Genomic DNA, 57,315 nt, shown 5'->3' with positions numbered 1-57,315 from the left:
ACGCGGCCGGAGCGGGTGTGTCCGGGGCCTGAGCAGGGCTCGGGGCCGGTGGGCGTCAGCGGAGCGGTCGGAGGGAAGGCCGTCGGGACGATCGAGTCCCGGGCAGCAGCCGCCCGCACGCTCGACGAAGCACATGAAGGGAGCCCTCCGGGGAGGATGCCGTGGTGGCCGGCTGCCCCGCCCGTGGTCTCCCGACGATGTCAGGCGGTCTGCGGAGCGGGGGTCAGGAAGGGCTGCCCGTCGAGTGTCCAGTGCGGGTCGGGCGTGATGCCCAGGGCGGCGTAGACGTGGACGGCGACATCGGCGTGGCGCAGGGTGTCCGGGGCGGTGGAGGGGGTGATACCGGGGCCGGACGCGGCGATCCAGGCGGTGCGCTCCAGTGCGCTGCGCCCTCCGTGGCCGCCTTCGTCGCGGTGCCCGTGGTCGGTCACCGCGACAATGGTCCACTCCTCGGAACGGGCGTCGGGACGTTCGCGTACGGCGGTGAGGAGTTGTCCGAGCCGTCGGTCGGCGGCCTCGATCGCGCTCCGGTACCCGCTACCGCAGCCGAGGTAGTGGGCGGTCTCGTCGACGGCGCCGAGGTAGACGAAGGAGGCGTCCAGGTCTTCGCCGGAGCCGAGAACCCGTACGGCTTCGTCGGTCACGCTCTGGTCGCACTCCTCCCAGGCCTGCGGGGTGTCCTCGCGCGGGGCGATGTAGGCGAGCCTGCTCGGGGCCGCGAAGACCGGGCCGCCCTGCCGGGCCAGGAACAGGGGCTCCCAACCGCCGGCCGCGAAGGTGCGCCGCCCGTGATCGGCGGCCAGCCGGGTGGTGAAGTCGGGGAACACCCCGATCCGGTTTCCGGTGAAGTTGTTGCCCCAGACCCCGTGCTTGGCCACGCCGGCACCGGTGACGATCGTGGTCCAGCAGGGGCCCGACATGGTCGGTGTGTCGTCGTCGATGCGGACGGGCGCGAGGAAGCCGGCGTTCGCGAGTTCGTCGAGGTTGGGGGTGTTCAGCGAGGGCAGCAGGTCGAGGCGGACGCCGTCGATACCGACGACCAGAACACGGGGTGTGGGCATGTTCGCGGTTCCTTCGTGATGCGGGTGTGGAAGGGAGGACGGAGCGTCAGACGGTCCGGCGCAGACGGATCAGGCGGCTGGCGTAGTCGCCGGCGGGCAGCCGCAGGTCGATCCCCCGCCCGGTCAGGACGGCACCGCTGTGAACGACGTCCTCGTCGATGTCGAGGTAGTCGGCCGCGCGGTCCAGGGCCGGAAGGGCGAGCCGGGGGGCCGGGTGGCCGAAGCGGGTTGCGGGGCGCCAGGCAAGGATGGCGTGTTCGGTGCCGTCCTGGGACGCGTAGTGCACGGCTGCCACTCCGTCGGGGCCGTGGAGGCGGTGCTGGCGGCCGTGCTGGACCAGGGGGCGGATCTGCTTGTAGATCTCGACGAGCCCGGCGGCCTCGTCGAGCTCCTCCTCGGACCAGGTGGCGAGGTTCCCGCCGAGGCCGAGCGCTCCGGCCATGGCGACGTGGAAGCGGAACCGCAGCGGCGTGGTCCGGCCGGTGGCGACGTTGGGGTTGTCGGTCACCCAGGCGGCCATGGCCTGGGCGGGGAAGAGCTGGCTGAAGCCGTGCTGGATGCCGATCCGGTCGACGGGATCGGTGTTGTCGGACGTCCACGCCTGGTCGGTACGGGCAAGGATGCCCAGGTCGACCCGTCCGCCGCCGCCCGCGCACGCCTCGATCCGCAGGCCGGGGTGATCGGCGCGGAGACGGTCCATGATCCGGTAGACGGCGTGGGTGTGGTCGATCCACAGCCGGTCGGGGTCCGGGGAGCCGGCCCAGCCGGCCTCGGTGACCACCCGGTTGGCATCCCACTTGAACCAGTCGACGTCGTGGTCGCGCACCAGCCGGTCCAGGGTCCGGTGGGCCCAGGCCTCGACCTCGGGGCGGGCGAAGTTCAGCATGAGTTGGTTGCGCTGTTCGGTGGCCTGCCGAGTCGCCGCGTGGACGACCCAGTCGGGATGGGCACGGTAGAGCTCGCTGTCGCGGTTGACCATCTCCGGCTCGACCCACAGTCCGAACGCCATGCCCAGGCGGTGCACTTCGTCGGCCAGTGGGCGCAGCCCGTCGGGGAACGCCTCGGGCCGGGGTGTCCAGTCACCGAGGCCCGCTCTGTCGCTGGTCCGGCCGCCGAACCATCCGTCGTCGAGGACGAAGAGTTCGGCTCCCAGACGTGCGGCCAGCCGGGCCAGGCGCAGCTGGCCGGGCTGGCCGACGTCGAAGCCGGTGGCTTCCCACGAGTTGTAGACGACGGGCCGGTCGCGGCCGGGTTCGGGCAGGACGGTGGTACGGATATGGGTGTGCCAGGCCCGGCTGGCGGCGCCGAAGCCGTCGCGGACGTAGAGGCCGGCGAAGACGGGCGTGCGCAGGCTCTGGCCCGGCCGCAGGGTCCAGCCGAGTCCTTCGTGGCCGAATCCGCCGGTCCAGGTGGTCCGGCCGACCGGGTCGCGGTGCACGGTGATACGCCAGCTTCCGCTCCAGGCCAGGGCGGTGCTCCAGACCTCGCCGTGTTCCTCGTCGGCGGTGCCGTCGTCGAGGGCGAGCCAGGGGTTGGCGTGGTGGCTGGTGACACCGCGGCGGCTGGTGAGCACGGTCTCGGCGACCGGGAGGCGGTCACGGTTCAGCTGGAACTCGCTGTTCCAGCCGCCCACGAGGTGGCTGAGCCGGTAGTCGGGCAGCGCCGGCAGCGTCCAGGAGGCCGAGTCCAGCCGGTCGACGGCGATCGGGCCCGAGTCCTCGCCTCCGGTGTGGGTGAGTTCCGCCCAGCGCTCGATGATGTCGCTGTCGGGACGGACGCGGTAGCACAGTTCCGCGGCCAACGGGTAGCCGCGGTCGGCCAGGTGGAGGCGGAGTTCCCCCTCCCGGACCGTGTGACCGGTGAAGGTCCACTGGGCGCCGCGGGTGCCGTCGGCGAACCGGACCTGGAGCCCGGCCGGCCCGAACCGCGCACCGCTCTGCGGAGCCAGTTCGTCCGGGGCGGCGTCCGACTCGAAGCTGCTCTCGGCGGGTGAGCGGGCCACGAGCATCTCGCGGAGGGAGCCGGCGTCGATCTCCGCCCCCCAGTGCAGGTGCCGGGGGCTGCCGTCCGCACCGATACGCACGGCGTAGACGCTGTTGCGGGTACGGAGGACCGCCAGCCCGTGGGCGGCGTCGAAGGAAACGGATGAGGGCGTGGGAGGCACAGAGGATCCCGAGGGGTATCGAGCGTCGGTGAGCACCGGACGGACGGCCATGGCGAACAACGCGGGAAGCGCCCGGAGTTCGGCCAGAGCGTAGGACCACCCGGGCGGGAAAATCAATACTGGACGAAGTTATTTATTTGCTTTAGGTTGCCGTCGTGTTTCCAAACCACTCGCGGCCCCTGGTGACCGCACCGGCCGAAACTGCCATCCTCGCCCTGCTGTTGGCCGAGAGCCCGCTCAGCCGGGTTGAGCTGGCCCGCCGGACGGGTCTGTCATCGACCGCCGTTACCAAGGCCGCGCGACCGCTCATCGACGACGGCTACCTGCACGAGCTCCCTCCTGAGCGCACCGCTCCAGGGGCCGGGCGCCCCGTGAACCCGCTGGCCGTGACTCCCGACCGGGAGTTCTTCGTCGGTGTGAAGATCAGTGCCGACACCCTCTTCGGCGCGGTCTGCGACCTGCGGGCGCACATGCGGACCACCGCCAGTCGGCCATTGGGCGACCGCGACCCGGCCGCCGTGTGTGAGCTGCTGGCCGATCTCGTCACCGAACTCCTCGACGTGAAACCCGAGTACCGGGCCCGCACTCGGCACCTGGGCATCGCGGTCTCCGGCGACGTGGACCGCCCCTGCGGGCGTGTCCGCTACTCCGTGCTCCCCAGCTGGCGCGACGTACCGCTGGCCGAGACCGTCGCCGCGGCGACCGGCCTGACCGTCACCGTGGAGAACGACGTCAAGGCCATCACCGCCGCCGAGCACTGGTTCGGCGAGGGCATCGGTACCGAGTACTTCGCGCTGGTCACCATCGGAGCGGGGATCGGCTCCGGGATCGTCATCAACGGTGAGCTGGTAGCCGGCGCGTACGGCGTCGCCGGCGAGATGGGGCACATCAGCATCGACCCGGCCGGGCCGCGTTGCCACTGCGGCCAGGTCGGTTGCGTCGAGGCCATCGCCTCCACCGACGCGGTCCTCGCGGCCATCCGCCGCGCCACCGGTCGCCCGGACCTGGACTTCGACGGCGCGGTTCAGCTCGCCCGCGGTGGAGACCCCACCGCACAGGGCGCCTTCGCGAGGGCGGGCCACGCCATCGGGGTCGGCATCGCCACGCTCGTGAACCTCGTAGGTCCCGAGCGCGTCGTGGTCACCGGCGAGGGGCTCGACACCTTCGACCTCTTCGGAATGCACATCAGGGACGCCTACGCCGCGCACTGCTTCAAAGCAGCGGCGAAATGCCCACTGACCCTGCGTCCCCTCCCCTGGGAGGAGTGGGCCCGCGGTGCCGCCGTCGTCGGCATCCAGGCCCTCTTCCCCTGATTCAGCGTCACCATGCCGTTCGCCGAACCACGTTGCCGGAACAACCGATGTCCATCGCCGTCTGCCAACGGTGAATGCCGGACACCGGCTGCGCCGGCCAACAACACGTACGCCCCACCCTCTCTCAACCCGAAGGATCGAAGTGAGCGCACAGAAGGCCAAGCTTAGCCGCAGAGGATTCCTCGGCGGATCCATCCTGTTCGTCGCCGGAGCGGCGGTCGGCTGCAGTACGGACCCGACCGGTGGTAACTCCGGCGGGGCGAAGACCACTCTGAACGTCTGGTCCCACGCCTACGGCGAGGCCGGCACCCAGCAGGCCCTCACGCGATACGCCACCGCTTTCACCAAGGCCAACCCGGACATCGCGGTCAAGGTCACCTGGACCCCGGGCGACTACAGCAGCAAGCTCTACGCGACCCTGCTCACCGAGTCCGCCCCGGACGTCTTCGAGATAGGCGACTTCAGCGAGAGCCTCGCCCGGCGCGGTCAGATCGCCGCGCTGGACGACATCTACGGCAGCGCCAAGTCCGACTTCAACCCGGGCGCCCGCGAGATGGTGACCGTCGACGGCAAGCTCTACGGCGTCAAGACGCTCGACGACATCATGATGCTCTACTTCCGCAAGAGCGTGCTGTCCAAGGCCGGTATCACCCCGCCCGACAGCTTCGACGCGCTCGCCGACGCGGCCAAGGCCCTGAGCTCCAAGAAGACCAAGGGTCTGTTCGTCGGCCAGGACGGCCTCGGCGACAGCGCCATCCTGGCCGTGTTCTCCAACGGCGGTGACCTCGTCGCCGACGGCAAGGCAGCCTTCGGATCCCCACAGGCCGCCGAGGCCGTGGCCGGACTCAAGCGCCTTCACGACGACCGGTCCCTGCTGCTCGGTTTCACCACCGACTGGTGGGATCCCTCCGCCCTCATCCAGAACGTCGTCCCGATGCAGTGGGGCGGCCTCTGGTCGATGCCCGCCATCAAGACCGCGCTCGGCGACGACTTCGGTGTCCTGCCCTGGCCCGCCTTCAAGGCCGGTGGCAAGCCTGTGGTGCGCGTCGGCGGCTGGAGCACCTGCGTCAACGCCAAGGGCAAGAACGTGGACGCGGCCAAGAAGTTCGTCCAGTGGCTCTGGATCGAGCAGACCGACCTCCAGACGGACTGGTCGCAGAACTACGGCCTCCACATCCCGCCGCGCACGTCCGTCGCCGCCTCCGCCGACAAGCTCACCCAGGGACCCGCCAAGGAGACCGTCGAGCTGGCCGCCACGTACGGCAGGAACAATCCCAGCACCTGGAACAGCGCCGTGAGCTCCCTGTTCACCGCGGCTGCGACGAAGGCCGTCAGCGGACAGGGTGACGCTGCCGAGCTCCTGGCCGGCGCGGCCGAGAAGGCCCAGGGCGAGATCGACAAGCAGCGCGCGTGATGACGTCCGCACCTGTGCCCGCGCTCGACCACGAGCGTGTCGGGTGCCCCGCGGCCCAGCCGCAGGGCACCGCCCCCATCCGCCGCTCCCGCCCGGACCTGCGTGCCTGGGGAGCGTTCGCGCTGCTCGCCGGCCCCCTGCTGATCGGTCTGGGCCTCTTCAAGTACGTCGCCATCGGCTGGAGCTTTCTGCTCAGCCTCAGTGAGGCCCGCGGCTCCATCGCCCTGGGTCACTGGGTCGGCCTGGACAACTACCAGGCGCTGCTCTCCGATGCGGTGTTCCGCAAGTCGCTCGTCCAGATCCTGCTGTTCACGGTGTTCATCGTGCCGGTGACGTTCGCCGCCTCGCTGGGGCTGGCGCTGCTGGTGCACCGAATCCGGCGCGGGCGGGCCGTGCTGCGCACCGCCTTTCTGATACCGGCCGCCGTCTCCTACGTCGCGGCCGCCCTGCTGTGGAAGATGAGCCTGTTCAACGGGCTGCCGGGCGGCATCGCCAACACGATCGGCGGATGGTTCGGCATGGATGCCGTCCCGTGGCTGCAGACCACCTCACCGCCGCTCTACTGGGTCGCCCTCGTCACTCTCCGCCTCTGGCTCCAGGTCGGGTTCTACATGGTGCTCTTCCTGGCCGGGCTCCAGGCCATCCCCAAGGAGGTGTACGAGGCCGCCTCCCTCGACGGTGCGACCGGCCTGCGCCTGCTGCGCAGAATCACCCTTCCCATGCTGCGCAATACCTCGGTGGCCGTGCTGATGCTGCAGTTCATCGCCGCGTTCCAGGCGTTCGACGAGTTCTACAACCTGTTCAACAGCGGGCTGTCCGGGTCGGCCGCGGCGCCGATCAGAACCCCTCTGGGCTACCTCTACGACACCGCGATGGGCGCCCAGAACTACGGGCTCGGGTCGGCCGGAGCCTTCGTGCTCACCGCCCTCATCGTCGGTGTGACCCTGATCCAGGGCCGGCTCACCGGCTTCGGCAAGGGTGGGGAGTGAGCGGCATGACAACCACTCGACAATTGCCGCAGGTCGTGCGCCGGTCCGTGCGCGGGGTGCTGGCCGGCCTCCTGACGGCAGTGTTCCTGGCGCCCTTCTACCTGATGCTGCGCAACGCGCTGATGGACACGCAGGGTTTGACGGCACCGCAGTGGACCTGGTGGCCGTCGACGATGCACTGGGAGAACTTCGCCTCGCTCTTCAGCGACCCGTCCCTGCACATGGGCCAGGCGCTGGGCAACTCGCTGCTGATCGCCGCGATCACCGCCCCGGTGTCGACGCTCCTCGCCTCGGCCGCCGGGTACGCGCTGGCGCGCATCCCGGTACCCGGACGCGGTGTGGTGCTCGCCCTGGTGGTGGCCACGCTGATGATCCCCGGCTCGGTGACGTTCGTCCCGACCTTCGTCGTCGTGGGCTCCATGGGCGGGGTCAACACGCTGTGGGGAATCATCGCACCCGGGCTGTTCAACCCCTTCGCCGTCCTGCTCTTCCGCAACTTCTATCTGCAGTTCCCCAGCGAGATCGAGGAGGCCGGACGCCTGGACGGGCTCGGCTGGCTCGGCCTCTACCGCCGGATCGCTCTGCCGTCGTCCGGAGCGATGCTCGCGTCGCTCGGCGCACTCGCCTTCATCGACAGCTGGAACGCCTTCCTGTGGCCGCTGGTCATCGGTCAGGACCCGTCCGCGTGGACGGCCCAGATCGCCCTGTCGACGTTCCTCACCTCACAGACCATCAACCTGCCGGGACTGTTCGCCGGGGCCGTCGTGACCATCGCCCCACTGGTGGCCATGTTCCTGGTCGCCCAGCGCTACATCGTCGAAGGCATCGCCACCAGCGGCCTCAAGGGCTGAGCCGCACCTGACTCCGGACCACCCGGTCCGGGCCGCACCACCTGAAGGACCAACCCCAACCCCCACCCCTGGAGGGGACATTCATGAGATCCGCCAGGCCGGCTCCCGCCGTCAGGAAACTCTTCTCCCGAATCCTGCCCGCCACGGCAGCGACGATCACCCTCCTCATCGCCGGGACCTCCGGTTCTGCCGCAGCACCTCCCGGCGCCGCCCCCACCCCCACCCCCACCCCCACCGTCACTCCCATGACCGGGCCGCAGTTGGCAGCCTCCTGGACGGCTCCGCTCAGCACCCGCGGGCGGTACGTCGTCGATGCCGACGGCGACCGCTTCAAACTGAAGGCCGGCAACTGGGCCGGTGCCCAGGGCACCTGGGAGGGCAGCGGTGACGTCAACGACCCCGCGAACCACCAGGCGGACCAGATCTCGCACAACATCCCGCTCGGTCTGGACCGCGCGCCGATATCGCGGATCACGGCCGACTTCCACGCGCTCGGGCTGAACACCATCCGCCTGCCGTTCGCCAACGCGATGATGCGCGACACCACGGTGGTACCGGACTCCGCGGTCGCGGCCAACCCGCAGCTCAAGGGCAAGACCCCGCTCCAGGTGTTCGACGCGGTGGTGGCGGCCCTGACCGCCGACGGATTCGCGGTCATCCTCAACAACCACACCACCACCTACCGCTTCTGCTGCGGTCTGGACGGCAACGAGCGCTGGAACAGCAGTCAGTCCGCCGAGCAGTGGCACGAGGACTGGGTCTCCCTGGTGAACCGCTACAAGGGGAACGAGCGGGTGGTCGGCGCCGACCTGCGCAACGAGATCCGGCGTGACACCCTGCACGACCCGAACTGGGGCCGGGGCGACGAGCGCGACGTCTACGCGGCCTTCGAACTGGCGGGCACCCGCATCCTGAAGGCCAACCCCGACATGCTCGTCATCATGGAGGGCATCAACTGGTACGGCATCCCGCTGGACGGTCTCGACTACGGCAGGCCGATGCTGACGCCGGTCCGTGAGCTCTCCAACACCCTGACCACTTCGGGGAAACTGGTGTACGCCGCGCACTTCTACGGCTACACCGGGCCGAACTACACGGGCGTGGACAGCGGCCCCGGGCACACCAACGACTGGCCGTACGAGGACTTCCCCCTGGAGAAGCTGAAGCAGCTGGTGCACGAGGAGGCCCTGTTCGTCACCGAGTCGGGGCAGCACTTCACCGCCCCCGTCTGGATCAGTGAGTTCGGTGCCGGCGGACGCGGGTCCACCGACACCAAGGAGCAGACCTGGTTCGGCAACTTCACCGACATCCTGGTCGAGAACGACACCGACTTCGCCATCTGGCCGCTGGTCGGCTGGACCGGCGCCAACGGCGCACCGCAGGACACCTGGGCCCTGGTCTCCTACGACGCCGCGGGCAAACGGCAGAGCCTCAGCGACCCCGGTGACTGGCGGACCGCCGACTGGAACAAGCTGGTCAACGCGCAGGGCGTCACCGGCCCGGTCGCCCCGGTCGACCACTGGAACATGCTCAACCTCGACTTCCGGGACCACAACGTCTCCTCCCGGATGCTCTCCCGGGGCGACTGGAGCCCCGGCTACCGCAAGGGCAACTGCCCCGACAGCCAGCGTCTGACCGGTCTCGGGCGCGGCGACAAGCGCGGCCTGTGCACCGACGCGAACCAGCCCGCCAAGGGGGCCGGTGACTGGGTGGCCGTCCATGACGACCGCTACGTCACCCGCGGCGACTGGGCCGAGGGCTACACCAAGCTCCAGTGCCCCGACAACACCTTCGCCGTCGGCTACAGCGTCAGCGGAAGTGCCATGGCCGGGCTGCTCTGCGCTCCTTCCGCCGCGCCGCTGCCGCTGACCGGCCGCAACGTCTGGTTCGACAAGGGCGACAACCGCCCTGCCACCGGCGGGTCGGTCGGCAGCGACTGGGCCCCCGGCCACTACAAGGGGCAGTGCACCGACCAGGAGTACCTCGCCGGTGTCGCCTTCACCTGGAAGTGGAACCACGGCGGCGTTCCCGACGCGCTGCTCTGCCGTCCGCTGAACTGACCCGACCGACCCATCAGTCCCCTCAGCAAGGAGTACCACGGCCATGCCACGACTTGAGGTTGCCGCAGACGGCTTCCGTCTCGACGACCGACCGCTGCGGATCATCTCCGGCGGGCTGCACTACTTCCGGATCCATCCGGAGCAGTGGGCCGACCGGCTCCGCAAGGCACGCCTGATGGGGCTGAACACGATCGAGACCTACGTCCCCTGGAATCTCCACTCGCCCCGTCCGGGCGAGTTCCGGCTGGACGGAGGTCTCGATCTCCGCCGGTTCCTCGATCTGGCCGCCGCCGAGGGCCTGCACGTGCTGCTCCGCCCCGGCCCCTACATCTGCGCCGAATGGGAGGGCGGCGGCCTGCCCTCCTGGCTGCTCGCCGACGAGGACATCGAACTGCGCAGCCGCGACCCGCGCTATCTGAAGGCGGTGGACGACTACCTCGGAGCCCTGTTGCCGCCCCTCCTTCCTCACCTCTCCACGCGGGGCGGCCCGGTCCTCGCCGTACAACTGGAGAACGAGTACGGCGCGTACGGCGACGATTCCGGCTATCTGGAGGATCTGGCGGAGCTGCTGCACCGGCACGGCGTCGACGTACCGCTGTTCACCTGCGACCAGCCCTCCGACCTGGAGCGTGGCGGCCTCGACGGTGTGCTGCGTACCGTCAATCTCGGCAGCCGGGTGGACGCCGGGCTGGCGGAGCTGCGCACGCGGCAGCCGTCCGGGCCGCTGATGTGCAGCGAGTTCTGGATCGGCTGGTTCGACCGCTGGGGCGGAACCCATGTCACCCGCGACACGGCCGACGCCGCGGCGGACCTCGACCGGCTGCTCGCCGCCGGTGCCTCGGTCAACATCTACATGTTCCACGGCGGCACCAACTTCGGCTTCACCAACGGCGCCAACGACAAGGGCACGTACCGCGCCACGGCCACCTCGTACGACTACGACGCGCCCCTGGACGAGGCGGGCGACCCCGCCCCCAAGTACGCCGCCTTCCGCGAGGTCATCGCCCGGTACGCGCCCGTCCCCGAGCAACCGGTACCCGCCCGCGCGCCCAAGCTCTCCCCGGCCGTCGCCGAACTCACCGCATGCGCGAGCCTTCTGGACCAGTGCGAGCGGCTCGGCGGCGCCGTGCGCGCCGACCGCCCCCGGAGCATGGAACAGCTCGGGCAGTCCTTCGGATTCGTCCTGTACGAGACGGAGCTCCCGGCGGCCGGGCCGGCCGTCCTGCGCGTCGCCGAGGTGCGCGACCGTGCCCAGGTCTTCGTCGACGGCCAGCCGGTCGGTGTCCTGGAACGCGAGAACCATGAGCACAGCCTCGCCTTCCACGTCCCCCGGGGCGGCGCGCGGCTGGCCGTGCTGGTGGAGAACCAGGGCCGGGTCAACTACGGGCAGGGCATGCACGACCGCAAGGGACTGCTCGGCGAGGTCTCCGTCAACGCGCGCGCCCCGGAGGGCTGGTACAGCAGACCGCTGCCCCTCGACGATCCGGGCCGGCTGTCCTTCACCGCGTTCGATCCCGCCTCACCCCCCGTCGGCCCCGCGTTCCACCGCGGACACCTGGACATCGGGCAGCCGGCCGACGGCTATATCGCCCTGGACGGCTGGACCAAGGGCCACGTCTGGATCAACGGCTTCGCGCTCGGCCGGTACTGGTCCCGCGGACCGCAGACCACTCTCTACGTCCCCGCACCGGTCCTGAATGCCGGACGGAACGAGATCACGGTCCTGGAACTGCACAGCTCCACCACCCGCACGGTGGAACTGCGGGGCACCCCCGCTCTCGGTCCCATCGAGGACTGAGGTCCGTGACACCCGTCGGTACACCTCAGCCGGTGGACCGACCGGCCGCACCGACCCGACGACGGAGGAATCCATGCACAGCAAGCGACGCCTCACCGAACAGCGGCTCGACCGGGTGCTGAACCAGCGCATCAGGCCGGCGGTCCACGCGCGTACCGTCCCGGTCGAGATCGCGATCTGGAACGTGCCGGGCGAACCGGTCCCCGTGTCCGACGGCCTGGCAGCACCGTACGAGCCCGTGGCGCTCGGGCACCGGTGGGGGCCGCCCTGGTCCACCAGCTGGTTCAGGATCAGCGGCAGGGTGCCGGAGAAGTGGGCCGGACTGCGGGTCGAGGCGGTCATCGACCTCGGCTTCAACGTCACCGGCGCGGGGTTCTCCGCCGAGGGCCTGGTGTACCGGGCGGACGGCAGCGTGGTGAAGGCCCTCAACCCCCGCAACGCCTGGATTCCGGTCGCCGACCCGGCGGTCGGCGGCGAGGAATTCACCTACTACGTCGAGGCCGCCGCCAATCCCAACCTGGTCGACGACCACATCCCGTCCCGCACCGGGGACCGGCCCTCCTGGCTGACGGGTGCCGACTCCGCGAGCGCACCCCAGTACCAGCTGCTCCGGCTGGAGCTGGCGGTCTTCGACGCACAGGTGTCGGAACTCGTCCACGACCTGGAGGTCCTCGGGGGGCTCATGCGTGAACTGCCCGAGGCCGACCCGCGCCGCTGGCGGCTCCTGCACACCATCGAGCGGGCCCTGGACGCGGTCGACCTGCAGGACGTCGCCGGCAGCGCCCACGCCGCCCGCGAGGTGCTGCGCCCGGCGTTCGCCGCCCCCGCGGCCTCCGGCGCCCACCGGATGTCCGCCGTCGGGCACGCCCACATCGACACCGCCTGGCTGTGGCCGCTGCGCGAGACCGTCCGCAAGGTCGCCAGGACGCTCTCCAACGTCACCCAACTGATGGACGACCACCCGGGCTTCCTCTTCGCCATGTCCCAGGCCCAGCAACTGGCCTGGCTCAAGGAGCACCGCCCCGAGGTCTACAGCCGGGTACGGGAGAAGGCGGAGAAGGGGCAGTTCCTCCCCGTCGGCAGCCTGTGGGTGGAGCCCGACACCAACATCACCGGCGGCGAGTCCCTCGCCCGGCAGCTGATCCACGGAAAGCGCTTCTACCTCGACGAGTTCGGCGTCGAGACCGAGGAGATGTGGCTGCCCGACACCTTCGGCTACAACGCGGCCATGCCGCAGCTGATGAAACTGGCCGGGGTCCGGTGGTTCCTCACCCAGAAGATCTCCTGGAACACCACCAACAAGTTCCCGCACCACACCTTCTGGTGGGAGGGCATCGACGGCACCAGGATCTTCAGCCACTTCCCGCCGGTCGACACCTACAACGCCGAGATCACCGGCGCCGAACTCGCCCATGCGGTGGGCAACTTCCAGGACAAGGAGGCGGCCAACAGCTCGCTGCTCCCGTTCGGCTACGGTGACGGCGGCGGCGGCCCCACCCGCGAGATGCTGGCACGGGCCGAGCGTCTCGGCGATCTGGAGGGCTCGGCGAGGGTCGTCATCGAGAGCCCCTCGGACTTCTTCGAGCGGGCACACGCCGAATACCCCGACGCGCCGGTGTGGCAGGGAGAGCTGTACCTGGAGTTCCACCGCGGCACTCTGACCAGTCAGCTGAGGACCAAGCAGGGCAACCGGCGCAGTGAACACATGCTGCGAGAGGCCGAGCTGTGGTCGGCGACCGCCGCCGTGCGCACCGGGTTCGCGTACCCCTACGAGGCCCTCGACCGGTTGTGGAAGACGGTCCTGCTGCACCAGTTCCACGACATCCTGCCCGGCTCCTCGATCGCCTGGGTGCACCGGGAGGCGGAGCAGACCTATGCCGCCGTCACCGCCGAGCTGCGCGCGCTCACGGACGCCGCCCAGCGTGCCCTGGCCGGCGAGGGCGACCTGCCCGTGGTCTTCAACGCCGCTCCGTTCGCCCGCGACGGTGTCCCCGCCCTCGGCGCCGCGCTCCGGACCGGCGCGACGGACCGGCGCGTCGCGCCGGTCCCCTGCGGGGACGGTTTCGTGCTGGACAACGGCCTGGTACGAGTCCGGATCGACGCCCGGGGCCTGGTGACCTCGGCGTACGACATCGCGGCCGAACGTGAGGCGCTGGCCCCCGGCGCCCCCGCCAACCTCCTCCAACTGCACCAGGACTTCCCCAACGAGTACGACGCCTGGGACATCGACGTCTTCTACCGCAACACCGTTCACGATCTCCTCGACGCCGATTCGGTCGGGGCGGAGGACGGCGGTGTCCGGATCGTGCGGACCTTCGGCGACTCCCGCGTCGAACAGCTGATCTCCGTTTCCGAAGGCTCCCGGCGTCTGGACATCGACACCGAGATCGACTGGCACGAGCGGGAGAAGCTCCTCAAGGCCGCCTTCCCGCTCGATGTGCGGGCCGACCACTCCAGTGCGGAGATCCCCTTCGGACACGTCCGGCGTCCCACCCACACCAACACCAGTTGGGACGCGGCCAAGTTCGAGATCTGCGCCCACCGCTTCCTGCACCTCGGCGAGCGGGGGTGGGGCGCGGCCGTGGTCAACGACTCGACCTACGGGCACGAGATCACCCGGGACGTCCGTGCCGACGGCGGCACCACCACCACCCTGCGTCTCTCCCTGCTCCGCGCTCCCCGCTTCCCCGACCCGGATGCCGACCAGGGCCACCACCGGCTGCGCTACGGATTCGTCATCGGCGCCGACATCGCCGACGCCGTCCGCGAGGGCTACACGTTCAATCAGCCGGAGCGGTGCCTCCCCGGCTCGGCCGGGGTCCAGCCGCTCGTCACCACGGACAACCGGGCCGTCGTCATCGAGACGGTCAAACTCGCCGACGATCGTTCCGGCGACATCGTCGTACGCCTCTACGAGGCCCACGGTGGACGCGCCCGAACCGTCCTGACCACCGGTTTCCCGCTGGCCTCAGCGACCGGGACCGATCTCCTGGAGCGCGAGCTCGACCCGCGCGAGTGCGCGGACGCCGTACGGGCGGAGGGCCGGGAGGTACGGCTGGCACTCCGCCCGTTCCAGATCCTCACCCTCCGGCTGAGGCCCCTGACGAATGCCTGAGCACCGGTGGCGCCCCGGGTTCCCGGGGCCACCGGCCCTCGAGTGATCAGTTCACCCCACACCCGAGAAGGCAGGACCGCGATGCCCGCACTCCCCGCCGCCGTCCTGTTCGACATGGACGGCACACTGGTCGACACCGAGCGGCTCTGGCTCCAGGCCACCGCCGAACTCGCCGCCGGCCTCGGCCATACCCTCGTCGAGGAGGACCTGCCCGAGGTGCTCGGGCGCGCCGTCGACCACACCGCCGGCCATCTGCACCGCGTGACCCGGACCGGCCTCGCCGCGGCTGCCCTGGCCGAACTCCTCACCGAGGCGTTCAGCGTCAAGGTGGCCGCCGAGGTCGTTCCCCGGCCCGGCGCACTGGCGCTCCTCGCCGAACTGCGCGCAGCCGCCGTGCCCACCGCGCTGGTCTCGGCCTCCCCCCGCCGCGTGGTGGACCTCGTCCTCGGCCACCTCGGCCGTGACTTCTTCCACGTCACCCTCGCCGCCGAGGACACCGAGCGCACCAAGCCCGACCCTGCTCCCTACCTGGCCGCCGCCGCTCGGCTCGGGCTGGACCCTTCGGTCTGCGTGGCGGTCGAGGACACTCCCACCGGGGTCTCCTCCGCGCTCGCCGCCGGCTGCTCGGTGGTGGCCGTTCCCTCGACCGTGCCGATCGCCGAGGCCGACCGGATCACCCTGCTGACCAGCCTCGAACAGGCCGACCTGGCGCTGCTCTCCGCGCTGAGCGTACTGACGGGGCGGACCGGCCCCCGCCCGTAGCGCGCACCGCGCTTCGCGCGCCTGTGGGTGCGCACCGGGTTCCTCGGGCGGCGGGGCAGCTCCGCTTCCCCGCTCAGAGGGGGACGATGCTGACCAGTTCGGGTGCGCGGACGATGACCTTGCGGATCCCGGCCCCGTCAGTCCGGGCTCAGCGCCGTGACCCCGTGCGGGACCAGCCGCTCCGGAGCTCCGTCCAGAACCGGCAGTCGGCCGGTCCCCCAGCCGACGCGTGGCGTCGGGCCCCCGCGGCTACGCGTCGTCCCGCGGCTCCGCCTGCCGTCTGGCCCGCCTGCCGACGACAGTCGCGGCGGCCACCGCGCTGGCCGCGAAGGCCAGGGCGACCACCCACGGCTGATTGAGGGCATGCCGCGTCGCATGGTCCACGGAGTAGCGGCCGGGGCCGGTCAGCCCGATGGCCGCGGCCGTGAAGCCGAGGAACGCCGGGTACTCGTAGCCGCCGCCCTGCGCGAAGAAGCCCGCCGGGGCGTGGACGGACACGGCCCCCGCCATCGCCCCGGCCGCCGCCGCGCCGGCCGCCGGAGTCGCGAGGCCGAGGGCCAGCAGGACACCACCGCCGGTCTCTCCCAGCCCGGCGGCGACGGCACTGTGCTTGGGCGGCTGGAAGCCCATGGCCTCCATCGCGGCGGTGGTGCCCTCGATCCCGCCGCCGCCGAACCATCCGGCGAGCTTCTGGGTGCCGTGCGCGGCGAGGACCGCGCCGGTGCCGACGCGCAGGACGAGCAGGCCGAGATCACGCCGGTTGACGCAGACCATGAGGGACTCCCGGGGGTGGGGCAGTCGGGCGGACACTACGGATTCCACTGTGGTCGGCCCGGGGCGCGGGGGCACGGTCGGGTTAGACCGGACGGGAACGGACGGCCGCCCGGCAGGGCTCCGCGGGTGCGACGCAGATCATTGTGCAACTTGTTGCACAATGCTGTTCGGGTGGATTACAACGGGACAGCCCGTTAGACGACACCTGTGCGAGGAGACGCCGGATGAGTCCGTACCCCACGCTGCTGAGCCCGCTCGATCTGGGGTTCACCACCCTCCCCAACCGGGTCCTCATGGGATCGATGCACATCGGCCTGGAGGAGGCCGAACGCGGCTTCGAGCGCATGGCCGCCTTCTACGCCGAGCGCGCCCGCGGCGGGGTCGGCCTGATCGTCACCGGGGGCATCGCGCCCAGCGAACGTGGATGTTCCTTCCCCGGCGGCGCCCGGATGACCACCGAGGCGGAGGCCGCGCAGCACGCGGAGATCACCGCGGCCGTGCACGCGGCGGGGGGCCGGATCGCCATGCAGATCCTGCACTTCGGCCGCTACGCGCACCACCCGGACCTGGTGGCACCCAGCGCGCTCAAGGCCCCGATCAGCGGCTTCACCCCGCACGCCCTGACCGGCGACGAGGTCGAGGAGACCATCGAGGAGTTCGTCCGGGCCGCGGAACTGGCACGTCGCGCGGGCTACGACGGGGTCGAGATCATGGGCTCCGAGGGCTATCTGATCAATGAGTTCATCGTCTCCGCGACCAATCACCGCACCGACCGCTGGGGCGGTTCGTACGAGAACCGCATCCGGTTCCCCGTGGAGATCGTGCGCCGGGTCCGTGAGCGGGTCGGCAGCGACTTCATCCTGATCTACCGGCTCTCCATGCTCGATCTGGTGCCCGGCGGCTCCACGCTGGAGGAGGTCGTGCGACTGGCGCGCGAGATCGAGGCGGCGGGTGCCACGATCATCAACACCGGCATCGGCTGGCACGAGGCACGCATCCCCACCATCGCCACCTCCGTGCCGCGCGGCGCCTTCACCTGGGTGACGGAGAAGGTGCGCGGCGCGGTCTCCGTTCCCCTGGTGACCAGTAACCGCATCAACACCCCGGAGGTGGCCGAGGAGATCCTCGCCTCCGGCCGCGCGGACATGGTGTCGATGGCCAGGCCGTTCCTGGCCGACCCGGACTTCGTGGCCAAGGCGGCCACGGGCCGCGCGGACGCGATCAACACCTGCATCGGCTGCAACCAGGCCTGTCTGGACCACATCTTCAGCCTGCGGATCACCTCGTGCCTGGTCAATCCGCGGGCCTGCCACGAGACGGAACTGGTGCTCTCGCCGACCCGGACCCGTAAGCGGATCGCCGTCGTCGGAGCCGGTCCCGCCGGTCTGGCCTGCGCGGTCTCGGCGTCCGAGCGCGGGCACGCGGTGACCCTGTTCGACCTCGCGGACACGATCGGCGGTCAGCTCGATGTGGCCCGCCGGGTGCCCGGCAAGGAGGAGTTCGACGAGACGCTGCGCTACTTCCGTACCCGGCTCGCCGAGCAGGGCGTCGATCTCCGGCTCGGCACACGCGCCACGTCCGGGACGCTGGAGGGCTTCGACGAGATCGTCCTCGCCACCGGAGTCGAACCCCGCACCCCCGCGATACCCGGGGCCGGGCACCCCAGCGTGGTCAGCTATCTGGACGTGCTGCGCGACGGAGCACCGGTCGGTGAGCGGGTCGCCATCGTCGGGGCGGGCGGCATCGGCTTCGACGTCGCCGAGTTCCTGACGGACGGCGGTGATGCGGCGAGCCTCGATCCCGAGGTGTTCTTCCGGCAGTGGGGCGTGGACACCGGCTACGCGGACCGCGGCGGGCTGCGCGCTCCCGAGCGCCCCAAGGTCCCCCGCACGGTCCATCTGATCCAGCGCAAGGCCGCCAAGGTCGGAGCGGGGCTCGGGAAGACCACGGGGTGGATCCACCGGACCGAGCTGCGCCACCGGGGCGTCGAGATGATCGCGGGCGCGAGCTACGACCGTATCGACGACGAGGGTCTGCACCTCACGGTGGACGGCGAGCGGCGTCTGCTGCCCGTCGACACGGTGGTGCTGTGCGCGGGCCAGGAACCGCGCCGCGAGCTGTACGAGGAGCTGCTCGCCGCCGGCCGTCCGGTGCATCTGATCGGTGGCGCCGACGTGGCGGCGGAACTCGATGCCAAGCGCGCGATCCGCCAGGGCACGGAGCTCGCGGCGACGTTGTGAGGTCCCCTTCCGCCCGTCCCTAGGATGCACTCCATGTCACTGCCGCACGCGATCCTCACCGCCCTGCTGGAAAAGCCGTCGTCGGGGCTGGAGCTGACCCGCAGGTTCGACCGGTCCATCGGATACTTCTGGTCGTCCACGCATCAGCAGATCTATCGCGAGCTGGGGAAGCTGGAGCGGGCCGGGCGGATCAGGGCCCTGCCCGCCGCGCATCCGGCGCGTGGGCGGAAGAAGGAGTACGAGGTGCTCCCGGCCGGCCGGGAGGAGCTGGCCGCCTGGGTGGCGCAGCCGGAGGATCCTCGTCCGGTCCGTGACCCGCTGCTGCTGAGGATGCGGGCGGCCGCGGTGGTCGGGGCGCCGGGCCTGGGGGCCGAGCTGCGGCGCCATCTGGAGCTTCATCAGCGTCAGCTGGCGGAGTACCTGGAGATCGAGGAGCGCGACTTCACGCCCGCGCCGACGGCGGACGAGGACCGGCTGCGGTATCTGGTGCTGCGCGGCGGCATCGATCTGGAGAGCTTCTGGATCGGCTGGCTGACCCGGGCTCTCGGCGAGCCGGGCGACCCGCTCGCCGTCAGGGGCCGCCCGTCCTGACGGCGAGCGGGTCGAGCCCCGGCAGGCCGGGAGCGCCCGGATCGGGAGCGTGCGGCGCACGACCGCGGGCCGCGCGGGCGAGGACCGGGCGGCGCCGCTTCCGCGGGCTGCCGATGACGATCCGCGACGGCGCCGGTCCGGCGTCCGCGGGTGTCCTGTCCCCGCCGGTGGCCCCGTCCCCGCCGGCGGTCCTGGGCGCGGGCCGTTCCTGGGCCCGGCTGAGCAGGATCACCCCGCGCACCGCGGCCGCGGCGCCCGCCAGTGCCAGCATCACGCTGACCGCTCCGCCCTGGAGGCGTTCACCGAGCAGGGCCAGGCCGATCGCCGCCGCGGCGACCGGGTTGGCCAGCGTGACCACGGCGAGCGGGGCACCGAGACCGCCGCGGTAGGCGGTCTGGGACAGCAGCAGGCCGCCCATCGCGAAGGCGGAGACGAGCAGCGCCACGGTCAGCAGCCGCCAGCTGAACAGCGGCCCCGCGGTGTGGTCGGTGACGGCGACGGTCAGTGTCTGGGTGAGGGCCGAGGCGACGCCGGAGGTGATGCCGGAGGCCGCCGCGTGCCGCAGTCCCGGGCGGGTGCCGGGCCGGCTGAGACCGGCGACGACCGCCATGGTCGCCGCGCCGACACCGAGCGCTTCGGGGAGGCTGAGCGTCTCGTGCGGGGCGGCGCCGCCCCCCGCGGTCATCAGCAGCGCGCCGAGGCCGATCAGGGTGAGGAGGGTGCCGCGCCATTCGGTACGGCTCACCCGGCGCCCGGCGGCGCGCGCGCCGAGCGGGACGGCCGCGACGAGGGTGAGCGCCCCCAGTGGCTGGACGAGGGTGAGCGGGCCGTACTTCAGCGCGGCGACATGGAGCAGCGCGCCCGCGGCGTTCAGGCCGACCGCCGACCACCAGGCTCCGCGGCCCAGCATGCGCAGGACTCCGGCGGAGGGTTCGGTGCGTCCGGCGAGCCGGGCCTGGGCCACGGCCGCGGCCGCGTAGGCGGCGGCCGATACGAGGGACAGGACGACCGCGACGAGTGTGGCGTTCACCGCCGGGCTCCGGACCGGGCGAGCGTCCGCGCCCCGGCGGCGCCGGCGACGGGCGCGGTACGGGACTCGGCGGCCGCCGGTACGCGGGCGGTGGCGAACGCGCTCCCGGCAGCGGCGGGCGCCCCGGGCGAGGGCCACGGCAGGGGTGTCCGGACCGGCGCGGTGCGCGGGATCCGCAGCGCGGCGAAGGCCACGGCGAGCAGCGCCGAGACGGCGATCGCGTCGAGCCAGTAGTGGTTGGCGGTGCCCACGATCACGAGCAGCGTGACCAGCGGGTGCAGCAGCCACAGCCAGCGCCACCGGGAGCGGGTGGCGACGATCAGCCCGACGGCGACCATCACCGCCCAGCCGAAGTGCAGCGAGGGCATCGCGGCGAACTGGTTCGCCATCGAGTCGGTGGACGGCGTGTTCCCGTACACCGTCGGGCCGTACACCTGGCCGGTGTCGACGAGCGCCGCCGCGTCCAGCATCCGGGGCGGGGCGAGCGGGAACAGCAGGTGCAGCGCGAGGGCGGCACCGGTGAGCACGGCGAGGACCCGGCGCGACCAGACGTAGTGACGGGGCCGGCGCCAGTAGAGCCAGACCAGGAACAGCACCGTGGCCGGGAAGTGCACGGTGGCGTAGTAGGTGTTCGCCGCGTGGATCAGCGTCTCGCTGTGCAGCAGGACACCCTGCACGGCGCCTTCGTCCGGGAGGCGGACGGCGCGTTCGAAGTCCCATACGTGCGCGGCGTTGCGGAAGGCTTCCTCGACATGCCCGTTGGCGGCCTGCCGGCCGAGTTTGTAGACGAGGAAGAGTCCCGCGACCAGGAGGAACTCACGTACGAGGGGCGGTCGGGCAGAACTGTCCGGCTCCCGGTCTGCAGGCTCGCTGCGGGCGTGTATCACCCGTTGCCCCTTTGCTGACGAAGCGCTGTTACGGCGGCATGGTCCAGTCCATGCCGTATCGATACGCCAGTGTACCGATACGCGAACGTATCGGTACACGCGCGTATCGGTACACTGGCGTATCGAGGGACCTCACCGCAGAGCCGCAGGAGGGAAGCACATGCCGTCGCACGATTCCGTACCGGAGTCAGCACCCGTGTCGCGCCGATCGAAGATCACACCGGAGCGGGCACAGGAGCTCTACACGGCCGTGCTGGACCTGTTGCGCGAGAGCGGCTACGAATCCCTCACCATGGAGGGGGTGGCCTCGCGGACCCGCTGCGGGAAGTCGACGCTCTACCGGCAGTGGGGCTCCAAGCCCGAGCTGGTCGTCGCCGCGCTGCACGGCACCCGGCGCATGCTGCTCTCGCACATCGACACCGGCACCCTGGCCGGGGACCTGCACCAGGCGGCCCGGTCCATCGGCGAGGGTTCCGGCCGCGACACCCCGCTGATGCACGCGCTCAGCCACGCGGCGCTCCAGAGCCCCGAGCTGCTGTGCGCGTTGCGTGAGGCGCTGATCCTGCCGGAGATCGCGGCGATCGACGCGATGGTGCGACGCGGCGTGGAGCGGGGCGAGATCGCGGCGGACAACCCCGCGAGGGCGTATGTCGCCGCGCAGCTGCTCGGCGTGATGCGCGCCCGTCCGCTGCTGGAGGGGCGGTACGCGGACGAGGCGTATCTCACACGGTTCGTGGCGACAGCGATTCTTCCCGGACTCGGGCTGGAGGCACCCCCGCCGGAGTCCTGAACGAGACGTGGACCGTCCGCCCCGGCGGAGACGACGGTCCACCCGCGCCGCACCGTGGGGACGGGGGCGGCGCACCACCCCGGCCGGCCGGTGAATCCTTCGGGAGTCACCGGCCGGCCGTGTTCCTCCGCGCTCCCGCCCCGGCCGCCACCGCCACTGTCCGGGTCTTCCCCCGCAGCCCCTAGGTCACCAAACAAATGCTTGGTAGCTTGTCGTCGACGGCGACGGAGGGCAGGACCATGGACATCGGCGATCCGATCGACTTCTCCGGACGGGCGGTGATCGTCACCGGTGGCACGAAGGGCATCGGCGCACAGATCGCCACGGCCTTCCTCGCGGCGGGCGCGGAGGTCATGGTGTGCGGGCGCGGCGAACCGGCGCGCCCACCCTCGGCGGACGGGCGCCACGCCCTCTTCCGGGCCGTCGACGTCCGGGACCCGGCGGCGGCGGCCTCGCTGGTCGCGGCGGCCGCGGATCGGTTCGGGCGGCTCGATGTGCTCGTCAACAACGCGGGCGGCTCCCCCGACGCCGACGCGGCGACCGTCTCCCCGCGCTTCGTCGAGAAGGTCGTCGCACTCAATCTGCTGGCCCCCTTCTACCTGTCGCAGGCCGCGAACCTGGTCATGCGGGAGCAGCCGGAGGGCGGCAGCGTGATCAATATCGGCAGCGTCTCCGCGCACCAGCCGCAGCCCGGGACCGCCGCCTACACGGCGGCGAAGGCGGGGCTGCTGGCACTGACGCGGGCACTGGCCCTGGAGTGGGCGCCGAGGGTCCGCGTCAACCACATCACCGTGGGCCCCGTCCGCGCGCCGAGCGCCGGGAGCGCCGAAGGAGGCGGCTCGGCGAGGGAGGGCGTCATCCCGATGCGGCGGGAGGCGGTGCCGGACGATGTGGCCCGCGCCTGCCTCTTCCTGGCCGGCCGGCTGGCTCCGTACGTGAACGGCGCCGATCTGGCGGTGCACGGCGGCGGCGAGGTACCGGCCCGCTACCTGGCCGGAAATCCCTTCTCGTCCTCTTGACGATATTCAGCATCACCCCTTATCGTCGCACTGACGAAATAAGGGGGCCCTCATGGCCGACATCACCAGGCGCTACGGCTGGCGCCATCTGCGTTCCGCGCCCACGGCCCACATCCGCCACCACAAGCGCGGCAAGCTCGCCCACGACGGCCCCGGAGTCAGCTTCTGGTACCGCTCACTGACGGCCGCGCTCTCCGAGGTGCCGGTCAACGACCGCGAGCTGGCCATGGCGTTCCACGCCCGTACGGCCGACTTCCAGGACGTCACCGTGCAGGCCACCGTGACGTACCGGATCAGCGACCCGGCCCAGGCGGCGGCCCGGCTCGACTTCTCCGTGGACCCGGACACCGGCGACTGGCGCGGCGCGCCGCTGGAGCAGATCGCCACCCTGCTCACCGAGACCGCGCAGCAGCACACGCTGGACGTCCTGGCCCGCACACCGCTCGCCGCCGCGCTCATGGACGGGGTCGCCTCCGTACGCGAACGGGTCGCCACGGGTCTCGCCACCGAACCGCGGCTGCCCGCCACCGGCATCGACGTGGTGGCCGTCCGCGTCGTGGCGATCCGTCCCGAGGCCGAGGTCGAGCGGGCCCTGCGCACCCCGGCCCGTGAGCAGATCCAGCAGGAGGCCGACCGGGCGACGTACGAACGCCGGGCCGTCGCGGTCGAGCGGGAGCGCACCATCGCCGAGAACGAACTGGCCAGCAAGATCGAACTGGCCCGCCGGGAAGAGCAGTTGGTGGAACAGATCGGCACCAACGCCCGGCGCCAGGCCGAGGAGAAGGCGGCGGCCGACGCGGTGCGCACCGAGGCCGAGGCGGCCCGCACCGTGCGGCTGGCCCGTGCGGAGGCGGCGGCGGCCCGGGACACCGGTGCGGCGCGCGCCGAGGCGCAGGCGGCCTGGCTGCGGGTGCACGCGGAGGTGGATCCCTCGACGCTGCACGCCCTGGCGGCGACACGGCTGGCCGAGAACCTGCCCCGCGTCGACAGCCTGACGCTCTCCCCCGACGTCCTCACCGGGCTGCTCGCCAAGCTCGGCCGGCCGGCCCCGGAACCGCGGGCATGAGCCTCGCCCCGCGTGCGGTGCTCGTGCACCGCACCACCGAGTACGAGGAACTCCTCGCCCGGCACGGGACGCACGGACAGGCCGCGTTCTTCCTGTCCAGCCGGGGCCGGTCGATCGACGAGGTGGCCCGGCGGCATGAGCGTACGCAGCGGGCCCTGGCCGATGTGGCAGCCGCCGTTCCGCTCCAGTGGCGGGGTTCACGGGTGGAGCGGGCGGATCTGGACCGCTTCCTCTTCGCCCCCGAGGACGTGGTGATCGTGGTCGGCCAGGACGGGCTGGTGGCCAACACCGCGAAGTACCTCGCGGGCCAGCCGGTGGTGGGGATCGACAGCGACCCCGGGCGGAACCCCGGCGTCCTTGTCCGCCACCGCCCCGGTGACGCCGCCGCCCTGCTCCGGGCGGCCGTCACGCCCCGGGGCCGGGCGGAGGAGCTCACCATGGTGGAGGCCGTCGCCGACGACACCCAGCGGCTGCTCGCCCTGAACGAGATCTACCTCGGACCGCCCGGCCACCAGACCGCGCGCTACCGTCTGGGCCCCGACGACGGGGCGAGCGCCGCCGAGGCCCAGGCCTCCTCGGGCGTCCTGGTCGGCACCGGCACGGGAGCCACCGGCTGGCTCCGCTCGCTCTGGCTGGAGCGGGGCAGCACGCCGGCACTGCCCGCCCCGTCCGATCCGCGGCTGCTGTGGTTCGTGCGCGAGGCCTGGCCCTCGCCCGTGACCGGCACCTCCCTGGTCGCGGGCGAACTGAGCGCCGGGCAGGGGCTCCGGCTCACCGTCGAGTCGGACCGGATCGTGGTCTTCGGCGACGGCATGGAGTCCGACGCCCTGGAGCTGACCTGGGGACAGACCGTACGGCTCGGCATCGCCACCACCTCGCTGCGGCTCGTCGTCTGAGACCGGCCGCCGGCCACTCCCCTACACACGTTAATCATTTGTCTGTAGGTCATAGGCGTGAATAGCGTTTCCCTCATGAGAGCCGTCAGTGAGCGGGAGATCCGCGCGTCCTTCGTCAACTGCTCCAAGGGCGAGGCCCAGCGCCTGCCCCTTCCGCGCGATCTGGACGAGCGCCGCTGGGACGATCTGGACTTCCTGGGCTGGCGCGACCTCTCCGCACCGGACCGCAGCTACATCGTCACCGAACTGCGGGGCGCCCTCATCGGCATCACCCTGCGCTTCCCCTCGCACCAGCGCGGCTTCCTCCACCGCAGCATGTGTTCGGTCTGCCTGACCACCCACCCGGGCAACGGCGTCTCCCTGATGACCGCCCGCAAGCGCGGCCAGGCGGGCCGGGACGGGAATTCGGTCGGGATCTATCTCTGCACCGACCTGGACTGCTCGCTGTATGTACGGGGCAAGAAGGTGCCCGCCCCCGGGTCACGCTTCGACGAGTCCCTGACCATGGAAGAGCAGGTGGAGCGCACCCGGAACAAGCTGTTCGCCTTCCTGGACACGCTCTCGGGCTGACCGCCCCGGTGCCCCATCCGGCCGCCTGCGGATGCGCCTAAAAGAGGCCAGATGTATGAATAAATCACCATACGCGTGATTGGAGTAGGCACCCATGGATGACTACCCGCTTCTGAACCTCTTCCTGACGATGCTGTTCCTGTTCCTCTGGGTGATGTGGTTCTTCCTGCTGTTCAAGGTGGTGACGGACCTCTTCAGGGACCATTCGCTGAACGGCTGGGCGAAGGCGGGCTGGCTGATCCTCGTGATCCTGCTGCCCTACATCGGTGTCTTCGTCTACCTCATCGTCCGGGGACGCAGCATGGGCGAACGCGACGCCAAGCAGATCAAGGAGTCGGAGGCGGCGTTCCGCCAGTACGTGAGACAGGCGGCGGGCACGGAGGGCGGGGCCGACGGCAGCAGCCATGTGAACGACCTCGCCAGACTCGCCGAGCTGAAGGACAAGGGCCACATCAGCCAGGAGGAGTACGAGAAGGCCAAGGCCAAGATTCTCGTCTGATAGGCGACACCCCCCGCGAATCGGCGGGCACCCCCCGCGCATGCGCGGCACCTCCCGCGCACACGCCCCCGGAGGCCGTACCGGAGACCCCCGGTACGGCCTCGGGGCGTTGTCAGGAGATCCCGCAGAGGTGTTCACCGATCCGCACGAACGCCCGGACCAGCGGGACGGGCGGCACGGCGGAGGAAATGACCTGGGAGCCGTAGTGGACGGCGACGAGGTCGAGGCCCGGTGAGACGAAGAGCCGCTGGCCATGGATGCCGCTGGCCATGTAGGAACCGTAGGGATCGTTCAGAACCCACCACAGGTCGTGGTAGGAGAGCGTGGCCGGTGAGTCGGGGGGCGCGGCGGGGAAGCGGACCCTGCGGGGGTAGCCGTCGGGAACACCGCCGGCGATGGTCGTGGCCACCTCCTCCGGTACGACCTGCCGGTCACCCACAGCCCCGCCGCAGCGCAGCATCTCGCCGACGCGGGCGACATCGCGCGCGGTGGCGCTGAAGCCTCCACAGGCCGCTTCGACACCGTCGCCGTCAAGGATGTAGTAGGCGTCCTCCTCGGCACCGATCCGGGACCAGATGAGCTCGCTGAGCAGGTCCGAGGTGGTCAGGCCCGTTATCCGGCGCAGGACTTCGGCCAGCGCCTCGACATTGCCGTTCTCGTAGCGGAAACCGGTTCCCGGTGCTCCGGTGGCACGGGCGGTCATGAGGTGTTCGCGGATGCTGGTGGGGCCGGTGTAACCGGAGGGGCGGAGTTGCGGGGCGATGACGGCGTGGTAGCGCTGAGCCTCGATGGCCTTGTCGAAGGGCCTGCCCGCATAGCTCACCTGGGTGCCCATGTGCAGCAGGTCCTCGACCAGGGCTTCACCGAAGGCCGTTCCGGCGAATTCGGGGACATAGGAGGATGCCCTGGCCCCGCGGTCCAGGAGCCCCCGGTGCGCCAGGATCGCCGCGAGGACACCGACATAGGACTTGGCCGCCGAGGCGTTGAAGTGCGGGGTCTGCGGCTGCGCGCCATGGAGGTAGGCCTCGTGGACGACCGAGCCCCGGTGCATCACGAGGAACGCGTCCGTCCGCGCGGCGGCGAACAGCTCCGCCGGCGTGACCGTGACGCCCCCGCCCACGGCGATGCCGAGATCGTCGAGGCCGGCCTCCCCGCCCGGCAGCTCCCGGGGACGGTGCGGCCCGCGCCACACACGGCGGCTCGGTGAGAGCTCGCGGCCGGCGGATGTGAAGCGGCGGATCCAGGACGGGTCCGTGTAACCACGGGTCCATGTCAGATCACTCAGCGGGGCCGTCTCGGACATCTATCGCTCCGTTCCCTACAACAAGCACCGTACGGGTTACCCGTTAACGTACAGGCAGTTCAGTTTCAGGGACAGCGAAATCTCGATTGCGATCCACCAGGACCGTTGACCCGCGCCACCACGAGCATTACGTTGCCAAATCAAACGAGCGTTACCAGACAGCCTGTACAAGACCGTACGACTGTTTCGAGTTCGCCGGCCCACCCATCGGCGCACGCTCGCGGGCGCAGGTCCGTCCGCACCGCCTCAGCACTTTCCCTCATGAGCCGCCGGAGTGCCCCCGTGATCGAACCTCCCCCGTCCGCACCGCCGTTCACCGCCGCCGAAGCGCAGCCGCGTCCACAGTTCGACGGTCGGCGCGCCTGGCTGATCGCCGCGATGATCGTCACGTTCATGCTGATCAACTACGCGGACAAGGCCGTACTGGGGCTCGCAGCCGTGCCGATCATGGACGAGCTCGGCATCAGCAACAGCACCTACGGAGTGATCTCCAGTTCTTTCGCGCTGCTCTTCAGCCTCTCGGGACTGCTGGCCGGCTTCGCCTCCGCACGGATCTCCAGCCGGGTCATGCTGTTCACCATGGCCGCCGTGTGGGCGGTGGCCCAACTGCCGGTGCTGATCGTGGCGTCCGTACCGGCACTGGTCGCGGGACGGATACTGCTCGGGGCGGCCGAGGGGCCGGCGGCCTCGATGTCGATGCACGCGCTGTACAAATGGTTCCCCGAGGACCGGCGAGGCCTGCCCTCGGCGCTGCAGATCAGTGGCGCCGCGCTGGGCATGCTGGTCGCCGCGCCGGTCGTGACATGGCTCATCACCGCGTTCGGATGGCGATCCGCGTTCGCGGCCCTCGCGGTGACGAGCACGGTGTGGAGCCTGGCGTGGTGGAGGGTGGGGCACGACGGGCCGTACGGCCGGCCGCGCGGGCCCGCCACCGGCGCGCACACGCCCACCGGAGCGCGGACATCCGCCGATGCCTCGTCCGCCCCCGCCGATACCTCATCCGCCTCCGTACCGCACGGGCGACTGCCCTACCGGCGGCTGCTGCTGAACGGCACGGTGCTCGGGAGCATCGCCGCGGCGTTCGGCGCCTCCTGGGCGTTGTCACTGAGCCACGCCTGGCTGCCCGTCTACCTGCGTACACAGCTCGACATGACACCGGGCGGCGCGGCCACGCTCATCAGCGGGATCTCCGCCTTCAGCCTCGCCCTGCTGCTCTCGGTGCCCCCGCTGCTGGACGTGCTCCGCCGTCGCGGATTCTCCCAGCGGTGGTCGAACGGCGCTCCGCAGGGGGTCGCGGTCGCCGCCGCGGGCCTGGCCATGGCCGCCTTCCCGTTCATCGACGCGCGAGGGGCCCATCTCGTGCTGCTGGCCATGGCGTTCGGCGGCCATGCCATCGCCTTCCCGCTGCACTACATGACGACCTCCGCCGTGGTGCCTCCGCTCCAGCGGGGAGCGGTGTTCGGCATCGTCGCCGCGATCGGCACCCTGCCCGGACTCATCGCCCCCTATCTGACCGGACACTTCCTGGACTCCGCCGCTTCGCAGAGCGCCGGTTACACCCACGCGTTCCTGGTGTCCGCCGCGGTCATGCTGGTGTGCGGGCTGGTCGCCCTGGCAGCCATCCGGCCGGAACGGGACGCACAGCGCGTGGGCACGGCCGCGGGCGAGAGCCGCACGCCCCGGCCAGCCGCCTCCGCGTGAGCGGCCGGACGGCACACCGCACCCGAGCCGCGCCGCCGGGCCGAGGGCCGGACCCCGGCGCTCCGCCCCTGTCGCCGTCCGCCCGGATCCTCCCGTCCGCTCAGGGCTGCGGCTCGAAGCCGCTCGCCCAGTACCGGCCCTGCAGCGCAAGGTCGAGCAGCATGCGTACGACCTCCTCGGCGGGCAGTGACGGGGTGTCCTGCTCGACCCACCAGCGGAGAACCGCGATCTGCTCCCCGACCCATACCCGTGCGAGCAGTTCGGGGTCGATGCGCGGCCGCACCGCGTTGCGGTCCGCGCGGGCGGCGAACTCCTCCGCGGTCGCCCGCGCACAGGCATCCACGAACATCTGCAGAGGCTTGCCGTCGCCCTCGCCGCGCAGGACGATCCGGTAGAGGTCGCGCTCCTCGCGTCCGTGGCGCAGCATTTCGAGGACCGGCTTGCCGGTGAAACCGATCGCGCTGTCGGCGAGCGCGGGCTCCAGCCGTTCGGCGAGTCCGGCCAGGAGATCGGCCGTCACCCGCGCGAACAGGTCCTCCTTGTCCCGGAAATGGGCGTAGAAGGTGGCGCGGGCCACGTCCGCCCGCTCGGTGATGTCCTCCACGGTCAGCGCGGTGAAACCGCGCTCCAGGACCAGCTCCACCAGGGCCGCCCCCAGGGCGCGGCGTGACCGTCTGGTCCGTCTGTCCTCGGCCATGAGCCCCTCCTCGATCGTCGCGCTGTGTGCGTGCCCAGTGTAGAAGCTCTTGACACCTAAGCAGTTACTGAACAAGCTGTCTGTAATTGATCTGGATGTAATGATTCCACGCGGGCCGCCGCTCCGCAGCCGCTTCCTCCGCCCCGCAGGCCCGGCCCCTCCCCCTCCCCTCCTGGAGCAGGTCTTCATGAACCTCGGTACCTATCTGTCACGCAGCGCCCGCTACTGGCCCCAGGCTCCGGCCCTCGTATGCGGGGACCGCTCCTGGACCTTCGGCGAGCTCGACCGTGCGACCAGCCGCCTGGCCTCCGCCCTGTCCGCCCGGAACCTGCGGCCCGGTGACGCCGTGGCCTCGCTCGCCTGGAACCGAGGCGAACTGGTCGAGGTCGAATTCGCCCTCTGCAAAGCCGGGTTGACGCGCGCCCCCATCAACGCGCGGCTCGGGCGCAAGGAGATCGAGCACATCCTGCGCTACGCCCCGGTCCGGGCACTGATCTTCGACGCCGCCCACCGCGAGGACGCCCTGGCCGCGATCGCGGCGGCCGGCACCGGCTGCCTGCCCGTACCGCTGGACGATCCGGGCGAGCCCGGCTCCCACGAGGTCGCCTACGGAACGCTGCTCGCGGAGGGCAGTGACGCACCGTTTCTGGTTGAGGTGGATGAAACCGAACCGTGTGTCCTGAACTTCACCTCCGGCTCGACCGGGGCGCTGAAGGCCGCGGTACAGACCGTCGGCAACCGTCTCGCCAACATGCGCAAACTGCTGATGTCCGACGAGTCCCGGCCCCGCCCGGACACCCGCTATCTCGCCTGCGGCCCCATCACCCACGCCACCGGAATGGGCCTGCTCGCCGGGGTGTTCGGCGGGTCGACGACGTACGTACTGCCCTCCTGGAGCCCGCGGAGCTTCCTGGAGACGGTCGAGCGGGAGCGCATCACCGCCACCTTCCTCGTACCGGCCATGGTGAACGCAGTGCTCGCGCACCCCCAAGCCGCGGAATTCGACGTGTCCTCGCTGACGAGCGTGCGCATCGGCGGGGCACCCGTCTCACCTCGGCGTCTGCGCGACGCCGTGGAGTTCTTCGGCCCCGTGGTCGCCCAGGGGTACGGACTGGGCGAGACCACCAGTGTGGTCGCCGGCCTGAGCAGCGATGAGATCGCCCATGCGGTGAAGCGGGATCCCGAACTGCTCCAGTCGTGCGGACGCGCCTCCTACGACACCGAGATACGCGTCGTCGACGAGGCGGGCCGGGAGCTGGGCCCGCGCGAGGTGGGCGAGGTCATCGTGCGCGGGCCCGACTGCGTGCGGGAGTACTGGCGGGCGCCCGAACTCTCCGCGGAGACCTTCCGCGACGGGTGGGTGCACACCGGTGATCTCGCGTGGATGAGGGAGGACGGCTACCTCTTCCTCGTCGACCGCAGGAAGGACATGATCATCTCGGGCGGCTTCAACATCTACAGCACCGAGGTCGAGGCCGCCCTGTACGAGCACCCCGCGGTCCAGGAGGTCTGCGTCGTCGGCGTTCCCGACGAAAAGTGGGGCGAGGCGGTGAAGGCGGTCGTGGTCCCGCACACCGGTGCCACTGTCACCGCCGACGATCTGATCGCTTTCTGCGCCGAGCGCCTGGACCGGTTCAAGAAGCCCCGCTCCGTGGACTTCGTGACCGGACTCCCCCACAACCGCAACGGCAAGCTCGACCGCAGGGCGGTGCGCGAGCCGCACTGGGCCGACGTCTCCCGTCGCGTCAACTGACCTCATCGGCGCGCCCGTTCCTGATCATCCCGGCCTGTTCCCGCCTGCCCCTCTTCCCGCCCTGGAGCATCCATGACCTTCTCGCTACGCCCCGCCCACGACGATCCGCGCACGGCCGGACTCGTCAGCCGGCTGCGCGACTACCTCGACGGCGAGCTCGCCGACTACGAACGCGAGCGCAGCATCACCCCGGACAGCCGTCTCACCCGTGCCGATCTGGAACCGGTCTGGCGGCGCAGCCGTGAACTCGGCTTCTACGGGATCCATCTGCCGGTGGAGTCCGGCGGGCAGAACCTCACGTACACCCAGCTCGCGGCCTTGAAGGAAGAGGCCGGGGCCAGCGGGCGGGTACTGTCGCACTCCGTCCTGGGCGACATGGGCGGCCCCCTGCGCGCGGGCGACATCCTCAAGCACGCCACCGAGTACCAGCTGGACACCTATCTGCGGCCGCTGATCCGCGGTGAGCGTGCCTGCTGCTTCTCCCTGACCGAGGCCGACGCGGGCTCCGACGTCCGTTCCCTGCGCACCGTCGCCGTTCCCGACGGTGCGGGGTACCGGCTGACCGGGCACAAGGTCTTCTCCTCCGCCGGCCCGTTCGCCGACTTCGCGATCGTGGTCGCCCGCATGGCCGGCTCCGGTGAACAGGAGGGCGAGAAGCCGCTGTTCTCCGCGTTCCTCGTGGACCTCGACAGTCCCGGCTGCCGCGTCGAGGACGGGGCCACACCGATGTCCGGCGAACACATCGAGAGCGACATCGTCCTGGACGACTGCTACGTCCCCGCGGCCAACCTGCTCGGCGAGGAGGGCAAGGGCATGCGCGTCGCCCTCGGCCGGGTGACCACGAACCGTCTGCTGCACTGCCCCACCGTGCTCGGCGCCACCCGCCGCGCCATCGCTCTCACACTGGAGCGGGCCCGGACCCGCAAGGTCGCCGGAGGACAGCCGCTGCTCATGATGCAGGCCATCCAGCACAAGGTCGCCGACATGGCCACCGAGTTCTACGCCGCGCGCTCCATGACGTACGCCGCGCTCGCCGCGCTCGACGAGGGCCGCGAGGCGCAGGCCGAAGCGTTCATGTGCAAGCTGTTCGTCGCCGAGTCCGCCTTCCGCATCCTCGACGAGGCCGTGCAGATCCACGGCAAGGAAGGGCTCACGCGAGGAACCGAGATCGAGTTCCTCTTCCGCAAGATCCGTATGTTCCGCATCCTCACCGGGACGTCCGAGATCCAGCGCAACGGCATCGCCAAACTCCTCGCCTTCCATCACTGACCCGCCGCGTCGCACCCCGTCCACCGGACACGGGACACGGGCGCGGGGCACGGTGTCGCCGTACGGGGCGGGCAGCACCGGCTCAGCGACGGCCACCGCCTCCGCCCGTGCTGGGACCGCCGGTCGTGGAGCTGACGCAGCCGGTGCAGGGTCCGGTGCCCTGCCGCAGATACCGGTGCTGGTTCGCGAGGTCGACCACCGGCGTCAGCGACGTGTCCTCGGCGGGGATGCCGATGCCGAACCGTCCGTAGAAGACGAGCAGGCCGGCGTCGGCGCGTTCGACTGCCGCCCGGGTGCGGTCGTAGGCCACCGCTGTCAGGCGGCGGACGTCGATGCGGACGAGCCGGCCGCCGTCCGGCGGGAGCCGGCCGATTCCTTCGCCGTACTGGTGGAAGACCTTCTTCACCGGGCCGTCCTCCACCAGCCCCCCGAGGTACTCCTTGAGGAGCTGTACGGCCTGGTTGTCGCCCAGGTCGAGGGCGTCGAAGGAGCGGGTGACCGCGAGGGAGGCCAGCTCGGCGAACCGGTCGGTCTGCTCCTCCCGCTCCGCGGTGCGCTGTTGGCTCTCGTCGAGCTGATCGAGCCGGCCGTCGAGGTCGTCGGCCTCCGGGCTCTGGACGGGCGATGGTTCCGGGTCGCCGACAGCGAGCGCGTCGGCCTGGAAACGGCCGACCTGCCGGGCTATGTCCAGCGCCGTCCGGTTCACGGGCTCTCCGGGTGGCGAGGGAGCGGCCCGGTGCACGGCGAGAATCACCGCCCTCAGACGGGCGGCGTCCCGGGGATGTGCCACGACCTGCCGGTGGATCTCCTTGTACGCGGCCGCGGTGCCCTCGGCGTACTGCCGGCGCTGGACCTCAAGCGCGTATCTCTCGGCCACCGGTCGCTTCCACGCGCCCTCGGACACCGGAACCAGAGCGACGAGGAACAGCAGCGCGACCATGATGCCGATGTTGATCCCTGAGAGGGACCGCCGCGCGAAGTTGGCGGTGATACCCAGCGGCAGCCGGGACTCGCTGAAGCGCGCCGGGCGCAGCCGCTGTCCGACCCGCGCCACACGCTCCGGCCAGCGCAGTACGGCGTAACTGCCGGCGGCCAGCACCGTGTAGGCCGCCAGCCAGTACAGCCAGTCCACCTCGGTGAGTTCCTGGACCCTCTCCACCGCGCCGCGCACCACGGTGACTTGGGGCGGGGTGAACGTCAGTACGTTGGCCAGCCACACCATGAGCACGGTCAGTACCAGGCCGAGCTCCACGGACAGGACGATGTCGGCCACCGCCTGCACCAACGGCCGCGCCGACTCCTTCAGCTTTCGCCAGCCGCGCCAGGAGAGCCAGATGGCGAGCGGGAAGAAGAGTCCGGCGGCCGGTGTCAGGGTCAGTACGTCGCCGGAGACGAGCTGCTCGACGGCGAGGACGACCAGGAACACGCCGGGGAGATCCGGAAGGTGGCGCACGACCAGGCGTTCGGACCCACCGCACCGCTTCACCAGGAGCAGCAACGTCCAGCCGCCGAAGAAGAGCAGCGCCACCAGGGGGACCAGGCGGGAGGGGAAGGCGCGGAACAGGAAGAGGAGCAGTGCCCCCGGCAGGACGACCGCGAAGAGGGCGAGGGCGGCGGCGGCGACGTACCGGCGGTGCCGGATCCAGCGGATCAGGGGTTCGAGGAGCAGCATGCCCACGACGTTCGGCACGATCATGACGGCTGCCGCGAGGCCCAGGCCGAAGACCGCCCCGAAGAATCCGCCGAGGACCACGCTGACGGCGGCGAGGAGTGCGGACCCGAGTCCGTCGATCTCCTGCCGGGTGCCGAGGCGCCAGGCCGCCCACGCGCCCACCCCGAGAGTGACGTACAGGCCCAGGAGTTCCGGCACGTCGTCCGGGGACTCCTGGTCATCGCGGGCGGCCGACGCGGGTTCGTCCGGAGTCGGTGTGGTCGGAGTCGGTCCAGCCGGAGTCGGTGCGGCCGGAGTCGGTGCCGCCCGCGGCCTGCTTGCGCGCAGCTGACGGGCGATGTCGAGGAAGATGTCCGGATTGGGTATCCGGTACCCGGGCCATACGAAGTGGGTCGGGAAGTCGCTGCCGCGCGAGGAGACCAGGAGGCCGCCCTCGGCCGTGAGGGAGAGCGAGTCGACGTCCTTCCAGGCAGTGGAGTCGTCCCGGCCGTGCCTGCGCCGCACGGTCAGCCCGTCCTGACTCAACACCAGTTCCCCGAAGGAGACTTCACCGCCGCTCAGAACCGTTTCGGCGGTCGGGGCCAGCTGTGCGTCCCGGACACCCTGCCGGATCGCCGGCCCCCACTCCTCCTCCTGGGGGAGCTGGGCGCCCCTGATCGCCGTACGGGTGCGCAGACCCCGGATCTTCTCCCCGCCGAGTACGGGACCACGGCCCGCCGCCCCGAGCGTGACGACCGTCCCCTCGGGGTTGGACAGCTTGTAGCGATGCGAACCGTTGGTGAAGACAGTGGTCGACTGCCAGGGATAGACCGCCTCCTCGGCGTCGGCCGCAATCGCGACGAGGCCCTTCTCGTAGAGGCGGAACTCCACTCCGGTGTGCCGCCGGTACCACGCCGCCCGGACGGCGAACGGCCCCAGCAGCGCCAGCCCGCCGAGCGCTTCGGCCAGACTGGCCGCGACGGACCCCTCCCAGTCGAGGAACGCACCGAGGAGGATCGTCAGGAGGTAGGTCAGGGCCGCGAAGGGGGCCAGCTTCAGCAGGAGCAGCGCGTACGCGGAGGGCTTTCTGCGCTGCGGGCGGTAGGTACGGCGATGACGCCCCAGCTCCGGGCGCTCCGTTCCGCCCTCCGCGCTGCCCGTGTCGCGGTCCTCCGCGCCGCCCTCCGCGCTGCCCTCTGCACCCATGAGTTCACTCATCCCAGGAAGTCTCCCGCACAACACCTCTTGTGTGTCGGCCAGTTGATGTCGCGCGGCACGGTAGCACTCCCGTGGGGCACAGGCCCCGACGGGACGAACCGCCGGAACCCGGACGCCCCGGGCCGACGGCATCACCCGTACGGTTGCCCGCCACCGGGCCGTCCGGCTGTTACCGTCCTCGCCCCACCGGACGGCACTGGCACGCCCACTGCCGCGGCAGCACGGAGATGGAGTGGTGCACCCATGCGGGTCCTCTTGATCGGAGCGGGAGGCGTGGGCACGGCGATCACCAGGATCGCGGCCCGCCGGCAGTTCTTCGCACACATGACGGTCGCCGACTACGACCCCGGGCGGGCGGAGGCCGCGGTCGAGGCACTCGGGGAACAGGGGCATCGGTTCACCGCCGCGCGGTTGGACGCCGCGGACCCGGCGGCCGTGCGCGCCGCCCTGGAAGAACACCGCTGCGACGTACTGCTCAACGCCACCGACCCCCGCTTCGTCATGCCCCTGTTCGAGGCGGCACTGGCCCACGGTGCGCACTACCTCGACATGGCCATGTCCCTGTCCCAGCCGCACCCGTCCCGTCCGTACGAGGAGTGCGGAGTCAAGCTCGGGGACGCCCAGTTCGAACGGGCCGCCGAGTGGGAGGCGGCCGGCCGCCTCGCCCTGGTGGGGATGGGGGTCGAGCCCGGCCTCTCGGACGTGTTCGCCCGGTACGCCTCCGACGAACTCTTCGACGAGATCGAGGAGATCGGCATCCGTGACGGCGCCGATCTGGTCGTGGAGGGCTACGGGTTCGCCCCGTCCTTCAGCATCTGGACGACCATCGAGGAATGCCTGAACCCACCGGTCGTGTACGAGGAGGGACGGGGCTGGTTCACCACTGCCCCCTTCAGCGAGCCGGAGGTGTTCGACTTCCCCGAAGGCATCGGGCCGGTGGAGTGCGTCAATGTCGAGCACGAGGAAGTGCTCCTGGTGCCGCGATGGCTGAAGGCCCGGCGGGTCACGTTCAAGTACGGTCTCGGCGACGAGTTCATCGGGGTACTCCGGACCCTCCACAAGCTGGGCCTCGACCGGACGGATCCCGTCCGGGTGAAGAGCGGATCGGGCCTGGTCGCGGTGTCCCCCCGCGATGTCGTCGCCGGCTGCCTGCCCGACCCGGCCGGTCTCGGCGAGCGGATGAGCGGGAGGACGTGCGCGGGCACCTGGGTGAAGGGCGTCAAGGACGGCAGGCCCAGAGAGGTCTACCTGTACCACGTGGTGGACAACCAGTGGTCCATGCGGGAGTACGGCTCCCAGGCCGTGGTCTGGCAGACCGCGATCAATCCCGTCGCCGCTCTCGAACTCATGGCCTGCGGCACCTGGAGCGGCAGCGGAGTGCTGGGCCCCGAGGCCATGCCGCCCCGGCCGTTCCTCGATCTGCTGACGGAGTACGGCGCACCGTGGGGCATGCGTGAGCAGTGACCGTGCCCGATGGCATCCGAGTGCTTCCGGCTGACAGGCACACTCAGAAGCATCCAAATGTTGTGGAGTCGGTATATTTCGCTCGTTCTTTCAGGCCTGTGACCGAAGCGAGGGAGCATGGCAGAGGCGGACAACCTTGCCCGTCCGACACCATCGGCGAGCTTGAAGCCGAACGCGATCGGATTCGTCGACGCGCTGGTCATCGGACTGAACGCGACGTCGCCGGCCTACTCCGTGGCGGCCGTCATCGGCCCGATCGTGGCGCTGGTCGGTATCTATGCCCCGGGGGTGCTCTTCGCCTCGTTCGTGCCGATGCTGCTGATCGCCTCCGCCTTCTACTACCTGAACAGGGTCGATCAGGACTGCGGCACGACATTCTCGTGGGTCACCCGTGCGATGGGCCCGTGGACCGGGTGGCTCGGCGGCTGGGCCATCACGATGACCGGGGTTCTGGTGATCGGGTCTCTGGCGGACGTCGCCGTCAGTTTCGGCCTGCTGGCCATCGGGCTCGACAGCTGGGCGGAGAACGCGTTCGTGCGCCAGCTCCTCGCCGTGCTCCTGATCCTGGTCATGACGGGCGTCTGCGTCATCGGCACGGAGCTGTCGGCGAAAGTGCAGAACGTTCTCATCCTGGCGCAGGTCGCCTTTCTGCTGGTCTTCGTGATCGTGGCTCTCTACCGCGTCTACGCCGGGACGACATCGTTCGATTCCGTCAAACCCTCGGCCGAGTGGCTCAACCCCTTCGGTGCAGGCGGCTCGGCCCTCACGGGCGGACTGCTGCTGGGCGTCTTCGTCTACTGGGGCTGGGAGTCCGCGGTCAATCTCACCGAAGAGGTCAAGGACTCCGCCAGCGCTCCCGGCAGGGCCGGAGTGTGGTCGACCGTCATTCTGCTGGTGACCTACCTGTCCGTCGGCTTCGCGGTCGTCGCCTTCGCCGGAACGACCTATCTGGCCGACAACGCCGAGGAGGAGGAGTTCATCTTCGCCCTTCTCGCCGGTGAGGTGATGGGCGGCTGGGACTGGATCGTGCTGCTCGCGGTCGCGACCTCCGCACTGGCCTCGACCCAGACCACCATCATCCCCGCGTCGCGCACGGCGCTGTCGATGGCCCGCCGCCACGCGCTGCCCACGTACTTCGCTCGCATCCACCCGCGGTTCCGGACCCCCGACGTGAGCACATGGTGGGTCGCCGGCATCGCCATCGCCTGGTACATCGTCGTGAACCAGATCAGCCAGAACGCCCTCTTCGACTCGCTGACGGCACTGTCCCTGCTCATCGCCTTCTACTACGCGCTCACAGGTGTGGCCTGCGTCGTCTACTACCGTCACCATCTGACCGGGAGCGTCCGCAACTTCGTCCTCATCGGACTCGGCCCGCTGGTCGGCGCCGGACTGCTGACCTGGCTGCTCGTGCGGTCGGTGATGGACATGTCCGACCCGGCGAACTCCTACAGCGGAACCTCGTGGTTCGGCCTCGGCCCTCCGCTCGTCATCGGCATCTGTATCAGCGTCGTCGGGGTGGTGCTCATGACCGTGCGGCGGCTCCGGTCGGCCGCCTTCTGGACCGAGCGCCGGAGTGTCGTCGACCCCGATCTCGTACACGGCAAGGAGTCCTGAGATGTCGGTGGTCCTCGGATACGACGAGTCCCCCGGAGCCGAGCGCGCCCTGCGTATCGCGGTCGAGGTGGCCGCCGCATTCGGTGAGCGGCTCGTCCTGGTCTACGGGGCGGCGCCCCCCGGCCCCTCCGGCGAGGAATACAGGTCCCACTACGAGGCCATCCGCCAGGCCGGGCGCAAAGGACTTGAGCGCGCCGTCACGGCGGCCGAGGCGGCGGGCCTGCAGGCCACCGTCGAGGTCATCGACAAGAAGCCGGCGCAGGCACTGATCGACGCCGCCGCACGCCACGGAGCGAGGGTCATCGTCGTGGGCAGCTGGGGCGAGAGCCCGATGCGCGGGGCGCTGCTCGGCTCCACCCCGCACAAACTGCTGCATCTGTCGACGGTTCCGGTGCTCTGCGTGCCGACCAGCGACAGTTGATCGCGCGAGCCCACCCGTACCCCGATTCCGGGCGGGGACGCATTTCCGTGGCCGGGGTGCTCGGGGCAGCCCCTGGTTCGCCCGTCACCGGCCCCCGCAGGCCGAGCGGTGCGAGGCGGACCGGGCTCAGCTGCCGGGCGGCAGCAGGTTCCTGGTCAGAGTGAAGGCGGAACTCGCGGTTGCGAGGAGGGTGTTGACGCGGCCGAGGACACGGTTGGCCCGGTCGGCGTCCTGCGCGCCGACCGCGTCCGTCAGGTCTTCGGCATACTCCCGTGCCCTGACCGCCTCCTCGGGCCGGGCACCTTCCGAGTCGGCCCTGAGGGCAGTGGCCAGCTGGTGGTACGAGATGCCGGACAGGTCGGCGCTGCTGTCACGCCCGCTGCTCTGGGCCACCCCGTGAGGGCTGTTGACGTTGACCGCCGCGAAGCCGCCCGCCGAGGCCGTTATGTGCATCGATTCGTCACTGATCCCTGTCCACATGAAGTGCTTCCGGTACTCGCGCCAGCCCTTGCGTGTGAGGGCGTAGGAACCGAACTTCCATCCCTCGATGCGTACGAGTTTGTGTTTGACGGGTTCCGCGAGGACGAGCAGGGCGTCGGCACGGTTCCAGTGCCGCTCATCGAAGTAGGGCGCCAGCCGGACTCGGGTACCGAGGCTCGGGGATCTTCGGCAGATCTCCTGGAACGCCTGTTTCTGGTAGACGTCCAGCCGGTCCGTGCTGATGGAAAGGTCGGGGAGCCGCCAGGCGTGGAGCACGGTTCGGGTCTTCAGGAAAAGTCCGTAGGCGGCCACGGCGCACAAAGCCAGGACAACGATCTCCACGCGGGCTCCTGATTCTCCTGACTATTCAAGTCCCCTGACTTTACGTTGAGTTGGTCTTCGTGGGAATGGCGGAAACGCCTCGATCGGCCCGCCGGGAAAGTCACGGCGCGGCCTCCCTGTCCAAGGCCCGGCAGGTGTCCGGCCGCGAGCGGCCGGCGTTCACCGGAGGGCCGGCGCGGGAGCGGGCAGGTAGGGGGTGATGTTGCGCCAGGCGCGCTTGACGTATTCCTCCTTCTCACCGACCGGGGCGACATAGTGCAGCGCGCCTTCCGCGGCGTCGTGGCCCTTGAGTCGGGCGATGATCCAGGCGGCGAGGTAGTGCGAGGCCAGGCAGCCGCCGGCGGTGGCGATGCCGCCCCTGGCGTAGAAGGGCTGGTTGAGCACCTCGACGCCGGCGGCGACGACCCAGGGCTTGGTGATCAGGTCGGTGCAGGCGGGGATGCCGTTGAGCAGGCCGAGCCCGGCCAGGACGAGCGCGCCGGAGCACTGTGCCGCGATGAGCTGGCGCGAGGGGTCCAGGCTGCCCAGGATGTTCATGATCGCCGGGTCTTCCACGACCTCGCGGGTGGCGATGCCACTGCCGACGATGACGGCGTCGGCGGCGCACGCCTCCTCCAGAGTGGACATCCGCTCGATGACCACCCCGTTCATCGACGTCACCCGGGGGCCGGGGGTGGCGATGGTGACGCGCCAGTCGTCGGTCCTGACGCGGTTGAGCACACCGAGCGCGATCAGGGAGTCGAGCTCGTTGTAGCCCTCGAAGGTGAGGATGGCGATGTGCACGGCGGTTGTCCTTCCGGGAGGGTGGGTGGTCGTGACGGTAGGGAGCCGCGCACAGGACAGTCAAAGAATTGTCATGCGTACAATCCGGTGCATGTCAGCCTCGCGGTACAAAACACTGGTCGACGCGTTCGCCGCCGACATCCGCGGCGGGCGGCTCACCGCGGGCGTACGGCTGCCGACGCACCGCGGGCTCGCCGCCCGTGAGGGCATCGCCGTGGTGACCGCGACCCGGGTGTACGCGGAGCTGGAAGCGATGGGTCTGGTGAGCCGGGAACAGGGCCGCGGCACCTTCGTGCGTGACATCGCGGTCCCCGCCGGCCACGGCATCGACCAGCAGGCCGTCGCCACCGACGCGGTCGACCTCACCTTCAACCATCCGTCGCTGCCCGGACAGGCCGACCTCCTCCGGCAGGCCCTGCGCGAGGTGGCCACCTCCGGGGATCTCGACTCGCTGCTGCGCTACCAGCCCCATCGAGGACGCCCCCAGGACAGGGCCTCGGTCGCACGGCACCTGAGGCGCCGGGGACTCACCACCGGCGCGGACCGGATCCTCATCACCAACGGTGCGCAGCACGGCCTGGCCATCACCGTCATGGCCGCGCTCGACGCCGGCGACGTCGTGGCGGTCGACGCGCTCACCTACCCGGGTTTCAAGGTGCTCGCGCACTCCCTCCGTCTCGGCCTGGAGCCCATACCCGTAACCGCCGACGGACCGGATCTCGATGCCCTGGAGAAGCTGTGCGCGACCCGTCCTGTGCGCGCGATCTACACCATGCCCACCCTGCACAACCCCCTGGGCCGGGTCATGCCGGCGGCCGATCGCACGCGCCTGGTCAGGATCGCCCGACGGCACGGCCCGCTCATCATCGAGGACGCCTCCTACGCCTACCTGGTGGAGGATCCGCCACCACCCCTGGCCGCGTCAGCGCCGGACATCACCTTCTACGTTTCGGGACTGTCCAAGAACGTCGCCACCGGCCTGCGGGTCGGCTTCGTCGTCGCCCCGCCGTCCGCGGTGCCGTCCCTCGAACGTGCGATTCGGGCGACCACCTGGAACACCCCGGCCCTCACCACCGCGATCGCCTGCCGCTGGCTCGACGACGGCACGGTGGACCACTTGGAGGCGCAGAAGCGGGACGACGCCAAGGCACGCCAGGCACTCGCCGGACAAGAGCTGGCCGGCCTGTCCCTCATCAGCCACCCCTCGTCCTACTTCGCCTGGCTGCCCCTTCCCGACGGCTCACGCGCCGATCGCCTGACCGCCGCCCTCGCCCGTCAGCACATCTCGGTATCCACGGCCGAGCCGTTCACCACCTCGGTCCACACACCGCAGGCGATCCGCCTCGCTCTGGGCTCGACCGATCTGGACAGCCTCCGGTCGACGCTGCGCACCGTGCGACGAGCCGCCGTCCAGGACGCCTGCGCCTGAACACCGAGGTCGCCCCTTGCCGCGCGAACTGCGGGAGGAGCGGGGGCCGCACGGGACCCGGTCGCCGCCCACCACGCTTCGGGATGGCACGAGCGCCGTCTCCGCGCACCGTTGCGCTCTCCGCGCACCGCGCTCACTGCCGAGCCCCGTCATCGACGCCCCGCTGACGCCGGTCAAGGACGCTGGACCCCCATCGGTGCCCAGAAACGACCGAGGGCCGGTTTCGGATTTCTCCGAAACCGGCCCTGATCTGCGACTGTCTCCAGTCGGGACGACAGGATTTGAACCTGCGACCCCTTGACCCCCAGTCAAGTGCGCTACCAAGCTGCGCCACGTCCCGATGCGTTACCTCCCGGTTGCCCCGGGTGGCCGCGCAAGAGGAACTTTACCTCACTCCGAGGACCGGATCGACGCCCGTGCCTGCTGAGCGCGGGCGGCGAGCCCTTCCGCTCCACAGGTCATGGCCTGTTTCTGCGCCCGTGCCAGCTCCCGGTGCGAGCGGATCGCGATTCCGTAGTCCACCCGGGCCAGGGCGTGCTCGTACGCGGACGAGGACTTCTCCAGGTGGCGGACGGACTCGGCGAGCAGACGGGTGGACTCCTCCGGCGGGGCGAAGAGGGCAACCGTGCGCAGGGCTTCGCCGATCGCGGTGTCCGTACCGAACCGTTCGGCGTGCACCCTGGCGCGGGAGGCGATCTGGGCTCCGCGTGCCGGGTCGTCGTCGACCAGGGCGCGGGCGAGGTCGCCGGCCCAGGGTGCCCAGACACCGTTGAACCGTCCGCGTGGCTCCAGGGCCGCGCCCGCCGCCTCCAGTTCGGTGACGGCTTCCTTCGTACGGCCCTCGACCAGCAGCAGCCGGCCGCGGACGCACGGAGCGTCGGGCAGCACCATGGCACTGGGATAGGGAGCGCCGAAGTCGTAACGGTCGGCGACCATGCGGGCCTCCGCCGTGCGTCCGCGGGCGAGCAGGGTGTCGATGAGCAAACAGGTGGCGTCCCAGTGGACGGGCAGCCCGCTGCCGACCCGGTCGGCGAGGCGCAGTCCCTCGCGCAGGAATCCCTCGGCCTCGGCGAGGCGGCCGCGACGGCGGTGGACCAGTCCGAGCAGGGTGTGGGCGAAGGCGAGGTGCGCCCCGCTCCATCCGGAGATCTCGAAGGCGCGCACCGCTTCGCCGAACAGGCTCTCGGCCCGGTCCAGCTGGTCGGTGAACGCGTAGGCGATGCCGACCATCGTGGGAAGCTCGAAGCCCCATTCGGAGTCGGTCCAGCCGAGACCTCGCGCGGGGCTGCCGTCGACCAGCGCGCGTTCGCAGAGGTCGACGACGACCTGGGAGTTCTCGCCCCGCAGCATGGCGTCGAAGGCCCGGAGGGTGAGCAGCGCCCGTTCGGCGTTGTCGCGGCCCTCCAGATGATCGGCGTTGCGGGCGAGCCGCCGGGAGCGGCTCGGGCCGTCGGACTCGGTGGCCTGCATGCCTTCCCAGAGGAAGTGCGCGGCTTGCAGCCGCATCAGTCCGGGGCCCGGAGCCGTACGGGCCGCTTCGGCGGCCAGCGCGAGCGCCGCGTCTCTCAACTGGTTGTTGTGGGCGAGGGCCGCGGCCAGCCGGAACGTGGCGTCCACCCGCAGTCCGTCGTCCAGTCCCGGCAGATCGAGGGCCGACCGCAGGTGGCGCACCGTGGTGGGCGGTGAGCTGAGCAGCGTCGCGCAGCCCAGCTCGTACAGCAGGGCAGCCCGCGCGTGCGGGCGGGGCGGCTCCTCCAGTGCGCGCTCCAGGCAGCGCCGGGCCGCTTCGGGAGCGCCGACGGCGAGGTGCTGGCCCGCGGCTTCGCGGAGCTGGGCGACCAGTTCCTGGTCGTCGTCCGGGTGGACTTCGAGCAGGTGCCGGGAGGCCGCGGCGGCGCCGAGCCCGGCGCGGTTGATGGCCCAGGCGGCCCGCCCGTGCATCGCGGTGCGGGTGGCCGGCGGGATGGAGCGGTAGACGGCGGTGGCGATCAGCGGGTGCACGAACTCCAGCGGGTCGAAACCGCTGACGATGCGGGCGTCGCGCAGCCGCGCCGTGCAGTCGGCGGCCTCCGCCGAACTCATCCCGGCCAGGGTGGCGGCGAGTTCCTGGGAGATGTCGGTGCCCAGGACCGCGGCGGCCCACGCGAACCGGTTGGCGTTCGTGCCCAGCCGTTCGAGCCGGGCGACGAGTCCGCTGCCGCGGGCGGACGCGCCCAGTTCCCGCAGTGTGCCCGCCGACTCCTCGACCGGCGGCAGCTCACGGTCCTGGACCTTGGCGACCAGCTCGACGGCCTCGTAGGGGTTTCCGCCGGTCACGGCCCATACCTCGCGGCAGAACGGGTCGTCCGCGTGCTCGCCGAGGGCGGCGCGGACCAGTTCGGCGGTGGCGTCCGGGGTGAGGGCGCGCAGGGCGACCCGGACCAGCGGGGCGTTGCCGGCCGGGTTGCGCTCGGCGTCCCGGTCGGCGGCGTAGCTCGCGTCGCGCTCGGCCATTTCCTGCGGCCGGTGGGCCTGGACGACCAGGAGCGGGAGTTCAGCGAGGCGTGCGGTGAACGAGGCCAGCCAGGCGAGCGATTCGCCGTCGGCCCAGTGGGCGTCGTCCACGATGAGCAGCAGCGGCCGGTGGCTGAGGCGTGAGGCCAGCCGGGAGACGAAGAAGTCGAGGCCGTCGCGGACACCCTGCGGGTCGGGCTGAGGACCGCTCGGTTCGGCGAGGCCGAGTGCGGGTGCCGTGATCTCGTACCAGTCGCCGAACAGCGCCCGGGTCTCATCGGCGGCGAACCGGTCGAACGCGGGCTGGAGCAGCTGCCGCACGACGTGGAACGGCACCGAGGTCACCGTCTCACCGCCGCGGGCCGACCAGACGGTGCAGCGGTCGGCCGCCATCGACTGGACCTCGGCGAGCAGCGCGGTCTTGCCGATGCCCGCCTCACCGCTGAAGACCACCAGTCCGCCGGCCGCCTGGGCGCCGCACAGGGCATCCACGGCCGCTGCGGCAGCGGCGAGTTCCGGTTCACGCTCGTACAACGGCCGGGACGGCTTCATGCCCACCCTTCCCCAAAGTGGTACTGACGACTGTCGAGCCTAGTCGTGCGCGGGGGCCCACGGACAGTGTTCAAGCCATTCCTCGCAGGTACGGGGCACAATCGGGTAGTGGACGAAACTCGCAGGGACCGTGACGCCGAGGGCAGGGCGCGCAACGCGCGCCCCCGGGACGGGCTGGGGCGGCCCCTCCCCTACGGGGCACCGGGGGTGGAGCGGCAGCCGGAAGGAGTGGTCCGCACCCCGGAGCAGACCGTGCGGGAGGCGCAGCGGCTGCTGGACGCGGGGATGCCCTTCCATGCGCACGAGGTGTTCGAGGACGCCTGGAAGTCGGGGCCCGAGAATGAGCGTGAACTGTGGCGCGGGCTGGCCCAGTTGGCCGTCGGGCTGACTCACGCGGCCCGGGGCAACACGGCGGGCGGGGCGCGGCTGCTGCGCCGGGGCGCGGGAGCGATCAGCGCCTTCCGCGACACCGATCCGCACGGTATCGGCGTCGGCTCCCTGGTCGGCTGGGCGACGGAGCTGGCCGGGCGGGTGGAGGCGGGCGCGGCGACGGCCGCGGAGGGTTCGGGGAACGTGGACGCGGCGGTGGAGGCGCCTCGGCTGCGGAAGTAGGAACACCAAGGGCAGCGCGAAAGTGTGCGATCAGGTGTGCGATAGATTTCCCTCTTCCCGATGCGTTTTCCCTGATCCCCCTGTGTTTTTCCTGTACCCCACGTGTTTCCCCCTGCTGCCCGTGTGTTCTCCCTGTTCCCACCGCCTGCTCTGGAGACGGACTTCCGATGACCGACATCATCAACGGCCTCGGCCGCGCCACCGCCTACGGGGCCCTCGGCGTCGTACTGCTCGTGCTCGGCATATTCCTGGTCGATCTTCTGACGCCGGGCAGGCTGGGCCGGCAGATCTGGGAGGAGCGCAACCGCAACGCGGCCGTGCTGCTCAGTTCGGCGCTGCTGGGCATCGGGGGCATCGTGTTCACCTCGATCTGGACGACGTACGAGGACTTCGGCAAGGGGCTGGTCTCGACCGCGGCCTTCGGGGTGCTCGGCCTGGTGCTGATGGCCGTGGCGTTCCTGGTGGTCGACCTGGTCACTCCGGGGAAGCTCGGGGCCACGCTGGTCGAGCGGGAGCCGCACCCGGCGGTCTGGGTGACGGGGTCCTGCAACCTCGCCGTCTCCGCCGTCGTCTCGGCGTCCATCGCCTGAAGCTTCTCCCCCGACCGCGCCCCGGACGCTTCCCGAACACTTCCGCTGCCGCTGCCCGGGGAGCCCGCTCCGATGCTCCCCCTCGCACGTGATCTTCCCGGTCCGCGGACCCTCGTGCCGCGCAGCCATTACGATCCGGCTCCATGAGCACTTCTGACCAGGACCAGGGACAGGACCAAGGCGTGGACGCCCCGATAGCCGCAGCCGCCGTCGGCGAGCAGAGACTGACGCCACGTCAGGCACGACGGTTGCGGATCGTCCTTTCCTCGGTGGGTATGGCGGCGATGGCCGTGGTTCTCGCGTTGCGGATCGCCAGCCGCTCGTCCGTACTGGTCGTCGGCGTGTACGGGCTCGCGCTGATCCTGTGCGGCGTCGTGATCGAGCTGAGCAGGAACGGGCGGACCCGGCTGGGAAGTTGGCTGCTGGGCCTGGGCCTGGTGGCGGCCGTCGGCGCGGACTGGCTGCTGATCCCCTGAGGTCGGGGCGCTCACACGGCGGTGATCCGCACGGTACCGCCGTGCGGATCGGCCCGCTCCAGCCAGCCCGCGCCCAGGTGGAAGGGCCGGCCCGGGACGGCGGGCAGCAGCAGCCGCTGCCGGTCGAGTTCGCGCCCGTCCTGGCTGACGACGAGGACGGGGTGGTCCAGCCGTCGCGCCGTACGCAGCACGAACCGGCCGCGGAGGGGGCGCGCCCCGGCCGGACCGGTCCGGTTCGGTGCGATCCACAGCAGCGGGGCCCCGACCGCCAGCGGCACCGAACGCCGGGCCGCGGGCACCACCCCGGAGAGATGGCGCAGCACGGGAGCGGCTGCGGCACGGCCCTCGGACGACGCGACCCCCGCCCGCTCGACGCCGTGCAGCAGATTGCCCACGGCGAAGACCCCCGGCCGTGAGGTGCGGTACTCGGGGTCGTACGCGGGCCCCCGGGTGCCGGGGTCGAGGGTGAGGCCGCCGCGCCGGGCGAGTTCGTGGTCGGGAACGAAGTCACCGGTGAAAACCACGGTGTCGCAGGGGACGGTCAGAGTGCGGCCGTCCTCGTGGCGCAGCGTCACTCCGGTCAGCCGTGCCCGTCCGCCGAGTCCGATGACGGTGGCGCGGGTGAGGAGCGGACATCGGCCCTGGAGGCGCAGGAGCGCGGCGACCGGGGACGGCGGCTGGTCGGTGACCATGGCGACGACCTCGACCCCGGCCGTACGCAGGGTGTCGGCCGCCGCGTGGCCGACGGGTTCGTTGCCGATGACCACCGCGCGGCTGCCGACCGGCTGCCGGTACAGATGGACGGCCTGCTGGAGTTCGCCGGTGGTGTACACGCCGGGTGGCCTGCCACCGGGGATCAGCCGGGCGCTGCGCGGACGTTCGCGGGCGCCGGTGGCCAGGACGACCGCGCGTGCGGTGATCCGCTCCAGCCCGGCCGGTCCGGTGACGTCCAGGACGTGCGCGCCGGCGGGGGACGGGGCACCGGCCGGGCCGTCGGCGGCGGATCCGGCAGGGGTGGCGTTCGCCCAGCCGGTGACCGTGACTCCCGTACGGAGCACGGCTCCGGCGCGTACGGCAGCCCGGACGCACTGGCGGGCGTAGTCGGGCCCGGTGTCCCCGCCGCGCAGCCGTCCGCCGAATCCGCTGTGGTGGCAGTGGCGTGGCACGCCGCCCGCGTCGAGTTCGCGTTCCAGGATCTCGACCCGGCCGGCGCCCGACGCGGCGAGTTCGGCTCCGGCTCCGAGACCGGCCGGGCCCGCCCCGACGACCAGTACGTCCACGGCACGTTCGTTCCGGGTCACGGCCGGGCCCCCTCGAACAGTGCGCGGACGGCGGGTCCGCAGGCGAAACCCTGACAGCGGCCTCCCCGCGCCCGAGTCCGCCGGCGCAGGCCGTCCAGGGAGCCGGGCGGGACGGTGGCGGCGAGGGCGTCGCGGATCTCGCCCAGGGTGACGCGTTCGCAGTGGCAGACGATGGTGCCGTACGCCGGGTCCCGGCCGATCAGGTCGGCTCTCAGATACGGGCGGGGGAAGGCCTCTCCCAGGTTGGGCATCGTGACGGCCGGCAGCTCGCGCGGGGTGCCGAGATCCAGGCCGATGCCGTCGAGCAGCCCGGTGGCGTGGGAGGCGATGGCCATCGACGCGGTGAGTCCGGTGGACCGGATTCCGCCGAGGGTGACACAGCGCCGGTCGGGGTGCGCCTGGATCCGGTAGTCCTCCTGGCCGGTGGCGGCCCGCAGCCCGGCGTAGACGGCGGTGACCTCCTCGTCGAGCAGCTCGGGCAGGATGCGGCGGCCCTTCTCCCGGAGGAGATGGAGGCCCTCCGCGCTGGAGGCGGTGTCGGTCTTGTCGTCGAGCTCCTCGGAGGTGGGGCCGAGCAGCACATTGCCGAACACCGTGGGCGCCACCAGGACTCCCTTGCCCGCGGCGGTGGGCACGGGCAGCAGGATGTGGCGGACGAGGTCGCGGGCGAGCTTGTCGAAGACCATGAGCTCGCCCCGGCGGGGCGTCACGGTGAAGGTGTCCAGGCCCAGCAGCCGGTCGATCTCGTCGGCGTACAGCCCTGCGGCGTTGACCAGATAGCGGGTGTGCAGCGGGCCGCGCGAGGTGGTGAGGGTGTGCCGGGCGGCGCCGGAGCCGGTGTCCGGGCCGCTGTGCGGACCGCTGTCGATGCTCAGGACCCGGCAGCCGAGGTGCAGATGGACTCCCGCCAGTGCGGCCTGGGTGGCGTACGCGAGGGGGGTCGTCCATGGGCAGATGATGCTCTCGTCGGGGACTTCGAGGGCCCCGAGCGCGCCCGGCCCCAGGTGGGGTTCCCGGCTGTACAGCTCCTCGGCTCCCCAAAGGCGCCCCGCGTGGTAGCCGTTGCGCTCCGCCTTCGCCAACAGGCCCGGCAACAGCGCATGTTGTTCTTCGTCCCAGGCCACGAGCAGGGCTCCCACGCGTTCGACGGGGATGCCCGTCCCGGTGGCGTACCCGGCCAGCAGCCGCTGCCCCTCGCGTACGAGGCGCGCTTCGAGCGAACCGGGGACGGCGTCGAAACCCGTGTGCAGGATCGCGGTGTTGGCCTTGGACGTGCCCTCGCCGATGTCGTCGCGGGCCTCGACCAGTGCGGTACGCAGCGGGTACTTGGCCAGTTCGCGGGCGACCGCCGCGCCGACGACTCCCCCGCCGATGACCGTGACGTCGTAGGTGACACCGCCGGGCAGATCCCCGGACGTGGTGACCGTGGGTGTCATGCGCGCTCCAGGAGGGTGTCCACCGCCGCACGGAATCCGGCGCGGCGTTCGGCGGCCTCGTCCGCCGTGATCCGGGGCTCGTACACGGCGGCGGGTTCCCACGCGGGTACGGCCTGGCGGACCGGCAGGTCCGGATCGAGGCCCAGGCGTGCGACGGCACCGATCCCGAGTGCGGTGGCATCGGGCAGCGCGGAGACTTCGACGGGCCGTTGCAGCAGGTCCGCCTGGGTCTGCATGAGGAGCGCGGAGCGGGTCAGTCCGCCGTCCACGCGCAGTACCGACAGCGGTGCGCCGAGGTCCGAGCCGGCCGCGTCGGCGAGTTCGGCGACCTGTGCGGCGATGCCTTCGCACAGGGCCCGCACCAGGTGGCCCGCCGTGGTGTCCAGGCCGAGGCCCGTCATCGAGCCGCGCAGGTCTCCGCGCCACCAGGGGGCGGCGAGTCCCGCGAGCGCCGGTACGAAGGTGACGCCGCCCGCGTCGGGGACGGCGGAGCCGACCGGATCGAGGTCGGCGGCCCCGGTGATCACGCCGAGCTCGGTGAGCCAGCGGACGGCGGAGGCGGCGGTGTAGACCTGGCCGTCCAGGCAGTAGCTCGTACGTCCGCGGAGCCGCCAGGCGACACAGCTGACCAGACCGGTGGAGCCGCGGCGCGGCCGGTCCCCGGTCTGGGCGAGGAGGAACGCCCCGGTGCCGTAGGTGCATTTGGCCATGCCGGGGTCCAGGGCGTTCTGGGCCAGCAGGGCCGCCTGCTGGTCGACGAGCAGGCCGGTCAGCGGCAGTTCGCCGCCGAAGGCCGCCGTGGTGCCCACGAGGCTGTCGGCGTCGGCAACGGCGGGGAGCCGCTCTGCGCCGAGCCCGAAGATCTCCAGGGCGGCGGGCGACCAGTCGACCCGGTCCAGGTCGAGGAGCTGGGTGCGCCCCGCGGTGGCCGCGTCGGTGACGAACGCGCCGGTCAGCTGGTGGACGAGCCAGGCGTCGCTGGTGGTGACGACGCCTTCGCGGGTGAGTTCGCGCCGGATCCAGGACATCTTGGGCGCGGCGAAGTACGGGTCGAGGGGGAGACCGGTGAGCTGCGTCAACTCTTCGCCCCGGTCGGCGAGTTCGGCACATATGGTCTCGGCCCGCCGGTCCTGCCAGACGATCGCGGGGGTGAGCGGCCGTCCGGTGGCGGGGTCCCAGGCGAGGACCGTCTCCCCCTGGTTCGCCAGGCCGACGGCGGCGACCGGCTCGCCCGCGTCGCGCAGCGCCTGCCGTCCGGCGTCGAGGACCGAGCCGAGCAACTGGGCGGGGTCCGCCTCGACGGCTCCCCCGGCACCGTAGCGGGGCCGGACCGGCGCCGAACCGGAGCCGATCACCCCGCGCTCGGGGCAGATCACCAGCGCTTTGGTGCCGGACGTTCCCTGGTCGACGGCGAGCACGGGGCCTGACATCGACACTCCAGCTGTGCGGTGGTCCCGAGGGGAACGGAATGGTGATCATTGGTCTTTCACGCACAGAGTCGTGCAGACCACGGCATTCGTCAACCCCGGGCCCCGATACCTTGGCGGAACCGGAATGCCGACGTCAACGCCCTTGGGGCAACAGCTATTTCAGTAAGATCCGCAAAGTCGTCGGAAGATCGGCGCCCGGCGCTCTACACTCACCGCCGAGCAACAACCGGACTCTCCGGCGCAGTTCGCTCACCGCAGCTGCTCCACCCCCCACGTTCTTGAGGATTCATGACGACCAGCCCCTTAGCCGTGCCGCGGTGCCCGGCGTTCCGCCCCGCCCCCTCAGGTCCTCCGGGGGCGGGGCGAGCCGATGGCCCCCAGTGATTTCCGGCCGGTGTACCACCCCGCCGGCCATGACAATGATCTGCGCGGCGCTCTGCAGGACCTGCGCACCGGCCGCTGGGTCTCCATGCGGAACCTGCTGGAGAGCACCCCGGACTGGTCCCTGTGGACCCAGCGCACCCAGGTGCTCGGCGCGGTGGCCGCGGGTTCCGACGCCGTGAAGGCGTGGCTGGCCGAGGAACCCCACAGCGTCGCCGCGGCCGTGATGCACGCCCGGGTCGTCGTGGAACGCGCCATCCGCGCGCACCGTGAACGAAGTTTGCACGCACAGCAGTTGTGGCAGGAGGCATGGGAGGGCTGCCGGTCGGCGGCGCACGCCTCACCCGCCGACCCGGTGCCCTGGATCTGTCTGCTCGCCCTGTCCCAGCTGGATGAACAGCAGCGGCTGGAGGAACACCGGCTGGCACCTCCGGGGCCGATGCTGTTCCCGGGACCCTGGGGCCTGCTCGCGGAAGCGGACAGACGCGACCCGTACAACCGTGAGTCGTATCACCGGATGCTCCAGTTCGTGTACGCCCGACGGGGCGGAGGTTCGCTGTCCGAAGCCGTCAACTTCGTACAATGGGCGGCTTCCTCGGCGCCGGACGGATCACCGCTCCATGCGCTGCCGCTGTACGTGCGGGTGGAGCGGTACCGCCGCGAGAAGGGCGGCGAGAAGGCGCTGGATCTGCACTGGGTCACCGAGGACGGGGAACGGGACGCCCAACGGGCGCTGCACATCTGGTTCCACCGTACCGACCCGGCCCGTCAGTCGCTGCTCGATCTGAACCATCTGGCCCACGCGCTGTGGGGCGCTCTGCAATTCGCCGAGGCGGCACCGGTGTTCCGGTCGCTGGGCCCCTACTACACCTCGGTTCCGTGGGCGTACCGCACCCGTACGCCCGGTGATCCGGCGGCGGCCGAGGAAGTGTTCCTGCGGGCCCGCAGCCGGAGTCTCACCGCCGCGCACGATCCGGGAGCCGGCCGGCACGGATGAGTGCGTGCTCACGCCCGGCCGCTCCCTCGCGCCCGTTGCCGCACTTCTTCCTGCCCTCCGCCCCTGCCCTTCCCTGACTTCTCGCCTTGCCCCCTGTCCCCTGTCCCCTTTCCCCGACTTTTCCCTCCTGTCCCCCTTCCGTTCCCGCTCCTTTCCCGGACCGTTCCCATCCCCACCCGGAGGTTCTCCCCATGTCCATATCCACCAGCAAGCAGTCGAGCGCGGAGGCCACTCCGCAGAGAGATGAAGAGCAACGCCTGCGGGAACTCGGCTACCAGCCGGTGCTGGCCCGCCGCATGGGCGGATTCGGCAACTTCGCCATCAGCTTCTCCGTGATCTCGATCCTGTCCGGCTGTATGACGCTGTACGGGTTCGGCATGTCGACCGGCGGCCCGTCGGTGATGCTCTGGGGCTGGGCCGGCGTCGGCCTGTTCGTGCTCTGTGTCGGCATGGCGCTGGCCGAGGTCACCAGCGCCTACCCCACGTCGGGGGCGCTTTACTACATGGCCGACCGGCTCGGTGGCCGCAAATGGGGCTGGTACACCGGCTGGCTGAATCTGCTCGGCCTGCTGGGCGCGATCGCCGGTATCGACTACGGCGCCGCACTGTTCACCGGTGCGCTGCTGAACCTTCAGTGGGGCTTCGACCCCACCCCCGGGTCCACGATGGTGATCTTCCTCTGCATCCTGCTGCTGCACGCCGTACTGAACCTGTTCGGCGTCCGCCTGGTCAGTGTGCTGAACTCGATCAGCGTGTGGTGGCACCTCGGCGGAGTGGCCGTGATCGTCTCCGTACTGGCGATCGTGCCCTCCAACCACCAGTCGCCGTCCTTCGTCTTCACCGAGTTCGTCAATGACACGGGCTGGGAGAACCCGCTGTACGTCGCGGCGATCGGGCTCCTGCTGGCCCAGTACACCTTCTGCGGCTATGACGCCTCGGCCCATCTGTCCGAGGAGACGTCCAACGCCTCGGTGACCGCCGCCAAGGGCATCGTCCGCGCGATCTGGGTGTCGTGGGTGGCCGGATTCGTCCTGCTGGCCGGGCTCACCTTCGCGATCCAGGACTACGCGGGCACGCAGAACAGCGCCACCGGAGTGCCGCCCGCCCAGATCCTCATCGACGCGCTGGGCACCGCGGGCGCCACGGCGATGCTGCTGATCGTGATCGCGGCACAGCTGTTCTGCGGCAACGCCGAGGTCGCCGCCGCCAGCCGGATGGTGTTCGCGTTCAGCCGGGACAACGCGCTGCCGGGCTCCGCGCTGTGGCGCAAGGTGAGCGCCCGTACGCAGACGCCGGTGCCGGCCGTGTGGCTCTCGGTCTGTGTCGCCGCGCTGCTGGCGGTGCCGTCGCTGTACTCCGCGACCGCCTACGGCGCGGTGACCGCGATCAATGTCATCGGCATCACTCCCGCCTACGCGATCCCGATCTATCTGAAGCTGCGCGCCGGGGACCGCTTCGAGCGCGGACCGTGGCATCTGGGCCGCTGGTCCAAGCCGATCGGCTGGATCGCCGTGGTCTGGGTCGCGATCGTGACCGTGCTGTTCCTGCTGCCGCAGTCCTCGCCGGTGACGATCGACTCCATGAACTACGCGTCGATCGCCCTGGTCGCGGTACTGGTCCTGGCCACGATCTGGTGGTTCGTCGCCCGCCGTTCGTACAGCACCCCGTCCGCGTACGGGAACGCCCGGGAGCAGGCGGAGATCGCCGAGGGCATCGTCTGACCGGTGTGCCGGGCGGTGTCCGGCCGCTGCGTCAGTTCAGCAGCAGCTGGAGGCCGCCCAGCACGGTCGCCCCGATGACGATCCGTTCGAAGACCTTCTGATTGATCCGGCCCACACATGTGCGGCCGATGAACGCGCCGGGGACGACGAACAGCACCAGGCACGCGTCCAGCAGCAGCGACCGGGCGTCGATGAGCCCGAGGCCCACGCTGAAGGGCACCTTGGACGTGTTGACGATCAGGAAGAACCACGCCGACGTTCCCAGGAAGCCGAGCTTCCGGAAACCGGCGGAGAGCAGATAGAGCGACATGACGGGGCCGCCCGCGTTGGCGACCATGGTCGTGAATCCGCCGAGCACTCCGTAGGTGCGTGCCTTGATCCGGCCGGCCCGTGAGGGGCCTCGCTCCGTCGCACCCGCCTGCGCCGGGACGGCGGCGGTACGACGGCGCCAGATGGTGACGCCCGACATGAACAGCAGAATCGCGCCGATCGAGGTCCGTACGGCGGCGTCGCCCGCCCACATCATGAAGAGCGTTCCCGCCACCACGCCCACGGCGACGGCGGGGAACAGCCGCAGCAGGGTCGGCCAGTGCGCGTGACGGCGGTAGACCAGCACGGCGAGGATGTCACCGGCGATCAGGATCGGGAGCAGCACCCCGGTGGATTCGCGGGCCGGGAGTACGGCCGCGAAGACCGCGAGGCTGATCGTATTGGCACCGCTGACCGCCGTCTTGGAGAAGCCGACGAGTGTGGATGCCGCCGCGAGCGCGGCCAGTTGCCAGAGTGTGATGGTGTCCATGCCGGATCAGATGGTAGACACACCCGGTTTTCGGCGTCCGGTCATCCCTCTTTCCGGCGGGCGGCCGGGGGTTCCGCCCGTGCCGCGCCCCGGGCGCTCGCGCGAGGCGTTCGGACGAACATCGGGGGGCTCGGCCCGGCCCTGAAATGATCGTTTGACCGTTTCAACTTTCTTCTGAGCGATCTATTGACCATGACCGATCAGTCGATCAGGATTTCCCGTGGTCCGCTGCTCGCGGTGATGCCGCTGATCCTCGCGTCCGCTCCGCTCCAGCGCCTCCGGCGCTCGGGGCTCGCGGCGGGCGCAGTCAAGCAACCGGACAGGAGAGAGATGACCCCCACCACCGGTCCCGCCGCGCCCGCGCCGGTCCGCCGTCCGCGCGCCGCCCTGGCCATGGGGAGGGACGCGGCAGCCGCCGTGTTCCCGCCGGAGTCCCTGGCCGCGCTGGGCGAGGTGTGCGCGCTCACCCCGCCGCCCGTGCTCGACGACTTCACCACCGACCGCGCCCGCGCCGCTCTCGCGGATGTCGAACTCCTGGTCACCGGCTGGGGCTGCCCACCGCTGGACGCGGACGTCCTGGCCGCCGCCCCCGCGCTGCGGGCCGTCGTCCACACCGCGGGCTCCGTACGCGGCCATGTCACCGAGGCCTGCTGGGAGCGTGGCATCGACATCTCGTCGGCCGCCGCGGCCAACGCCCTGCCGGTCGCCGAGTACACCGTCGCGATGATCCTCCTGTCCGGCAAGCGGGCCCTGGAACGGGCACGCGACTACCGGACCGTACGCCGCCGCGAGAATCCCCTGAGGACTCCTCCGCACGTGGGCAACTACGGCCGCACGGTGGGCATCCTGTCCGCCTCGATGACCGGGCGGCGGGTGATCGAGCTGCTGCGCCCGTACGGCCTGCGGGTCCTGCTGTACGACCCGTACGTCTCCGCGGCGGACGCCGGGGCGCTCGGCGTCCGGCGGGTGGGCATCGGCGAACTCTTCGCGCTGAGCGACACGGTGAGCGTCCACACACCGCTGCTGCCCGCCACCCGTGGTCTCGTCAGCCGTGAACTCCTCACCTCCATGCGGCCGGACGCCGTCCTCATCAACACCTCGCGCGGCGCTGTCGTCGACCAGGACGCGCTGACCGACGTGCTCCGGCAGGACCGGATCCGGGCGGTGCTCGATGTCACCGACCCCGACGAGCTGCCTGCCGCGCACCCCCTGTGGGAATGCGGGAACGCACTGATCACCCCTCATCTCGCCGGGTCCCAGGGCAACGAGTGGCGCCGGCTGGCCGAACTGGCGGTCGGCGAGGCCGGGCGCTGGGCCGCGGGCGACGGCTTCGCCCATCCCGTACGACCCGAAAGGCTGGCATTCCTCGCATGACCCTCTCCTTCGAACTCCCCGCCGAAGACCGTGCCCGCAGCCCGTACACCGGCTACACCCGGGCGCACTGGGAGGCCGCGGCCGACGGGCTGCTGCACGCCGCCTGGCGGTGGGCCACCCCCGGCCGGGCCCTGCTCGACCTCCCGGGCAGGCCCTCGGCCTCGGGGGTCCGGTCCGACGGACTGGAGGGGTACGCCCGTACGTTCCTGGCCGCCGCGTTCCGCGTGGCGGGCGCGGAGGGCAAGGACCCGCACGGCTGGCTGGAGCGGTACGCGGACGGGCTGGGCGCCGGTACGCGCACCCCCGGGCGGGAGGACACCGAGTCCTGGCCGCTGATCCTGGACCACCAGGTGCAGGGGCAGCCCATGGTGGAGTCCGCGTCCGTCGCCATCGGCCTCCGGCTGACCCGGCCCTGGCTCTGGGACCTGCTCGACGACGGGGTGCGCGACCGGGCCGAGGAGTGGCTCCGGGGAGCGCTGCGGCACACTCCGGCGCCGAACAACTGGTACCTGTTCCCGTACTCCGTCGCCGGGTTCCTGGAGTCGGTGGGCCGCGGCGACGCCGAGACCGCGCGGGCCAGGGAGCGGGCGCTGGAGCTGCTGGAGGGCTGGTACCGGGGCGGGGGCTGGTACGCGGACGGGGACGGGCGTGCCTTCGACCACTACAACGGCTGGGCCCTGCACCTCTATCCGGTGCTCGACGCCCATCTGTCGGGGGACACGGAGCTGGGCGAGCGCTACGGAGCGCGACTGCGCGAGCATCTGGAGAGCCATGCCGCGATGTTCGGGGCCGACGGCGCGCCGCTGTACTTCGGGCGCTCCCTCTCGTACCGCTTCGCGGCGGGCGCCGCGGCCGGGATCGGTGCGGTGAGCGGGCACACCCCGCTCTCCCCCGGGGTGTCCAGGCGGCTGGTGAGCGGATCGCTGCGCTACTTCCTGGAGCGGGGCGCGACCGGGGACGACGGGCTGCTCTCCCTGGGCTGGCACGGCCCGCACGAGGCCACGCTCCAGACCTACTCCGGCCCCTCGTCGCCGTACTGGGCGTCCAAGGCGTTCGTCGCGCTGCTCGCCCCCGCGGAGCATCCGCTGTGGACGGCGACCGAGGAGCCCGCGCCGAGCGAGGGCCCCGACCGGGTG

Annotated in this window: 46 protein-coding genes and 1 tRNA gene (2 of these 47 running past the window's edge); 31 read left to right on the top strand and 16 right to left on the bottom strand. The window is 71.1% G+C overall.

Going from position 1 to position 57,315, the window contains the following annotated elements; all coding sequences use genetic code 11:
* Nucleotides 1-32, top strand: the final stretch of a protein-coding gene (locus ABT170_RS24240) for a hypothetical protein (protein WP_351870648.1). The gene continues 730 nt to the left of window position 1, outside the view; only the last 32 of its 762 coding nucleotides appear in the window; its start codon lies off the left edge, out of view; it ends in the stop codon at nucleotides 30-32.
* Between the two features lie 168 nt (nucleotides 33-200).
* Here ABT170_RS24240 and ABT170_RS24235 read toward each other — a convergent pair whose 3' ends face one another.
* Both ABT170_RS24235 and ABT170_RS24230 read right to left on the bottom strand, forming a co-directional pair.
* Nucleotides 201-1,061 (bottom strand): alkaline phosphatase family protein, encoded by an 861-nt coding sequence (locus ABT170_RS24235; protein WP_329947245.1) that lies wholly within the window; start codon nucleotides 1,059-1,061, stop codon nucleotides 201-203.
* A gap of 46 nt (nucleotides 1,062-1,107) precedes the next feature.
* Complete coding sequence (locus tag ABT170_RS24230) at nucleotides 1,108-3,225, bottom strand: alpha-galactosidase (RefSeq protein WP_351870645.1); 2,118 nt, start codon at nucleotides 3,223-3,225, stop codon at nucleotides 1,108-1,110.
* 155 nt (nucleotides 3,226-3,380) lie between these two features.
* On the opposite strand from ABT170_RS24230, the gene ABT170_RS24225 reads away from it, so the two are divergent.
* The 8 genes from ABT170_RS24225 to ABT170_RS24190 all read left to right on the top strand — a co-directional run bounded on the left by ABT170_RS24225 (nucleotide 3,381) and on the right by ABT170_RS24190 (nucleotide 15,527).
* Nucleotides 3,381-4,538, top strand: coding sequence for an ROK family protein (locus ABT170_RS24225; RefSeq protein ID WP_351870642.1), 1,158 nt, complete (start codon nucleotides 3,381-3,383; stop codon nucleotides 4,536-4,538).
* Nucleotides 4,539-4,680: 142 nt separating this feature from the next.
* The gene (locus ABT170_RS24220) at nucleotides 4,681-5,952 is read left to right on the top strand and encodes an ABC transporter substrate-binding protein (RefSeq protein WP_351870639.1); all 1,272 of its coding nucleotides are present in this window, start codon (nucleotides 4,681-4,683) and stop codon (nucleotides 5,950-5,952) included.
* The gene (locus tag ABT170_RS24215) at nucleotides 5,952-6,941 is read left to right on the top strand and encodes a carbohydrate ABC transporter permease (protein ID WP_329947249.1); all 990 of its coding nucleotides are present in this window, start codon (nucleotides 5,952-5,954) and stop codon (nucleotides 6,939-6,941) included. Before ABT170_RS24220 ends, ABT170_RS24215 begins: the two co-directional genes overlap by 1 nt.
* 5 nt (nucleotides 6,942-6,946) lie before the next feature.
* Entirely contained in the window at nucleotides 6,947-7,792 is an 846-nt protein-coding gene (locus ABT170_RS24210; protein WP_329947250.1) for a carbohydrate ABC transporter permease, read from the top strand.
* Between the two features lie 83 nt (nucleotides 7,793-7,875).
* Nucleotides 7,876-9,852: a glycoside hydrolase family 5 protein gene (locus ABT170_RS24205; protein ID WP_351870636.1), complete on the top strand. Its 1,977-nt coding sequence runs from the start codon at nucleotides 7,876-7,878 to the stop codon at nucleotides 9,850-9,852.
* A gap of 43 nt (nucleotides 9,853-9,895) precedes the next feature.
* Entirely contained in the window at nucleotides 9,896-11,650 is a 1,755-nt protein-coding gene (locus ABT170_RS24200; protein ID WP_329947252.1) for a glycoside hydrolase family 35 protein, read from the top strand.
* 73 nt (nucleotides 11,651-11,723) lie between these two features.
* Entirely contained in the window at nucleotides 11,724-14,765 is a 3,042-nt protein-coding gene (locus ABT170_RS24195) for an alpha-mannosidase (RefSeq protein WP_351870632.1), read from the top strand.
* Between the two features lie 81 nt (nucleotides 14,766-14,846).
* Entirely contained in the window at nucleotides 14,847-15,527 is a 681-nt protein-coding gene (locus ABT170_RS24190; protein ID WP_351870630.1) for an HAD family hydrolase, read from the top strand.
* Nucleotides 15,528-15,776: 249 nt separating this feature from the next.
* On the opposite strand, the gene ABT170_RS24185 is transcribed toward ABT170_RS24190, so the two are convergent.
* On the bottom strand, nucleotides 15,777-16,301 hold the full coding sequence (locus ABT170_RS24185; RefSeq protein ID WP_329947306.1) for a DoxX family protein: 525 nt from the start codon (nucleotides 16,299-16,301) through the stop codon (nucleotides 15,777-15,779).
* 224 nt (nucleotides 16,302-16,525) lie between these two features.
* Between ABT170_RS24185 and ABT170_RS24180 the strand changes: the two genes are divergently transcribed.
* Both ABT170_RS24180 and ABT170_RS24175 read left to right on the top strand, forming a co-directional pair.
* Nucleotides 16,526-18,541 (top strand): oxidoreductase, encoded by a 2,016-nt coding sequence (locus ABT170_RS24180; RefSeq protein WP_329947255.1) that lies wholly within the window; start codon nucleotides 16,526-16,528, stop codon nucleotides 18,539-18,541.
* A gap of 33 nt (nucleotides 18,542-18,574) precedes the next feature.
* The gene (locus ABT170_RS24175) at nucleotides 18,575-19,132 is read left to right on the top strand and encodes a PadR family transcriptional regulator (RefSeq protein ID WP_329947256.1); all 558 of its coding nucleotides are present in this window, start codon (nucleotides 18,575-18,577) and stop codon (nucleotides 19,130-19,132) included.
* Here ABT170_RS24175 and ABT170_RS24170 read toward each other — a convergent pair.
* Nucleotides 19,113-20,162 carry a DMT family transporter gene (locus tag ABT170_RS24170; RefSeq protein ID WP_351870627.1) on the bottom strand — a complete coding sequence of 350 codons (1,050 nt, stop codon included), beginning with the start codon at nucleotides 20,160-20,162 and terminating at the stop codon, nucleotides 19,113-19,115. The two genes, ABT170_RS24175 and ABT170_RS24170, sit on opposite strands and share 20 nt — an antisense overlap.
* Nucleotides 20,159-21,049 carry a phosphatase PAP2 family protein gene (locus ABT170_RS24165; protein WP_329947258.1) on the bottom strand — a complete coding sequence of 297 codons (891 nt, stop codon included), beginning with the start codon at nucleotides 21,047-21,049 and terminating at the stop codon, nucleotides 20,159-20,161. The genes ABT170_RS24170 and ABT170_RS24165 overlap by 4 nt, the downstream gene beginning before the upstream one ends.
* A 160-nt stretch (nucleotides 21,050-21,209) precedes the next feature.
* Between ABT170_RS24165 and ABT170_RS24160 the strand changes: the two genes are divergently transcribed.
* The 6 genes from ABT170_RS24160 to ABT170_RS24135 all read left to right on the top strand — a co-directional run bounded on the left by ABT170_RS24160 (nucleotide 21,210) and on the right by ABT170_RS24135 (nucleotide 25,889).
* The gene (locus ABT170_RS24160; protein WP_329947259.1) at nucleotides 21,210-21,839 is read left to right on the top strand and encodes a TetR/AcrR family transcriptional regulator; all 630 of its coding nucleotides are present in this window, start codon (nucleotides 21,210-21,212) and stop codon (nucleotides 21,837-21,839) included.
* Nucleotides 21,840-22,078: 239 nt separating this feature from the next.
* Entirely contained in the window at nucleotides 22,079-22,858 is a 780-nt protein-coding gene (locus ABT170_RS24155) for an SDR family oxidoreductase (RefSeq protein ID WP_351870688.1), read from the top strand.
* Between the two features lie 52 nt (nucleotides 22,859-22,910).
* On the top strand, nucleotides 22,911-23,924 hold the full coding sequence (locus ABT170_RS24150) for an SPFH domain-containing protein (protein WP_351870624.1): 1,014 nt from the start codon (nucleotides 22,911-22,913) through the stop codon (nucleotides 23,922-23,924).
* Entirely contained in the window at nucleotides 23,921-24,820 is a 900-nt protein-coding gene (locus ABT170_RS24145) for an NAD(+)/NADH kinase (RefSeq protein ID WP_329947261.1), read from the top strand. Before ABT170_RS24150 ends, ABT170_RS24145 begins: the two co-directional genes overlap by 4 nt.
* Before the next feature lie 75 nt (nucleotides 24,821-24,895).
* A complete protein-coding gene (locus ABT170_RS24140) occupies nucleotides 24,896-25,390 on the top strand; it encodes an FBP domain-containing protein (protein ID WP_329947262.1) in 495 nt (164 codons plus the stop codon).
* A gap of 94 nt (nucleotides 25,391-25,484) precedes the next feature.
* Entirely contained in the window at nucleotides 25,485-25,889 is a 405-nt protein-coding gene (locus ABT170_RS24135; protein ID WP_329947263.1) for an SHOCT domain-containing protein, read from the top strand.
* A gap of 112 nt (nucleotides 25,890-26,001) precedes the next feature.
* Here the strand turns inward: ABT170_RS24135 and ABT170_RS24130 are convergent, their stop codons facing one another.
* A complete protein-coding gene (locus ABT170_RS24130; protein WP_329947264.1) occupies nucleotides 26,002-27,192 on the bottom strand; it encodes a serine hydrolase domain-containing protein in 1,191 nt (396 codons plus the stop codon).
* A 282-nt stretch (nucleotides 27,193-27,474) separates the two neighbouring features.
* On the opposite strand from ABT170_RS24130, the gene ABT170_RS24125 reads away from it, so the two are divergent.
* Nucleotides 27,475-28,893, top strand: a complete 1,419-nt coding sequence (locus tag ABT170_RS24125) for an MFS transporter (RefSeq protein WP_351870621.1) — start codon at nucleotides 27,475-27,477, stop codon at nucleotides 28,891-28,893.
* A 100-nt stretch (nucleotides 28,894-28,993) separates the two neighbouring features.
* Here ABT170_RS24125 and ABT170_RS24120 read toward each other — a convergent pair whose 3' ends face one another.
* A complete protein-coding gene (locus ABT170_RS24120; RefSeq protein ID WP_351870619.1) occupies nucleotides 28,994-29,590 on the bottom strand; it encodes a TetR/AcrR family transcriptional regulator in 597 nt (198 codons plus the stop codon).
* A 187-nt stretch (nucleotides 29,591-29,777) separates the two neighbouring features.
* Between ABT170_RS24120 and ABT170_RS24115 the strand changes: the two genes are divergently transcribed.
* Nucleotides 29,778-31,343, top strand: coding sequence for a class I adenylate-forming enzyme family protein (locus ABT170_RS24115; protein WP_329947267.1), 1,566 nt, complete (start codon nucleotides 29,778-29,780; stop codon nucleotides 31,341-31,343).
* 72 nt (nucleotides 31,344-31,415) lie between these two features.
* The gene (locus tag ABT170_RS24110; protein WP_329947268.1) at nucleotides 31,416-32,612 is read left to right on the top strand and encodes an acyl-CoA dehydrogenase family protein; all 1,197 of its coding nucleotides are present in this window, start codon (nucleotides 31,416-31,418) and stop codon (nucleotides 32,610-32,612) included.
* Nucleotides 32,613-32,694: 82 nt separating this feature from the next.
* Here the strand turns inward: ABT170_RS24110 and ABT170_RS24105 are convergent, their stop codons facing one another.
* Nucleotides 32,695-35,481, bottom strand: a complete 2,787-nt coding sequence (locus tag ABT170_RS24105) for a hypothetical protein (RefSeq protein WP_351870615.1) — start codon at nucleotides 35,479-35,481, stop codon at nucleotides 32,695-32,697.
* Between the two features lie 243 nt (nucleotides 35,482-35,724).
* On the opposite strand from ABT170_RS24105, the gene ABT170_RS24100 reads away from it, so the two are divergent.
* The 3 genes from ABT170_RS24100 to ABT170_RS24090 all read left to right on the top strand — a co-directional run bounded on the left by ABT170_RS24100 (nucleotide 35,725) and on the right by ABT170_RS24090 (nucleotide 38,983).
* The gene (locus tag ABT170_RS24100) at nucleotides 35,725-36,945 is read left to right on the top strand and encodes a saccharopine dehydrogenase family protein (protein WP_351870612.1); all 1,221 of its coding nucleotides are present in this window, start codon (nucleotides 35,725-35,727) and stop codon (nucleotides 36,943-36,945) included.
* A 117-nt stretch (nucleotides 36,946-37,062) separates the two neighbouring features.
* Complete coding sequence (locus tag ABT170_RS24095; protein ID WP_329947271.1) at nucleotides 37,063-38,562, top strand: APC family permease; 1,500 nt, start codon at nucleotides 37,063-37,065, stop codon at nucleotides 38,560-38,562.
* 1 nt (nucleotide 38,563) lies between these two features.
* Nucleotides 38,564-38,983: a universal stress protein gene (locus ABT170_RS24090; protein ID WP_329947272.1), complete on the top strand. Its 420-nt coding sequence runs from the start codon at nucleotides 38,564-38,566 to the stop codon at nucleotides 38,981-38,983.
* A 126-nt stretch (nucleotides 38,984-39,109) separates the two neighbouring features.
* On the opposite strand, the gene ABT170_RS24085 is transcribed toward ABT170_RS24090, so the two are convergent.
* On the bottom strand, nucleotides 39,110-39,805 hold the full coding sequence (locus tag ABT170_RS24085; protein WP_329947273.1) for a hypothetical protein: 696 nt from the start codon (nucleotides 39,803-39,805) through the stop codon (nucleotides 39,110-39,112).
* 159 nt (nucleotides 39,806-39,964) lie between these two features.
* The gene (locus ABT170_RS24080) at nucleotides 39,965-40,588 is read right to left on the bottom strand and encodes a DJ-1/PfpI family protein (RefSeq protein WP_351870608.1); all 624 of its coding nucleotides are present in this window, start codon (nucleotides 40,586-40,588) and stop codon (nucleotides 39,965-39,967) included.
* Between the two features lie 91 nt (nucleotides 40,589-40,679).
* Between ABT170_RS24080 and ABT170_RS24075 the strand changes: the two genes are divergently transcribed.
* Nucleotides 40,680-42,017: an aminotransferase-like domain-containing protein gene (locus ABT170_RS24075; RefSeq protein ID WP_351870605.1), complete on the top strand. Its 1,338-nt coding sequence runs from the start codon at nucleotides 40,680-40,682 to the stop codon at nucleotides 42,015-42,017.
* 266 nt (nucleotides 42,018-42,283) lie between these two features.
* On the opposite strand, the gene ABT170_RS24070 is transcribed toward ABT170_RS24075, so the two are convergent.
* Nucleotides 42,284-42,357 (bottom strand) — tRNA-Pro (locus ABT170_RS24070).
* Between the two features lie 50 nt (nucleotides 42,358-42,407).
* Entirely contained in the window at nucleotides 42,408-45,062 is a 2,655-nt protein-coding gene (locus ABT170_RS24065; protein ID WP_329947276.1) for an ATP-binding protein, read from the bottom strand.
* A 108-nt stretch (nucleotides 45,063-45,170) separates the two neighbouring features.
* Here ABT170_RS24065 and ABT170_RS24060 point away from each other — a divergent pair, with 108 nt between their 5' ends.
* From ABT170_RS24060 to ABT170_RS24050, 3 genes are all read left to right on the top strand, one after another.
* The gene (locus ABT170_RS24060; RefSeq protein ID WP_329947277.1) at nucleotides 45,171-45,674 is read left to right on the top strand and encodes a DUF309 domain-containing protein; all 504 of its coding nucleotides are present in this window, start codon (nucleotides 45,171-45,173) and stop codon (nucleotides 45,672-45,674) included.
* A 167-nt stretch (nucleotides 45,675-45,841) separates the two neighbouring features.
* Entirely contained in the window at nucleotides 45,842-46,264 is a 423-nt protein-coding gene (locus ABT170_RS24055) for a DUF350 domain-containing protein (protein WP_329947278.1), read from the top strand.
* Between the two features lie 143 nt (nucleotides 46,265-46,407).
* Nucleotides 46,408-46,740, top strand: a complete 333-nt coding sequence (locus ABT170_RS24050) for a hypothetical protein (RefSeq protein WP_329947279.1) — start codon at nucleotides 46,408-46,410, stop codon at nucleotides 46,738-46,740.
* Nucleotides 46,741-46,751: 11 nt separating this feature from the next.
* Here the strand turns inward: ABT170_RS24050 and ABT170_RS24045 are convergent, their stop codons facing one another.
* Genes ABT170_RS24045 through ABT170_RS24035 form a run of 3 tightly spaced genes read right to left on the bottom strand, consistent with a single transcriptional unit; the run spans nucleotide 46,752 to nucleotide 50,907 of the window.
* A complete protein-coding gene (locus ABT170_RS24045; RefSeq protein WP_351870600.1) occupies nucleotides 46,752-48,041 on the bottom strand; it encodes an NAD(P)/FAD-dependent oxidoreductase in 1,290 nt (429 codons plus the stop codon).
* On the bottom strand, nucleotides 48,038-49,477 hold the full coding sequence (locus tag ABT170_RS24040) for an FAD-dependent oxidoreductase (protein ID WP_351870597.1): 1,440 nt from the start codon (nucleotides 49,475-49,477) through the stop codon (nucleotides 48,038-48,040). The genes ABT170_RS24045 and ABT170_RS24040 overlap by 4 nt, the downstream gene beginning before the upstream one ends.
* Nucleotides 49,474-50,907 (bottom strand): FGGY family carbohydrate kinase, encoded by a 1,434-nt coding sequence (locus ABT170_RS24035; RefSeq protein WP_351870594.1) that lies wholly within the window; start codon nucleotides 50,905-50,907, stop codon nucleotides 49,474-49,476. The genes ABT170_RS24040 and ABT170_RS24035 overlap by 4 nt, the downstream gene beginning before the upstream one ends.
* A gap of 370 nt (nucleotides 50,908-51,277) precedes the next feature.
* Here ABT170_RS24035 and ABT170_RS24030 point away from each other — a divergent pair, with 370 nt between their 5' ends.
* Both ABT170_RS24030 and ABT170_RS24025 read left to right on the top strand, forming a co-directional pair.
* Complete coding sequence (locus ABT170_RS24030; RefSeq protein WP_351870591.1) at nucleotides 51,278-52,285, top strand: hypothetical protein; 1,008 nt, start codon at nucleotides 51,278-51,280, stop codon at nucleotides 52,283-52,285.
* 191 nt (nucleotides 52,286-52,476) lie between these two features.
* Nucleotides 52,477-54,006, top strand: a complete 1,530-nt coding sequence (locus ABT170_RS24025) for an amino acid permease (protein ID WP_266926045.1) — start codon at nucleotides 52,477-52,479, stop codon at nucleotides 54,004-54,006.
* A gap of 31 nt (nucleotides 54,007-54,037) precedes the next feature.
* Here the strand turns inward: ABT170_RS24025 and ABT170_RS24020 are convergent, their stop codons facing one another.
* Entirely contained in the window at nucleotides 54,038-54,805 is a 768-nt protein-coding gene (locus tag ABT170_RS24020) for a sulfite exporter TauE/SafE family protein (RefSeq protein ID WP_351870588.1), read from the bottom strand.
* Nucleotides 54,806-55,135: 330 nt separating this feature from the next.
* Here ABT170_RS24020 and ABT170_RS24015 point away from each other — a divergent pair, with 330 nt between their 5' ends.
* Both ABT170_RS24015 and ABT170_RS24010 read left to right on the top strand, forming a co-directional pair.
* Complete coding sequence (locus ABT170_RS24015; RefSeq protein WP_351870685.1) at nucleotides 55,136-56,179, top strand: hydroxyacid dehydrogenase; 1,044 nt, start codon at nucleotides 55,136-55,138, stop codon at nucleotides 56,177-56,179.
* Nucleotides 56,176-57,315, top strand: the 5' portion of a protein-coding gene (locus ABT170_RS24010; protein WP_351870585.1) for a DUF2264 domain-containing protein. Its footprint extends 753 nt past the window's final position; 1,140 of the gene's 1,893 nt are visible here — the first part of the coding sequence; its start codon is at nucleotides 56,176-56,178; the stop codon falls past the right edge of the window. Before ABT170_RS24015 ends, ABT170_RS24010 begins: the two co-directional genes overlap by 4 nt.

The organism is Streptomyces sp. NPDC001787 (assembly GCF_040297465.1).
Lineage (GTDB): Bacteria > Actinomycetota > Actinomycetes > Streptomycetales > Streptomycetaceae > Streptomyces.
Note: the sequence above shows the minus strand (reverse complement) of the source record. Positions and strands in the feature narration are given on the sequence as shown.

Excerpts from the sequence above, each read along its gene's own strand:
- ABT170_RS24075 (WP_351870605.1), top strand. The coding sequence starts at position 40,680 with ATGTCAGCCTCGCGGTACAAAACACTGGTCGACGCGTTCGCCGCCGAC.
- ABT170_RS24200 (WP_329947252.1), top strand. The coding sequence starts at position 9,896 with ATGCCACGACTTGAGGTTGCCGCAGACGGCTTCCGTCTCGACGACCGA.
- ABT170_RS24020 (WP_351870588.1), bottom strand. The coding sequence starts at position 54,805 with ATGGACACCATCACACTCTGGCAACTGGCCGCGCTCGCGGCGGCATCC.
- ABT170_RS24210 (WP_329947250.1), top strand. The coding sequence starts at position 6,947 with ATGACAACCACTCGACAATTGCCGCAGGTCGTGCGCCGGTCCGTGCGC.
- ABT170_RS24190 (WP_351870630.1), top strand. The coding sequence starts at position 14,847 with ATGCCCGCACTCCCCGCCGCCGTCCTGTTCGACATGGACGGCACACTG.
- ABT170_RS24055 (WP_329947278.1), top strand. The coding sequence starts at position 45,842 with ATGACCGACATCATCAACGGCCTCGGCCGCGCCACCGCCTACGGGGCC.
- ABT170_RS24180 (WP_329947255.1), top strand. The coding sequence starts at position 16,526 with ATGAGTCCGTACCCCACGCTGCTGAGCCCGCTCGATCTGGGGTTCACC.
- ABT170_RS24140 (WP_329947262.1), top strand. The coding sequence starts at position 24,896 with ATGAGAGCCGTCAGTGAGCGGGAGATCCGCGCGTCCTTCGTCAACTGC.
- ABT170_RS24235 (WP_329947245.1), bottom strand. The coding sequence starts at position 1,061 with ATGCCCACACCCCGTGTTCTGGTCGTCGGTATCGACGGCGTCCGCCTC.
- ABT170_RS24090 (WP_329947272.1), top strand. The coding sequence starts at position 38,564 with ATGTCGGTGGTCCTCGGATACGACGAGTCCCCCGGAGCCGAGCGCGCC.
- ABT170_RS24175 (WP_329947256.1), top strand. The coding sequence starts at position 18,575 with ATGTCACTGCCGCACGCGATCCTCACCGCCCTGCTGGAAAAGCCGTCG.
- ABT170_RS24035 (WP_351870594.1), bottom strand. The coding sequence starts at position 50,907 with ATGTCAGGCCCCGTGCTCGCCGTCGACCAGGGAACGTCCGGCACCAAA.
- ABT170_RS24065 (WP_329947276.1), bottom strand. The coding sequence starts at position 45,062 with ATGAAGCCGTCCCGGCCGTTGTACGAGCGTGAACCGGAACTCGCCGCT.
- ABT170_RS24185 (WP_329947306.1), bottom strand. The coding sequence starts at position 16,301 with ATGGTCTGCGTCAACCGGCGTGATCTCGGCCTGCTCGTCCTGCGCGTC.
- ABT170_RS24155 (WP_351870688.1), top strand. The coding sequence starts at position 22,079 with ATGGACATCGGCGATCCGATCGACTTCTCCGGACGGGCGGTGATCGTC.
- ABT170_RS24030 (WP_351870591.1), top strand. The coding sequence starts at position 51,278 with ATGGCCCCCAGTGATTTCCGGCCGGTGTACCACCCCGCCGGCCATGAC.
- ABT170_RS24205 (WP_351870636.1), top strand. The coding sequence starts at position 7,876 with ATGAGATCCGCCAGGCCGGCTCCCGCCGTCAGGAAACTCTTCTCCCGA.
- ABT170_RS24050 (WP_329947279.1), top strand. The coding sequence starts at position 46,408 with ATGAGCACTTCTGACCAGGACCAGGGACAGGACCAAGGCGTGGACGCC.
- ABT170_RS24135 (WP_329947263.1), top strand. The coding sequence starts at position 25,485 with ATGGATGACTACCCGCTTCTGAACCTCTTCCTGACGATGCTGTTCCTG.
- ABT170_RS24040 (WP_351870597.1), bottom strand. The coding sequence starts at position 49,477 with ATGACACCCACGGTCACCACGTCCGGGGATCTGCCCGGCGGTGTCACC.
- ABT170_RS24025 (WP_266926045.1), top strand. The coding sequence starts at position 52,477 with ATGTCCATATCCACCAGCAAGCAGTCGAGCGCGGAGGCCACTCCGCAG.
- ABT170_RS24110 (WP_329947268.1), top strand. The coding sequence starts at position 31,416 with ATGACCTTCTCGCTACGCCCCGCCCACGACGATCCGCGCACGGCCGGA.
- ABT170_RS24145 (WP_329947261.1), top strand. The coding sequence starts at position 23,921 with ATGAGCCTCGCCCCGCGTGCGGTGCTCGTGCACCGCACCACCGAGTAC.
- ABT170_RS24100 (WP_351870612.1), top strand. The coding sequence starts at position 35,725 with ATGCGGGTCCTCTTGATCGGAGCGGGAGGCGTGGGCACGGCGATCACC.
- ABT170_RS24015 (WP_351870685.1), top strand. The coding sequence starts at position 55,136 with ATGACCCCCACCACCGGTCCCGCCGCGCCCGCGCCGGTCCGCCGTCCG.
- ABT170_RS24215 (WP_329947249.1), top strand. The coding sequence starts at position 5,952 with ATGACGTCCGCACCTGTGCCCGCGCTCGACCACGAGCGTGTCGGGTGC.
- ABT170_RS24130 (WP_329947264.1), bottom strand. The coding sequence starts at position 27,192 with ATGTCCGAGACGGCCCCGCTGAGTGATCTGACATGGACCCGTGGTTAC.
- ABT170_RS24160 (WP_329947259.1), top strand. The coding sequence starts at position 21,210 with ATGCCGTCGCACGATTCCGTACCGGAGTCAGCACCCGTGTCGCGCCGA.
- ABT170_RS24195 (WP_351870632.1), top strand. The coding sequence starts at position 11,724 with ATGCACAGCAAGCGACGCCTCACCGAACAGCGGCTCGACCGGGTGCTG.
- ABT170_RS24095 (WP_329947271.1), top strand. The coding sequence starts at position 37,063 with ATGGCAGAGGCGGACAACCTTGCCCGTCCGACACCATCGGCGAGCTTG.
- ABT170_RS24105 (WP_351870615.1), bottom strand. The coding sequence starts at position 35,481 with ATGAGTGAACTCATGGGTGCAGAGGGCAGCGCGGAGGGCGGCGCGGAG.
- ABT170_RS24150 (WP_351870624.1), top strand. The coding sequence starts at position 22,911 with ATGGCCGACATCACCAGGCGCTACGGCTGGCGCCATCTGCGTTCCGCG.
- ABT170_RS24115 (WP_329947267.1), top strand. The coding sequence starts at position 29,778 with ATGAACCTCGGTACCTATCTGTCACGCAGCGCCCGCTACTGGCCCCAG.
- ABT170_RS24120 (WP_351870619.1), bottom strand. The coding sequence starts at position 29,590 with ATGGCCGAGGACAGACGGACCAGACGGTCACGCCGCGCCCTGGGGGCG.